Annotated in this window: 55 protein-coding genes and 5 tRNA genes (2 of these 60 running past the window's edge); 41 read left to right on the top strand and 19 right to left on the bottom strand. The window is 69.8% G+C overall.

Annotated features, from left to right (window positions below; translation table 11 throughout):
- The 4 genes from OG905_RS12640 to OG905_RS12625 all read left to right on the top strand — a co-directional run.
- Positions 1-205, top strand: the 3' portion of a protein-coding gene (locus OG905_RS12640; RefSeq protein ID WP_328667972.1) for an endo-alpha-N-acetylgalactosaminidase family protein. The gene continues 3,665 nt to the left of window position 1, outside the view; only the last 205 of its 3,870 coding nucleotides appear in the window; its start codon lies off the left edge, out of view; it ends in the stop codon at positions 203-205.
- 106 nt (positions 206-311) lie between these two features.
- Entirely contained in the window at positions 312-2,591 is a 2,280-nt protein-coding gene (locus OG905_RS12635; RefSeq protein WP_328667971.1) for a polysaccharide lyase 8 family protein, read from the top strand.
- 154 nt (positions 2,592-2,745) lie between these two features.
- Complete coding sequence (locus OG905_RS12630; protein WP_328667969.1) at positions 2,746-4,329, top strand: acyl-CoA carboxylase subunit beta; 1,584 nt, start codon at positions 2,746-2,748, stop codon at positions 4,327-4,329.
- A gap of 28 nt (positions 4,330-4,357) precedes the next feature.
- Positions 4,358-4,576 carry an acyl-CoA carboxylase subunit epsilon gene (locus OG905_RS12625; protein WP_328667967.1) on the top strand — a complete coding sequence of 73 codons (219 nt, stop codon included), beginning with the start codon at positions 4,358-4,360 and terminating at the stop codon, positions 4,574-4,576.
- Between the two features lie 300 nt (positions 4,577-4,876).
- Here the strand turns inward: OG905_RS12625 and OG905_RS12620 are convergent, their stop codons facing one another.
- From OG905_RS12620 to OG905_RS12585, 8 genes are all read right to left on the bottom strand, one after another.
- Positions 4,877-5,458: a GTP-binding protein gene (locus tag OG905_RS12620; RefSeq protein WP_050791473.1), complete on the bottom strand. Its 582-nt coding sequence runs from the start codon at positions 5,456-5,458 to the stop codon at positions 4,877-4,879.
- Positions 5,439-6,002 (bottom strand): DUF742 domain-containing protein, encoded by a 564-nt coding sequence (locus OG905_RS12615; protein ID WP_328667957.1) that lies wholly within the window; start codon positions 6,000-6,002, stop codon positions 5,439-5,441. Before OG905_RS12615 ends, OG905_RS12620 begins: the two co-directional genes overlap by 20 nt.
- 98 nt (positions 6,003-6,100) lie before the next feature.
- Positions 6,101-6,514: a roadblock/LC7 domain-containing protein gene (locus tag OG905_RS12610; protein WP_006127847.1), complete on the bottom strand. Its 414-nt coding sequence runs from the start codon at positions 6,512-6,514 to the stop codon at positions 6,101-6,103.
- Between the two features lie 10 nt (positions 6,515-6,524).
- Positions 6,525-9,701, bottom strand: coding sequence for a nitrate- and nitrite sensing domain-containing protein (locus OG905_RS12605; RefSeq protein ID WP_443043930.1), 3,177 nt, complete (start codon positions 9,699-9,701; stop codon positions 6,525-6,527).
- A gap of 337 nt (positions 9,702-10,038) precedes the next feature.
- Entirely contained in the window at positions 10,039-10,620 is a 582-nt protein-coding gene (locus tag OG905_RS12600) for a GTP-binding protein (protein WP_266488710.1), read from the bottom strand.
- Positions 10,601-11,005 (bottom strand): DUF742 domain-containing protein, encoded by a 405-nt coding sequence (locus OG905_RS12595; protein WP_142213456.1) that lies wholly within the window; start codon positions 11,003-11,005, stop codon positions 10,601-10,603. The genes OG905_RS12600 and OG905_RS12595 overlap by 20 nt, the downstream gene beginning before the upstream one ends.
- Before the next feature lie 122 nt (positions 11,006-11,127).
- Positions 11,128-11,541: a roadblock/LC7 domain-containing protein gene (locus OG905_RS12590; RefSeq protein ID WP_142214992.1), complete on the bottom strand. Its 414-nt coding sequence runs from the start codon at positions 11,539-11,541 to the stop codon at positions 11,128-11,130.
- Between the two features lie 9 nt (positions 11,542-11,550).
- Positions 11,551-15,120, bottom strand: a complete 3,570-nt coding sequence (locus OG905_RS12585) for a sensor histidine kinase (RefSeq protein ID WP_328667951.1) — start codon at positions 15,118-15,120, stop codon at positions 11,551-11,553.
- Between the two features lie 582 nt (positions 15,121-15,702).
- Between OG905_RS12585 and OG905_RS12580 the strand changes: the two genes are divergently transcribed.
- The 11 genes from OG905_RS12580 (at position 15,703) to OG905_RS12530 (ending at position 21,071) form a co-directional block, all read left to right on the top strand.
- The gene (locus OG905_RS12580; RefSeq protein ID WP_328667949.1) at positions 15,703-15,876 is read left to right on the top strand and encodes a hypothetical protein; all 174 of its coding nucleotides are present in this window, start codon (positions 15,703-15,705) and stop codon (positions 15,874-15,876) included.
- Positions 15,877-15,983: 107 nt separating this feature from the next.
- A complete protein-coding gene (locus tag OG905_RS12575; RefSeq protein WP_328667948.1) occupies positions 15,984-16,775 on the top strand; it encodes a fumarylacetoacetate hydrolase family protein in 792 nt (263 codons plus the stop codon).
- On the top strand, positions 16,768-18,243 hold the full coding sequence (gene gltX, locus OG905_RS12570; protein WP_328667945.1) for a glutamate--tRNA ligase: 1,476 nt from the start codon (positions 16,768-16,770) through the stop codon (positions 18,241-18,243). Before OG905_RS12575 ends, gltX begins: the two co-directional genes overlap by 8 nt.
- Positions 18,244-18,352: 109 nt before the next feature.
- Positions 18,353-19,072, top strand: coding sequence for an HAD family hydrolase (locus OG905_RS12565; protein ID WP_328667944.1), 720 nt, complete (start codon positions 18,353-18,355; stop codon positions 19,070-19,072).
- Between the two features lie 86 nt (positions 19,073-19,158).
- Positions 19,159-19,230: transfer RNA gene (locus OG905_RS12560), tRNA-Gln, on the top strand.
- Between the two features lie 21 nt (positions 19,231-19,251).
- A tRNA-Glu gene (locus OG905_RS12555) sits at positions 19,252-19,324 on the top strand.
- A gap of 83 nt (positions 19,325-19,407) precedes the next feature.
- Positions 19,408-19,480: transfer RNA gene (locus OG905_RS12550), tRNA-Glu, on the top strand.
- 16 nt (positions 19,481-19,496) lie between these two features.
- Positions 19,497-19,568: transfer RNA gene (locus OG905_RS12545), tRNA-Gln, on the top strand.
- A gap of 21 nt (positions 19,569-19,589) precedes the next feature.
- Positions 19,590-19,662, top strand: a tRNA-Glu gene (locus OG905_RS12540).
- 97 nt (positions 19,663-19,759) lie between these two features.
- Complete coding sequence (locus OG905_RS12535; RefSeq protein ID WP_328667942.1) at positions 19,760-20,113, top strand: STAS domain-containing protein; 354 nt, start codon at positions 19,760-19,762, stop codon at positions 20,111-20,113.
- Entirely contained in the window at positions 20,103-21,071 is a 969-nt protein-coding gene (locus tag OG905_RS12530) for an MEDS domain-containing protein (protein WP_328667941.1), read from the top strand. The genes OG905_RS12535 and OG905_RS12530 overlap by 11 nt, the downstream gene beginning before the upstream one ends.
- A gap of 156 nt (positions 21,072-21,227) precedes the next feature.
- Here OG905_RS12530 and ndgR read toward each other — a convergent pair whose 3' ends face one another.
- A complete protein-coding gene (gene ndgR / locus OG905_RS12525; protein WP_058942291.1) occupies positions 21,228-21,944 on the bottom strand; it encodes an IclR family transcriptional regulator NdgR in 717 nt (238 codons plus the stop codon).
- A gap of 143 nt (positions 21,945-22,087) precedes the next feature.
- Here ndgR and leuC point away from each other — a divergent pair, with 143 nt between their 5' ends.
- The 4 genes from leuC (at position 22,088) to OG905_RS12505 (ending at position 25,246) form a co-directional block, all read left to right on the top strand.
- Positions 22,088-23,512: a 3-isopropylmalate dehydratase large subunit gene (leuC, locus tag OG905_RS12520; RefSeq protein ID WP_328667936.1), complete on the top strand. Its 1,425-nt coding sequence runs from the start codon at positions 22,088-22,090 to the stop codon at positions 23,510-23,512.
- Between the two features lie 5 nt (positions 23,513-23,517).
- On the top strand, positions 23,518-24,111 hold the full coding sequence (leuD, locus tag OG905_RS12515) for a 3-isopropylmalate dehydratase small subunit (protein ID WP_328667934.1): 594 nt from the start codon (positions 23,518-23,520) through the stop codon (positions 24,109-24,111).
- A 104-nt stretch (positions 24,112-24,215) separates the two neighbouring features.
- A complete protein-coding gene (locus OG905_RS12510; RefSeq protein ID WP_142213448.1) occupies positions 24,216-24,443 on the top strand; it encodes a hypothetical protein in 228 nt (75 codons plus the stop codon).
- Positions 24,444-24,586: 143 nt separating this feature from the next.
- Positions 24,587-25,246, top strand: coding sequence for an HU family DNA-binding protein (locus tag OG905_RS12505; protein ID WP_328667931.1), 660 nt, complete (start codon positions 24,587-24,589; stop codon positions 25,244-25,246).
- A 75-nt stretch (positions 25,247-25,321) separates the two neighbouring features.
- Here the strand turns inward: OG905_RS12505 and OG905_RS12500 are convergent, their stop codons facing one another.
- On the bottom strand, positions 25,322-25,525 hold the full coding sequence (locus OG905_RS12500) for a hypothetical protein (RefSeq protein ID WP_328667929.1): 204 nt from the start codon (positions 25,523-25,525) through the stop codon (positions 25,322-25,324).
- 45 nt (positions 25,526-25,570) lie between these two features.
- The gene (gene cofC, locus OG905_RS12495; protein ID WP_328667928.1) at positions 25,571-26,248 is read right to left on the bottom strand and encodes a 2-phospho-L-lactate guanylyltransferase; all 678 of its coding nucleotides are present in this window, start codon (positions 26,246-26,248) and stop codon (positions 25,571-25,573) included.
- A 148-nt stretch (positions 26,249-26,396) separates the two neighbouring features.
- Between cofC and OG905_RS12490 the strand changes: the two genes are divergently transcribed.
- Genes OG905_RS12490 through OG905_RS12480 form a run of 3 tightly spaced genes read left to right on the top strand, consistent with a single transcriptional unit; the run spans position 26,397 to position 29,351 of the window.
- Positions 26,397-27,149 (top strand): lysophospholipid acyltransferase family protein, encoded by a 753-nt coding sequence (locus tag OG905_RS12490; RefSeq protein WP_328667926.1) that lies wholly within the window; start codon positions 26,397-26,399, stop codon positions 27,147-27,149.
- Positions 27,146-28,159, top strand: coding sequence for an NAD(P)H-dependent glycerol-3-phosphate dehydrogenase (locus OG905_RS12485; protein ID WP_328667924.1), 1,014 nt, complete (start codon positions 27,146-27,148; stop codon positions 28,157-28,159). The genes OG905_RS12490 and OG905_RS12485 overlap by 4 nt, the downstream gene beginning before the upstream one ends.
- A 34-nt stretch (positions 28,160-28,193) precedes the next feature.
- Entirely contained in the window at positions 28,194-29,351 is a 1,158-nt protein-coding gene (locus OG905_RS12480) for a D-alanine--D-alanine ligase family protein (RefSeq protein ID WP_328667922.1), read from the top strand.
- A 181-nt stretch (positions 29,352-29,532) separates the two neighbouring features.
- On the opposite strand, the gene OG905_RS12475 is transcribed toward OG905_RS12480, so the two are convergent.
- Both OG905_RS12475 and OG905_RS12470 read right to left on the bottom strand, forming a co-directional pair.
- The gene (locus tag OG905_RS12475; protein ID WP_443043929.1) at positions 29,533-30,015 is read right to left on the bottom strand and encodes a DUF3515 domain-containing protein; all 483 of its coding nucleotides are present in this window, start codon (positions 30,013-30,015) and stop codon (positions 29,533-29,535) included.
- Positions 30,016-30,035: 20 nt separating this feature from the next.
- On the bottom strand, positions 30,036-30,269 hold the full coding sequence (locus OG905_RS12470; RefSeq protein WP_108152814.1) for an Lrp/AsnC family transcriptional regulator: 234 nt from the start codon (positions 30,267-30,269) through the stop codon (positions 30,036-30,038).
- Positions 30,270-30,496: 227 nt separating this feature from the next.
- Between OG905_RS12470 and OG905_RS12465 the strand changes: the two genes are divergently transcribed.
- Positions 30,497-31,468, top strand: coding sequence for a thiamine-phosphate kinase (locus OG905_RS12465; protein WP_266488756.1), 972 nt, complete (start codon positions 30,497-30,499; stop codon positions 31,466-31,468).
- A 10-nt stretch (positions 31,469-31,478) separates the two neighbouring features.
- A complete protein-coding gene (thiD, locus tag OG905_RS12460; protein ID WP_328667917.1) occupies positions 31,479-32,276 on the top strand; it encodes a bifunctional hydroxymethylpyrimidine kinase/phosphomethylpyrimidine kinase in 798 nt (265 codons plus the stop codon).
- A 135-nt stretch (positions 32,277-32,411) separates the two neighbouring features.
- On the opposite strand, the gene rpmB is transcribed toward thiD, so the two are convergent.
- The gene (rpmB, locus tag OG905_RS12455) at positions 32,412-32,597 is read right to left on the bottom strand and encodes a 50S ribosomal protein L28 (protein ID WP_003957616.1); all 186 of its coding nucleotides are present in this window, start codon (positions 32,595-32,597) and stop codon (positions 32,412-32,414) included.
- A 255-nt stretch (positions 32,598-32,852) separates the two neighbouring features.
- On the opposite strand from rpmB, the gene OG905_RS12450 reads away from it, so the two are divergent.
- The 3 genes from OG905_RS12450 (at position 32,853) to OG905_RS12440 (ending at position 37,192) form a co-directional block, all read left to right on the top strand.
- Positions 32,853-34,454: a DAK2 domain-containing protein gene (locus tag OG905_RS12450; protein ID WP_328667842.1), complete on the top strand. Its 1,602-nt coding sequence runs from the start codon at positions 32,853-32,855 to the stop codon at positions 34,452-34,454.
- A 109-nt stretch (positions 34,455-34,563) separates the two neighbouring features.
- On the top strand, positions 34,564-36,750 hold the full coding sequence (gene recG, locus OG905_RS12445) for an ATP-dependent DNA helicase RecG (protein WP_328667841.1): 2,187 nt from the start codon (positions 34,564-34,566) through the stop codon (positions 36,748-36,750).
- Positions 36,751-36,820: 70 nt separating this feature from the next.
- Positions 36,821-37,192 (top strand): nuclear transport factor 2 family protein, encoded by a 372-nt coding sequence (locus OG905_RS12440; RefSeq protein ID WP_328667840.1) that lies wholly within the window; start codon positions 36,821-36,823, stop codon positions 37,190-37,192.
- A gap of 60 nt (positions 37,193-37,252) precedes the next feature.
- Here OG905_RS12440 and OG905_RS12435 read toward each other — a convergent pair whose 3' ends face one another.
- Positions 37,253-38,746: an MFS transporter gene (locus OG905_RS12435; protein WP_328667839.1), complete on the bottom strand. Its 1,494-nt coding sequence runs from the start codon at positions 38,744-38,746 to the stop codon at positions 37,253-37,255.
- 186 nt (positions 38,747-38,932) lie between these two features.
- On the opposite strand from OG905_RS12435, the gene OG905_RS12430 reads away from it, so the two are divergent.
- The 9 genes from OG905_RS12430 to mutM all read left to right on the top strand — a co-directional run bounded on the left by OG905_RS12430 (position 38,933) and on the right by mutM (position 45,877).
- Complete coding sequence (locus OG905_RS12430) at positions 38,933-39,280, top strand: YciI family protein (protein WP_328667838.1); 348 nt, start codon at positions 38,933-38,935, stop codon at positions 39,278-39,280.
- A gap of 12 nt (positions 39,281-39,292) precedes the next feature.
- Positions 39,293-40,588: an RNA polymerase sigma factor gene (locus tag OG905_RS12425; RefSeq protein ID WP_328667837.1), complete on the top strand. Its 1,296-nt coding sequence runs from the start codon at positions 39,293-39,295 to the stop codon at positions 40,586-40,588.
- A gap of 154 nt (positions 40,589-40,742) precedes the next feature.
- Positions 40,743-41,327 (top strand): 16S rRNA (guanine(966)-N(2))-methyltransferase RsmD, encoded by a 585-nt coding sequence (gene rsmD / locus OG905_RS12420; protein WP_328667836.1) that lies wholly within the window; start codon positions 40,743-40,745, stop codon positions 41,325-41,327.
- Between the two features lie 26 nt (positions 41,328-41,353).
- Entirely contained in the window at positions 41,354-41,833 is a 480-nt protein-coding gene (coaD, locus tag OG905_RS12415; protein ID WP_328682192.1) for a pantetheine-phosphate adenylyltransferase, read from the top strand.
- A 97-nt stretch (positions 41,834-41,930) separates the two neighbouring features.
- Positions 41,931-42,995: an ATP synthase F0 subunit B gene (locus tag OG905_RS12410; RefSeq protein WP_328667835.1), complete on the top strand. Its 1,065-nt coding sequence runs from the start codon at positions 41,931-41,933 to the stop codon at positions 42,993-42,995.
- A 182-nt stretch (positions 42,996-43,177) separates the two neighbouring features.
- Positions 43,178-43,783: a YceD family protein gene (locus OG905_RS12405; RefSeq protein WP_328667834.1), complete on the top strand. Its 606-nt coding sequence runs from the start codon at positions 43,178-43,180 to the stop codon at positions 43,781-43,783.
- Between the two features lie 2 nt (positions 43,784-43,785).
- Complete coding sequence (rpmF, locus tag OG905_RS12400) at positions 43,786-43,959, top strand: 50S ribosomal protein L32 (protein ID WP_026165248.1); 174 nt, start codon at positions 43,786-43,788, stop codon at positions 43,957-43,959.
- Positions 43,960-43,978: 19 nt separating this feature from the next.
- Complete coding sequence (gene rnc, locus OG905_RS12395) at positions 43,979-44,881, top strand: ribonuclease III (protein WP_328667795.1); 903 nt, start codon at positions 43,979-43,981, stop codon at positions 44,879-44,881.
- A gap of 126 nt (positions 44,882-45,007) precedes the next feature.
- Positions 45,008-45,877 (top strand): bifunctional DNA-formamidopyrimidine glycosylase/DNA-(apurinic or apyrimidinic site) lyase, encoded by an 870-nt coding sequence (gene mutM / locus OG905_RS12390; protein WP_328667794.1) that lies wholly within the window; start codon positions 45,008-45,010, stop codon positions 45,875-45,877.
- Here the strand turns inward: mutM and OG905_RS12385 are convergent.
- Together OG905_RS12385 and OG905_RS12380 are read right to left on the bottom strand one after the other, a co-directional pair.
- Positions 45,841-46,230: a winged helix-turn-helix transcriptional regulator gene (locus OG905_RS12385; protein ID WP_328667792.1), complete on the bottom strand. Its 390-nt coding sequence runs from the start codon at positions 46,228-46,230 to the stop codon at positions 45,841-45,843. The genes mutM and OG905_RS12385 overlap by 37 nt on opposite strands.
- Positions 46,231-46,282: 52 nt before the next feature.
- Positions 46,283-47,161, bottom strand: a complete 879-nt coding sequence (locus OG905_RS12380) for a CAP domain-containing protein (protein WP_328667789.1) — start codon at positions 47,159-47,161, stop codon at positions 46,283-46,285.
- A gap of 150 nt (positions 47,162-47,311) precedes the next feature.
- Between OG905_RS12380 and OG905_RS12375 the strand changes: the two genes are divergently transcribed.
- From OG905_RS12375 to OG905_RS12360, 4 genes are all read left to right on the top strand, one after another.
- Entirely contained in the window at positions 47,312-47,593 is a 282-nt protein-coding gene (locus tag OG905_RS12375; RefSeq protein ID WP_328667787.1) for an acylphosphatase, read from the top strand.
- 390 nt (positions 47,594-47,983) lie between these two features.
- A complete protein-coding gene (locus tag OG905_RS12370; protein ID WP_142213425.1) occupies positions 47,984-48,202 on the top strand; it encodes a hypothetical protein in 219 nt (72 codons plus the stop codon).
- Positions 48,203-48,364: 162 nt separating this feature from the next.
- Positions 48,365-51,919, top strand: a complete 3,555-nt coding sequence (gene smc, locus OG905_RS12365) for a chromosome segregation protein SMC (RefSeq protein ID WP_328667785.1) — start codon at positions 48,365-48,367, stop codon at positions 51,917-51,919.
- A 200-nt stretch (positions 51,920-52,119) separates the two neighbouring features.
- Positions 52,120-53,541, top strand: coding sequence for a sugar porter family MFS transporter (locus OG905_RS12360; protein WP_328667783.1), 1,422 nt, complete (start codon positions 52,120-52,122; stop codon positions 53,539-53,541).
- A 39-nt stretch (positions 53,542-53,580) separates the two neighbouring features.
- On the opposite strand, the gene OG905_RS12355 is transcribed toward OG905_RS12360, so the two are convergent.
- Positions 53,581-54,552: an LLM class flavin-dependent oxidoreductase gene (locus OG905_RS12355; RefSeq protein ID WP_328667781.1), complete on the bottom strand. Its 972-nt coding sequence runs from the start codon at positions 54,550-54,552 to the stop codon at positions 53,581-53,583.
- A gap of 440 nt (positions 54,553-54,992) precedes the next feature.
- Between OG905_RS12355 and ftsY the strand changes: the two genes are divergently transcribed.
- Positions 54,993-56,198, top strand: a complete 1,206-nt coding sequence (gene ftsY, locus OG905_RS12350) for a signal recognition particle-docking protein FtsY (RefSeq protein ID WP_328667780.1) — start codon at positions 54,993-54,995, stop codon at positions 56,196-56,198.
- 87 nt (positions 56,199-56,285) lie between these two features.
- On the opposite strand, the gene OG905_RS12345 is transcribed toward ftsY, so the two are convergent.
- Positions 56,286-56,608 carry the end of a bifunctional DNA primase/polymerase gene (locus tag OG905_RS12345; RefSeq protein ID WP_328667778.1) on the bottom strand. Its footprint extends 334 nt past the window's final position, so the window shows 323 of its 657 coding nt (coding positions 335-657); its start codon lies beyond the right edge, outside the window; the stop codon is at positions 56,286-56,288.

Raw genomic sequence — 56,608 nt, 5'->3', positions numbered from 1 at the left:
CAGCGTGCAGTTCAGCGTGCTGGCGGACGGCGCCGAGAAGGTGAAGTCGCCGGTCCTCAAGGCCGCGGACGCCGCCTGGCAACTGACCGCGGACGTCACCGGTGCCTCGTATGCCGATCTGGTCGTCGGCGACGGCGGCGACGGGAACGGCAATGACCACGCGGACTGGGGCAGTGCGCGATTCAAGTGCGGAGCCCCGGGGTAACTGAGCCGCGCTTGCCCCTCGTGTTGAATGCGGAAACCGAGGGGCAAGCGCTTCCCACCCCTTCCAGGAGGCTGCCGTGTGGTCACGCCGTACCGTTCTCGGGATCATGGCAGCGAGCGCTTTCGTCCTCGCCTCCCCGGGACCCGCCATGGCCGACGACGAGTACGAGACCCTGCGGCAGCGCTGGCTGGAGATCAGCCTCGGCACCGGCTACGACCCGACAGCCGAGCCCTACGCGTCCCGCCTCGCCGAGACCGGGCGGCTCGCCGCCGGATTCCGTACCTCCATGGCCCCCACCGACACCTCCCTGTGGCCCGGCTACCCCTTCAACCCGTCCGCCGGGATCACCCAGAGCTACAGCCGCCTGTGGACCATGACCCAGGCGTACGCGCAGCAGGGCACCGGCCTCACCGGTGACGCCGGGCTCCTCGCCGACATCGTCCGCGGCCTCGACCATCTCGCAGCGAAGATCTACAACCCCTCCACCACCCGCTACGGCAACTGGTGGGACTGGCAGATAGGCAGCCCCCGCCTCCTCATGGACACCGTCGCCGTCCTGCACGACCGGCTCACCGCCGCACAGCGCGAGGCCGCCTTCGCCGCCGTCGACCACTTCATCCCCGACGCGGTGCTCGGCGACTACAGCGGCACCTCCACCGGCGCCAACCGCGTCGATCTGTGCCGCTCCGTCGTGCTGCGCGGCGTCCTCGGCCGGAACCCGGCCAAGATCGCCCTCGCCCGGGACGCCCTCTCGCCCGTCTTCCCCTACGTCACCAAGGGCGACGGCCTCTACGCCGACGGCTCGTTCGTCCAGCACACCTGGGTCGCCTATTCCGGCACGTACGGACAGGTCATGCTCGACGGTCTGGGGCGCCTCTTCGCCCTGCTCGCGGGCTCGGCCTGGGCCGTCACCGACCCAGGCCGGCAGATCATCCTGGACAGCGTCGAGCACGCGTACGCGCCGCTGATCCACGACGGGCTCATGATGGACAGCGTCAACGGCCGTGCCATCAGCCGGGGTTACCTCAAGAGCGACGACCGCAGGATCATGCGCAGCGACCACTTCCACGGGCAGGCGCTCATCGCCGCGATCGCCCTGCTCGCGGGCGGGGCATCGGCCGCCGAGCGGGACAGGTGGCACGCCCGGATCAAGGGCTGGATCGAGCGGGACACCATCACCCCGATCCTCACCGCCGGGCAGTTCGGCGTCGCCGACCTCTCCCGGCTGCACGCGGTCGCCGCCGCGCCCGTGGCCGCCGCGCCCGAGCCGGTCGGCCATCAGCTCTTCGCCTCCATGGACCGGGCCGTGCACCGCCGGCCCGGCTGGGCCGCGAACATCGCCATGGCCTCGGAGCGGATCGCGTACTACGAGTGCGGCAACGGCGAGAATCCCCGTGGCTGGCACACCGGAGCCGGAATGACCTACTGGTGGACCCCCGGCAACGGCGGCCAGTACACCGACTGGTTCTGGCCCACCGTCGACTTCTACCGGCTGCCGGGAACAACCGTGTCGACCAAGCGACTTGCCGACCGGGCGGGCGGTGAATGGGGCGAACCCAAGCCCGCCGCGACGTGGGTCGGCGGGGCGAGCGACGGCGAGTTCGCGGCCGTCGGCCAGCATCTGCTCGGCCTCGGCTCCACCCTCCAGGCCCGCACATCGTGGTTCTGCGTCGCGGACGCGGTCATCTGCCTGGGCGCGGGCATCACCAGCACCGACGGGTTACCCGTCGAGACGATCGTCGACAACCGCAACCTCGGCGCCGGCGGTACGAACAAATTCACCGTGGGCCGTGGCTGGGCCCACCTCGAAGGCCACGGCGGCTGGGTCTTCCCGTGCGGTACGCGGCGACTGCGCACCCTGCGCGAGGAGCGCACCGGAGCCTGGAGCGACATCAACACCACCAGCTCGACCGAGCGCGTCACCCGCCGCTACCAGACCCTCTGGCTCGACCACGGGACCGACCCGGTGGACGCCTCGTACGCGTACCTCCTGATGCCCGGGGCGGGACGCCGCGCGCTCGCCGCCCGCGCCGAGGACGAGCGATGGCTGCGGATCCTCGCCAACAGCAAGGTCTGCCAGGCCGTCGCCGTCCGCTCCCTGGGACTGACCGCGGCGAACTTCTGGCAGGCCGGTACGGTGGGCCCGCTCACCGTGACGGCACCGGCGAGTGCCCTCGTTCGGAGTAATCGGCACACTGCGAGCCTTCATTTCAGCGAGCCGCCGCGTACGGGAGCGCCGCTGGAGATCACCTGGCACCACCCGGTGCGTAAGGTGACCAGCAAGGACGCGTCGATCGAAGTCCTCTCCACCGGAGGCTCGCTGCGGCTGCGGATCAGCGGTGGCACCGCCGGAGCCACACAACACTGTGAAGTGGCTCTCAGGTGAACGCCTTGTTGAACCTCCACAAAGCTTGGTGGCACTCAGCTGGTACTAGGGCTGCAGTGGGCAAGCGTTCTGTTCGGTGGTGACAGGAGAACGCTCCGGAGACTGTGTGGAGTCGACGGGACTGTTTTCTTGGTCGGATCCGTAGGGTCGATGCATGACCGTTTTGGACGAGACCACCAGCGAGCCGAGTGACGCGCGCGGACGCGTGGCCGAACTGCATGCCCTTCGTGAGGAGGCCCGTCGTGGGCCGAGTGAGAGGGCGACCGAGGCGCAGCATGCGAAGGGCAAGCTGACGGCGCGGGAGCGGATCGGGCTGTTGCTGGATGAGGGGTCGTTCCATGAGGTCGAGCAGTTGCGTCGGCATCGGGCGACGGGGTTCGGTCTGGAGGCGAAGAAGCCGTACACGGATGGTGTGATCACCGGGTGGGGCACGGTCGAGGGCCGCACGGTGTTCGTGTACGCGCATGATTTCCGGATCTTCGGCGGGGCGCTGGGTGAGGCGCATGCCACGAAGATCCACAAGATTATGGACATGGCGATCTCGGCGGGTGCGCCGCTGGTGTCGCTGAACGACGGTGCGGGTGCCCGGATCCAGGAGGGTGTCTCGGCGCTGGCCGGCTATGGCGGGATCTTCCAGCGCAATACCCGTGCGTCGGGGGTGATCCCGCAGATTTCGGTGATGCTGGGCCCGTGCGCGGGCGGGGCGGCCTACAGCCCGGCCCTGACGGACTTCGTGTTCATGGTGCGGGAGACCTCGCAGATGTTCATCACCGGGCCGGATGTGGTCAAGGCGGTGACGGGTGAGGAGATTTCGCAGAACGGTCTGGGCGGTGCGGATGTGCACGCCGAGACGTCGGGGGTGGCGCACTTCGCCTACGACGACGAGGAGACCTGCATCGCAGAGGTGCGCTACCTGCTGGCGATGCTGCCGTCGAACAACCGGGAGAACCCGCCGGTGGTGGCCTCGGACGATCCGGCCGACCGGCGCGGCGAGGCGCTGCTGGACCTGGTCCCGGCGGACGGCAACCGGCCCTACGACATGCACAAGGTGATCGAGGAGCTCGTCGACGACGGCGACTACCTGGAGATCCACGAGCGCTGGGCCCGCAACATCATCTGCGCGCTGGCGCGGCTGGACGGGCAGGTGGTGGGCATTGTGGCCAACCAGCCGCAGTCGCTGGCCGGGGTGCTGGACATCGAGGCCTCCGAGAAGGCGGCCCGGTTTGTGCAGATGTGCGACGCGTTCAACATCCCGATCGTCACGCTGCTGGACGTGCCGGGGTTCCTGCCGGGTGTGGACCAGGAGCACGGCGGGATCATCCGGCACGGCGCGAAGCTGCTGTACGCGTACTGCAACGCCACCGTGCCCAGGATTTCGCTGATCCTGCGCAAGGCCTATGGCGGGGCGTACATCGTGATGGACAGCCAGTCCATCGGCGCGGACCTGACCTACGCGTGGCCGACCAACGAGATCGCGGTGATGGGCGCCGAGGGTGCCGCCAATGTCATCTTCCGCCGGCAGATCGCCGATGCCGAGGACCCCGAGGCGATGCGGGTGCGCATGGTCAAGGAGTACAAGGCCGAGCTGATGCACCCGTACTACGCCGCCGAGCGCGGTCTGGTCGACGACGTGATCGACCCGGCCGAGACCCGCGGGGTGCTGATCGCATCCCTGGCCATGCTCCGCACCAAGCACGCCGACCTGCCCTCCCGCAAACACGGCAACCCCCCGCAGTGACCCTGCGAAGACTGGAGCCTGATCGCCCATGAGTACTTCTGCCGAATCCCCGTTGTCCTCCTCTCTGCTGCGCGTCGAGAAGGGTCACGCCGACCCCGAGGAGCTGGCCGCGATCACCGCGGTGCTGCTCGCGCGTGCGGCCGCGCAGCCCGAGGCTCCGGCCGCGCACCGCGGCAGCTCCACGGCCGGCTGGCGCCGCCTGGAGCGCCAGCGGGGCTTCCAGCCATCCCACAGCTGGCAGGGCTGACGCCCGGCCCTCCTGAGGCCCTCTACGGCCCCGCCACCGGTGTTGGTGAGCGGGGCCGTTGTCTGTTCCCGGGGGGCTGCCCCCGGACCCCCGCTCCTCAAGCGCCGGAGGGGCTGAATCATTCAGCCCCTCCGGCGCTTGAGGACATGCGGCCGGAGGTCGCATACGGGGTCCGGGGCGAAGCCCCGTCGGGGGAACAAGCCCGCCGCAGGCGTCCCCCGTACAGCAGAGAGCCCCCGCCCTCCCGAAGGAGCGCGGGGGCTTCCCCACAGAGACAGACACGCGACCGCGGTAACCGGCTTACCGCAGGCGGGCCATGAGGGCGTGCTCAACCAGGGTGATGAGCGCGCTCTTCGCGTCCGCGCGGTGCCGCGCGTCCGTGGTGATGATCGGGGTGTCGGGGCCGATCTGCAGTGCCTCCCGCACCTCTTCCGGGTTGTACGGCTGGTGTCCGTCGAAGCCGTTGAGGGCGATGACGAAGGGCAGGCCGCTGTTCTCGAAGTAGTCGACCGCCGGGAAGCAGTCGGCGAGGCGGCGTGTGTCGACGAGGACGACGGCGCCGATGGCGCCGCGGACCAGGTCGTCCCACATGAACCAGAAGCGGTCCTGTCCGGGCGTGCCGAACAGGTACAGGATCAGGTCCTGGTCCAGGGTGATACGGCCGAAGTCCATGGCCACCGTGGTGGTGGTCTTGTCTCCGGTGTGCGTGAGGTCGTCGATGCCCGCGGACGCAGACGTCATCACGGCTTCGGTACGCAGCGGGTTGATCTCCGAGACGGCGCCGACGAACGTGGTCTTGCCCACGCCGAAGCCGCCCGCCACCACGATCTTCGCGCTGGTGGTTGAGCGGGCTGCACCGCCGCTAGAGCTTGCGAAGTCCACTGAGCACCCTTTCGAGCAGTGTCACGGCTGGCTGGCCGCCGGCGGACTCGTCGCCGCCGGGCTGGTGAATGGCGACAAGTCCGGCCTCCGCCAGGTCGGCGACGAGGATCCGGGCAACGCCGAGGGGGATGGTGAGAAGTGCCGAGATCTCCGCGACCGACTTGATCTCGATGCACAGCCGGCAGATCCGCTGGTGCTCGGGCAACTGCCCTTGCAGCCGGGAGGGATCGGCCGTGGTGCTGACCAGTGCCTCGATGGCGAGCTGGTAGCGCGGCCGCGTACGGCCGCCGGTCATGGCGTAGGGACGCACCAACGGGTTGTGTGCCGCAGGTGCGGCCTCCGGTGTCCGCCGGGGCTGCACCGGCTGGATGCGCGGCTGCTGCGGCTGGTTGTACGACGGGTCGTACGGCGACTGCGGCTGCTGGTAGGGCTGCTGGGCGCCCTGTCTGCTCGGCGTGGAAGGAAAGTTGAAACGGTTCTGAGAGTGATCACCCGGTGTTTGGTGAGCACCGTCATAGGGGCGTCCGCCCGGGGGTGTTGCCACGTTTCCTCCTCCGACTGCCGGTCGCCGGTTCCATGTCCCTGTGGAGCCCGCGCCACCGCACCCTATGGTGCGGTGGCGTGAAACGCACTGTCTGTCTGTTAGTTGAGAAGACTTCCCTGGAGCTCCGCACGGAGGTCCGGCGTCAGCACGCTGCCCGCACGGTCCACCAGCAGAGCCATCTCGTAACCCACCAGACCGATGTCGGCATCGGGGTGTGCGAGTACGGCCAGCGAGGAACCGTCGGAGATGGACATGATGAAGAGGAAGCCCCGTTCCATCTCCACCACCGTCTGGTTGACCGCACCGCCTTCGAAGATCCTGGACGCCCCCGCGGTGAGCGAGGTCAGACCGGAGGCTACTGCCGCCAGCTGATCGGCTCGGTCCCGCGGGAAACCCTCGGACATCGCCAGCAGGAGTCCGTCGGCGGAGACCACCACGGTGTGGGACACCCCAGGGGTGTTGTCCACGAAGTTGGTGATCAACCAGTTCAGATTCTGCGCCGCCTGGCTCATCGGGCTCACACTAACGCTCCTGGTTGTAGGTACTGCCCGGGCCGAAGCCCAGTCCGTTCGTGTCCGTTCCCGCGCTGCGTCCCTGCTGGACACCGCGCCGCAGGTTGCTCAACCTGCCGCGCACGGCGTCCGGGGCGCGGGAGACCTGGGGGCCGCCCTGGGGCGTCTGCTCCGCGGTGCCCTCGATGAGATTGGCCTTGGGCACCCGCCGCGGAAGGCCGGAGGAGGTGACCCCGCCCGCCTTCGGCTCGCGGAGCTTCTCCGCCCGCTGCCAGCGCTCGTCGTTGGCCGAGCGCCAGTCCTCGGAGCCGGTGGCGCCGATGCTGTTGCCGGCCGCCTCGGTCTGATCGCTCTGCGGAGCTTGTCGGTCCTGCTCGGCGGGCTGCTGCCACTGCTGCTCGGACTGCGGCTGCTGGGTGCTGCCGCGCCGCGGGAGACCGGCGTTGGTCATCGCGTGGCTGCTGCTCGGAGCGGGCCCGGGTCGGTCGAAGCCTACGCGCTCGGGGACGTTCGCGGGAGCGCCGGGGGCAGATTCCGGTTCCGCCCGGTACTCCGGCTCGTACGCACCCTGGTACGGACCTTGATCCTGCCACTCCGCCTGGTGGGACGGGGTGTCGTACTGGCCGTCGTACTGCGCGTCGGACGCCTGCGAAGCCTGGTAATTGGCTTCCGAATATGCGCCCGCGGACTCGTCCTGGTGCTCCTGGTACTCCTGGTGCTCGGGGTAGCCACCGGGCGTCTGGTAGCCGTCGTACGCCTGCTGGTCCTGGGCGTAACCCTGCTCCTGGAACTCCTGGCCGTACTCGGAGCCGTACTGCTGCTGCTCCTGCGGGTAGTCCGCCTCGTCGCGGAAGAGGGGGCGGTCACCGCCCTGAGCCTGCGCCTCCAGCGCCGCACGGCGCTCCTCGCGCATCAGCGAGCGGCCCACCGGGTCGAGCTGCGGAGATCCCTCGGACTGCTCCTCGTACCGCGAGTCGTCGAAGCCCAGCTCCGCGGCCGTGCGCATCGGCGCACTCTGCAGCGGGGCGTGCTCGTAGGACTGCTGCTCCGGCATGATCTGGGAGACCGTGAAGTCGTCGTCGGGGAGCGCCTCGCCACCGCCACCGTGGGTGATGGCGTCGGGGAGCATGACCAGCGAGGTGGTGCCCGCCTGCTCGCCGGAGGGGCGCAGCTGGACGCGGACGCCGTGCCGGTCGGCGAGACGGCCGACCACGAACAGGCCCATGCGCTGCGAGACGGCGGCGTCCACCGTCGGCGGGTTGGCCAGCTTGTGGTTGATGTCGGCGAAGTCCTCGGCAGTCAGGCCGATGCCCTTGTCGTGGATCTCGATCATGACCCGACCGTCGGGGAGACGGGTTGCCGTCACCCGAACCTTGGTCTGCGGCGAGGAGAACGTCGTGGCGTTCTCCAGAAGCTCGGCCAGCAGGTGCACGAGGTCGGTCACGGCCTGGCCGTGGATGTCCGTCTCCGGGACACCGGTGAGCTCGATGCGTTCGTACGACTCCACCTCGGAGGAGGCGGCACGCAGCACGTCGACGAGCGGCACCGGCTGGTTCCAGCGGCGGCCCGGCTCCTCGCCCGCGAGGACCAGGAGGTTCTCGCCGTTGCGGCGCATACGGGTCGCCAGGTGGTCCAGCCGGAAGAGGTTCTCCAGCTGGTCCGGGTCGGCCTCGTTGTTCTCCAGGTCGGTGATCAGGGTCAGCTGGCCCTCGATCAGCGACTGGTTGCGGCGCGAGAGGTTGGTGAAGATCGCGTTGACGTTGCCACGGAGCATGGCCTGCTCGGCGGCGAGCCGCACGGCCTCGCGGTGGACCTGGTCGAAGGCGCGGGCGACTTCGCCGATCTCGTCCTGGGTGTCGATCGGGATCGGCTGCACCCGGGTGTCGACCCGGCCCGGCTCCGTACGCGAGAGCTGGTCGACCAGCATCGGCAGACGCTGCTCGGCGATGCCGAAGGCGGCGGTGCGCAGCTGGCGCATCGAGCGGCTCATCTGGCGGGCCATGAGACCAGCCAGGATGAAGGCGGTGAGCAGGGCGATCACGACGATGGCGCCGTTGGTGATGGCGTCGCGCTTGGCGTCGTCGGAGATCTCGGCGGCCTCGGTCACGGCCTTGTCGACGAGGTCGTTCTCGATCTCGGTGTAGCCGTCGAACTTGGCGGTGGCCGCGGCCATCCAGACCGTCGGCGTGGTGCCGCCCTTCTTCAGCTCCTTGGGGCTGAGCCCCTGGCCGATAGCGGCGGACATGCCCCCCAGGACCGAGCCCTTGTCGTCCTTCGGCGGGTTGAGGCCGGCGGCCTTGAGCCTCTTGCCGCCCTCGACGGCCTTGGCTGTCATGATCTGCTCGAGCTTGTCGGCGTCGTCCTGTGTACCGCCGGAGACGTACTCGGCGAGCGCGATCTGCTCGAGGTAGTTGTACGAGTTGAACGCGATGGTCTGCTTCGCGCGGATCGTGTCGTCCTGGCTGGGCCGGATCAGCAGGTGCAGACCGATGGCGCGCTGGAGCGACGCGGCGGCTTTGGCCAGCTGGACCGCGTAGACCGTACGGCCGTAGCTGGTGATGTTGCCGGTGCCCAGGCCGAGCTCGTTGGAGAACTCCATCAGCGAGTGCTGGACCTTGACGTAGCTCTCTTCGGTGCCTACCGCGGACTTCTTCTCGACGCCCTCGGTGTAGGCGTACTTGCGGATGTCGGCGAGCTCGGGCTCCACGGCCCGGAAGAGGCTCAGACGGCGCTCCAGGCCCTGTTTCTCAGGCAGAACCTTGACGGCCTCGTCGAACTTCCTCTTCGCGTTGTCCGTGGTCGCGTACGCCTTGGTGACTTCCGGATCCTGGCGGGCATTGGCGAGCAGCTTGGGCGCCGTGCCGTCACGCTCGTTGAGCAGCGCCTGGCCGTACTCCGAGGCGGCGCGCACGATCAGCGCCGTCTTCTCGGCGTCCTGTGCCTCTTTCCAGGTGTCGATGGACGACTTGACCTGGAAGCCGCCCATCACCAGCCCGACGAGCACGGGTATGAGCAGGATCGCGTTCAGGCGGGTGGGCACCCGCCAGTTGCGTGGGGACAGCCGGCTGGAGCTTCCGGTGGCCGGGGACGGACCGGGCGCATCCGCAGGCGACGCCGCTGTGCGCGGCGGCGGGGTGAAGTTGCCCCGCGCCTGCTGCTCTGCGGAGCTCGTCATGCTTCGCCTCACTCGACCAACAACCTCTCGGCGTCGGCACCTACGCTGTGCCGTGTTTCGTTCAGAGCTCTACTACTCGGGAGTTTCGTCGAATTCCAGCACGCGGAGGGGCCCCGTTCCAAACAGTTGGAATTAGCCATTCCGTGTGTGCAGACCCGGGATATTTCGGGCATAGAGAGCAAGTACCGTCAAATTGCGGGGCAAATGTGAGCGCAGGGACACCGGCCGGATGCACCGGGTGGCCGAGCCATCTTAATTCTCTGTCGAAACGTTATGAACACGAGGGCGGACCGTGTCAAAGGACACAGTCCGCCCACGCATAACTACGACAACTGCCGTATGTCGGTGTCTACTTGAGGCGGGCCATGAGGGCATGCTCCACCAGCGTGATCAGCGCGGACTTGGCATCGGCGCGATGACGGGCGTCCGTCGTGATGATCGGGGTGTCGGGGCCGATCTGCAGCGCTTCGCGCACTTCCTCGGGATTGTACGGCTGGTGTCCCTCGAAGCCGTTGAGGGCGACCACGAACGGCAGGCCGCTGTTCTCGAAGTAGTCGACCGCCGGGAAGCAGTCGGCGAGGCGGCGTGTGTCGACGAGGACGACGGCGCCGATGGCGCCGCGGACCAGGTCGTCCCACATGAACCAGAAGCGGTCCTGTCCGGGCGTGCCGAACAGGTACAGGATCAGGTCCTGGTCCAGGGTGATACGGCCGAAGTCCATGGCCACCGTGGTGGTGGTCTTGTCTCCGGTGTGCGTGAGGTCGTCGATGCCCGCGGACGCAGACGTCATCACGGCTTCGGTACGCAGCGGGTTGATCTCCGAGACGGCGCCGACGAACGTGGTCTTGCCCACGCCGAAGCCGCCCGCCACCACGATCTTCGCGCTGGTGGTCGATCGGGCTGCACCGCCGCTAGAGCTTGCGAAGTCCACTGAGCACCCTTTCGAGCAGTGTCACATCCGGCGTGCCGCCGGCCTCTCCGTTGCCCGGCTGATGGATGGCCACCATGCCCGCCTCCGCCAGGTCGGCGACGAGGATACGGGCAACCCCGAGCGGCATCGACAGCAGTGCCGAGACCTCGGCCACCGACTTGACCTCACGGCACAGGTGGCAGATCCGCTGGTGCTCCGGCAGCAGCCCGGCCAGGTGCGCCGGGTCGGCCGTGGTGCTGACCAGTGCCTCTATCGCGAGCTGGTAGCGCGGCCGCGTCCGGCCGCCGGTCATGGCGTACGGACGGACCAACGGCTGATCGCCTTCTCCGTACGACGCGTCGACTGAGGCGCCGTACGGATCGTGAGAGGCGGGTGGCGGGGTCATGAATCCTCCGGGCGTGACAGCAAGTGGTCTGCGTGCCGTCTGAGTGGAGCCGGTGGGGGGCCTGTGGGCGGCCTGACGGTAACTGTGCGGTGGCGCTATCTGCCTCGTGGGGGAGGCGGATTTCAGTGCAGCAGGCTCCCCTGGAGCTCGGCGCGCAGGTCCGGAGTGAGGACGCTGCCCGCCCGGTCGACCAGGAGGGCCATCTCGTAGCCCACGAGGCCGATGTCGCACTCGGGGTGTGCGAGCACGGCCAGCGAGGAACCGTCGGAGACGGACATGAGGAACAGGAAACCGCGCTCCATCTCGACCACGGTCTGGCTGACCGGGCCGCCTTCGAAGATCCGGGAGGCGCCCGCGGTCAGCGAGGTCAGCCCGGAGGCCACGGCCGCCAGCTGATCGGCGCGGTCGCGCGGGAAACCTTCTGACATTGCCAGCAGAAGACCGTCGGCGGAGACCACCACTGTGTGGGACACCCCGGGGGTGTTGTCCACAAAATTAGTGATCAACCAGTTCAGATTCTGCGCCGCCTGGCTCATCGGGCTCAACTAGTGCTCCTGCTGGTGAGTGGGGCCGAGGTTGAAGCTGCCGGTCGTCGAATTCTGCTGACGGCCCTGCTGAATGCCACGACGGAGATTGGTCAGCCGGCCGCGTACATCATCGGGTGCACGCGAAACCTGCGGTCCGGATTGGTGGTTCTGCTCCTGGGCGGTGCCCGGCACAAGGTTGGCGCGCGGGACCCGACGGGGCAGACCAGAGGTGGTGACGCCGCCCGCCGCGGGCTTCCTGACCCGCTCGGCCTGGCGTACCAACTCGTCATTGGGCGAGGAGCGCCATGCGGCACCACTCGCGTTCGGCGCGTTGCCCGGGGTCGCCGGGCTCTGCGCGGGGGCGCGCTGCGGCATCGGCGGAACGGGACGCTCCGTCGGCTGCTGCGGGACAGCTGCCGACGGTCCCTGCGGCTGCTGCTGAGCGGGCTGACCGCTCTGCGGACCGTGGAACCAGTTCGTCTCCAGCGTGTCGTACAGCGGCGTACGGCCGTCGCCGGGACCGGCGGGCGGCAGCGCCTCGGGCTGCGGCTGCGGAGGCAGCGCATTCGCGGGGCGCGGGGCGCGGAAGCCGTCCTGGCCACCGCGCGGACGCGGAGCCTGGGCGGGAGCGGGCGGGGCGTTGAAGTCCGGACGCGCGAACTGCGCGGTGGACGCCGGGTCCTGCGAACCGGCGCCCGAGCCGTTCACGTCCGGGCGGGCGTACTGGCCCGTGGACGAGGAGTCCGGAGCGCCGAACACGTCGGGCCGTACGAACTGCCCGGTGGCACCTGCACCACCGCGCGGCGGGCCCGCGTTGTAGTCGGGCCGCGCGAACTCCGACGTCGAGCCCGGACCGCGCCCGGAGTCGCTGTCCTCGTGTCCGCGCGGCGAGTCCGCGGCATGACGCTGCGGGGCGCCCTGCTGCTCGTTGCCCCAGCTGGTGGCCTGCGGGCGCTGCGGGCGCTGCGGCTCCTCGCGCCGGGGGCTGCCGGGCAGCTCGGCGCGCGGACCGCCGGACGCCGGCAGCTGGCGGCCGCGGTCGCCCGCGCCCGGTGCACTCTGCGGGAAGCCGTTCTGCCGCTCGTTGCGGGCCGGAGCATTCTGCGCGCCGCGTCCCGCACCGGAGCCGAAGGCCCCGGCGAGACCGCGGCCACCCTGACCCTGGGAGGCCTGCTGGCCCGGAGCACCGTCACGGGCCGGCAGCGCGGCACGCGCACCCGAGCCCGCACCGACCTGGCCGCGCGGCGCACCGGCACCGAGCCGACCGCCCGCGGGAGCCCCCGCGGGACCAGCACCGGGGCCGCCGCCGAGACCGGGACGGTTTCCGCCGCCCGCACCGCCGGGACGGCCGCCGATACCCGCCGGACCACCCGGCGCCGGGGGAACGGCGCCCTGGCCGCCCGCACCGGGCATGCCGGTCGGAGGCTTCTTGCCACCGTGGGCGACATCGACGGGGAGCATGACCAGCGCGGTCGTACCACCGGAGTCGGAGGGGCGCAGCTGGATGCGGATGCCGTGTCGCAGGGACAGCCGGCCGACCACGAACAGACCCATGCGGCGCGAGACCGAGACGTCCACGGTGGGCGGCGACGCCAGCCGCTCGTTGATCGCGGCGAGGTCCTCGGGGGAGAGGCCGATGCCGGTGTCGTGGATCTCGACCAGCACACGGCCGTCGGGCAGCGCGTGACCGGTGACGCGGACCTTGGTCTGCGGCGAGGAGAAGGAGGTCGCGTTCTCGAGCAGCTCGGCGAGGAGGTGCACGAGGTCGTTGACGACGCGTCCGGCGACCTCGGTCCCGGGAACCGAGGCCAGTTCGATGCGCTCGTACTGCTCCACCTCGGAGGCGGCGGCACGGAGCACGTCGACCAGCGGGACCGGCCGGGTCCACCGGCGGCCCGGCTCCTCGCCCGCGAGGACGAGGAGGTTTTCGCCGTTCCGGCGCATACGGGTCGCGAGGTGGTCCAGCTTGAAGAGGGAGGACAGCTGGTCCGGGTCGGCCTCGCGGGACTCCAGCTCGGAGATGAGCGAGAGCTGACGCTGGATAAGACCCTGGCTGCGGCGCGAGAGGTTGGTGAACATCGCGTTGACGTTGCCCCGCAGAAGGGCCTGCTCGGCGGCGAGGCGGACGGCCTCGCGGTGCACGTCGTCGAAGGCCGCGGCCACTTGGCCGATCTCGTCCCGGGAGTGCACACCGACGGACTCGACGGAGGTGTCGACGTCCTGCGGGTCCGACTCGGACAGCTGCTTGACCAGCTCGGGCAGACGGTCCTGGGCGACCCTGGTCGCGGTGTCCTGCAGCCGGCGCAGCGAGCGGATCATGGAGCGGGCCACGACGAAGGCGCCCACGAGGGACACACCGAGGACGATGAGGATCAGCGCACCGTTGATGATCGCGTCGCGCTGCGAGGCCTCACGCAGCTCACGGGCCTTGCTCTCCATCTGACCGAGGAGCGTGGCCTCGATGGTCTTCATGGCGTTGATGCGGACCGTGTCGTCGTCGGTCCAGTCCAGGTGCGAACGAATGGGCTGGGACGCCAGACCGTTCTTGGTGTCGAGCACGCGCTTGGCGTAGAGCTCGGACGCCTCGATGGTGGGGTTGCCGTCCTCCATCGGTTCGGTCAGCTCGTCGGCGTTGAGGCCGGAGGACTCGTAGACCGCCTTGAAGGCCTTGAGCTCGGTTTCGCCGCTCTCGCGGGCGGCCTGGCCGTACTGCCGGTCGGACTCGGTCAGGCCGGGGATCCTGCTGTTGTCACCGACCGGGAGCGCCGCGGCGATGACCGCACGCTGGATGGAGGCGTACTCCTTGGCGGACGAGAAGGCCGCCAGAGCGCGGGTCCGCTTGATCATCTCCGGGTTGTTCGTCGCCTGCGCCATGTCCTGGGACAGGCTCAGCAGGGCGTCGATCAGCCGACTGTACTTGTCGATGGTGAGGGAGGTCGGCTCCTTCGGCTTGTACGCGTTTGCGCGGATGCCGTTGAGCTCGTGGACCTGGACGGCGATCTGGTTCGCGTTGGCCCGGATGCTCTCCAGGGCCTCGTCCTCATCCGTGTTGGGGATGTCGCGGGTGGCCTCGAGGAAGGCGTTCCTGGCCCGGTCGGTCGCGGTACGGGGACCTGTGACCTTGAAGTCGGTGACGGCGGCAGGGTCGTTCGACAGCGGGCCCGCCGACAGGTCGCGCTCCGTCTGGAGCTGCGTCGCCAGCTCGGTCGCCTGCTTGGTCATCTTGGTGAGCAGCTGCATGTGATCCAGCTGCTTCATGTCTTCCATGGACTCGTTGATACGGAGTCCGCCCAGCGTGGTCGCCGCGACGACCGGCAGGGTCAGCAGGGAGACAAGGCGCGTGCTGATGCGCCAGTTGCGCAGGGCTATTCGCGACCCTGTGTCCGTCGGTCCCTTCGGCTTCAGCGGGGCCGTGGGCCTCTCGCCGCCGGGTGCCGCAGTGCCGGGGCGCGCGGCACGTTCGCCGCTGTCGCCGGGCGCTGCCGGTCCCTGGTTCTGGGTGTGCTGGGGCGAGGAGCCGCGGTCGGTCCCGCCGCGCGGCTCCTGTTCCGCCGCAGCGCTGCCATCCCTCTTGAAACGTCCCTGCACTAGCGTCGCAACCTCTGGACCAGGCGTCCCTCCGTTCTCACGGCGGGACGGTGTCGGCGTATCGGGGCGGAAAAACGGTGCCCCATGGTGGTCGTTGAGTGACCGGCGCTGCTCCCCCTTTCCCGCCGCCACTCGGCGCTGCGTTGCGCCCCTTGCGCGCCGGCCTGAAACCGCGGCGGTGCGTGGAATTCCAGCACAGTGCAGGATCTCCAACAAGAGCCGTGTACCGGCCTGTGACCTGGATGACTCGGTGTGAGCGTCGCGTCACAAGACGTAGAAGCGGTTCACGGATGAAACGGACGTTTCCGTACGAGTCGCTTAGGGGTGGGGGGTGTCCCAGTAGCGATGATCAGGAGCGGAATGGTCGCTTCAGTGGCGCAATGTCCGTTTCCCTCAACTGACTCGTCATCCGGAATGTCCGAATTGACCGTCAACTGGTGAGGAAACTCACACGTAGATCGCTGAGTCTTCCGGGCTTTCCCGGGGAATTGGATGTTTAGCCTGACGCTTTACAGGGATGGGAAATCCGTCAACCCGGCGTTAACCTCAGCGCCCGCACACCGACAAGGTCTGAAACAACCGATGAAGACGACGATGATGTTCCGCAACATAGCCAACCCCCGGCGCACCACGCTCGCGCACCTCACCGACGCGGACGAACTGCAGACGCCGGAACAGCTGGAGCACGCGATCGATCTTCCCATGCAGACGGCCAACCCCCGCCGCACGGTCCTGATGGACGCCCCCGCCCAGTAATACGCGAGGCGGTGCCCGCACCAATACGCGAGGCGGTCCTCGCACCCGCGTTAGCCTGGAGCGTCAGACTCCAGCCAGCGTCATCAAAAGAGGGGCACCCGCATCCCGTGCGCATCGCCAGGTTCTCCATCGACGGCAATGTGGCCTTCGGCGCGGTCGAGGGCGAAGGCCCCGACGGCCTCGTCCTCGACATCATCAAGGGCATCCCCTTCGCGGACTTCGAGCTCTCCGGCACCAAGGTCCCGCTGGCTCCCGGATCCAAGGACAGGGTCCGGCTGCTGCCGCCCGTGCTTCCCAGCAAGGTCGTGGCCTTCGGCCGCAATTACGCGGAGCACGCTGCGGAGCTGGGCAACGAGGTCCCGGACGCGCCGTTCGCCTTCTTCAAGCCGTCCACCTCGGTGATCGGCCCCGGCGACCCCATCGCGTACCCCTCCTTCTCGCAGGAAGTGCACCACGAGGCCGAACTGGCCGTGGTCATCGGCCGGATGTGCCGCGAGGTCCCGCGCGAGCGGGTCAAGGACGTCATCCTCGGATACACCTGCGCCAACGACGTCACCGCGCGCGACGTCCAAAAGCGCGAGAAGCAATGGGCCCGGGCCAAGGGCTTCGACAGCTCGTGCCCGCTCGGCCCCTGGGTGGAGACCGACCTCGACCCGAGCGACCTCGCCATCCAGTGCACGGTCAACGGCGAACAGCGCCAGCTCGGCCGTACGAGCCAGATGATCCACTCCATCGAGGAGCTGATCGTCAATGTCTCCGAGGCGATGACACTGCTCCCCGGCGACGTCGTCCTCACCGGCACACCGGCCGGGGTCGGCCCGCTCAACGTCGGCGACGAGGTCGCCGTCACCATTCAAGGCATCGGCACTCTCACCAACAAGGTGATCAAGCGTGGCTAACGCGAACGTCCGCGTACGTTTCTGTCCGTCCCCGACCGGCAACCCCCATGTGGGCCTGGTCCGCACCGCCCTGTTCAACTGGGCCTACGCCCGGCACACCGGCGGCACCATGGTCTTCCGTATCGAGGACACCGACGCGGCCCGCGACTCCGAGGAGTCGTACGACCAGCTGCTCGACTCGCTGCGCTGGCTGGGCCTGGACTGGGACGAGGGCCCCGAGGCGGGCGGCCCGCACGCCCCCTACCGCCAGTCGCAGCGGATGGACATCTACCGGGACGTCGCCGAGAAGCTGATGGCCGGCGGCTACGCGTACGAGTGCTTCTGCACCGCCGTCGAGCTGGAGGCCCGCCGGGACGCCGCCCGTCTGGCCGGCAAGCCGTCCGGTTACGACGGCACCTGCCGCAACCTCTCCGCCGAGCGCATCACGCGGTACAAGGACGAGGGCCGCCCGGCCATCGTCCGCTTCAAAATGCCCGACGTGCCGATCACCTTCACCGACCTGGTCCGCGGTGAGCTGACCTTCACCCCGGACAACGTGCCGGACTACGGCATCGTCCGCGCCAACGGCGCCCCGCTGTACACGCTGGTCAACCCGGTCGACGACGCGCTGATGGAGATCACGCACGTACTGCGCGGCGAGGACCTGCTCTCGTCGACCCCGCGCCAGATCGCGCTCTACAAGGCGCTGATCGAGCTGGGCATCGCCAAGGAGATCCCCGCGTTCGGTCACCTCCCGTACGTCATGGGTGAGGGCAACAAGAAGCTCTCCAAGCGCGACCCCCAGGCGTCCCTGAACATCTACCGGGAGCGCGGCTTCCTCCCGGAGGGCCTGCTCAACTACCTCTCCCTCCTCGGCTGGTCCTTCTCGGCCGACCAGGACGTCTTCTCGATCGAGGAGATGGTGGCGAAGTTCGACGTCGCGGACGTCAACGCCAACCCGGCCCGCTTCGACCTGAAGAAGGCCGAGGCGATCAACGCCGACCACATCCGCCTGCTGGACGTGAAGGCCTTCACCGAAGCGTGCGGCCCCTGGCTGCGGGCCCCGCACGCCAACTGGGCCCCGGAGCAGTTCGACCAGGCGGCCTGGGAGGCGATCGCCCCGCACGCCCAGACCCGGGTGACCGTCCTCTCGGACATCACGGCCAATGTCGACTTCCTCTTCCTGGACGCGCCGGTCGAGGACGAGGCGTCCTGGACGAAGGCGATGAAGGAGGGCTCCGACGCGCTGCTGCGCACGGCCCGCGAGAAGCTGGCGGACGCGGACTGGTCCAGTCCCGAGTCCCTGAAGAACGCGGTCCTGGCGGCGGGCGAGGAGCACGGCCTGAAGCTCGGCAAGGCCCAGGCCCCGGTCCGCGTCGCGGTCACGGGCCGCACGGTGGGCCTGCCGCTGTTCGAGTCGCTGGAGATCCTGGGCAAGGACAAGACGCTGGCGCGGATCGACGCGGCGCTGGAGAAGCTCGCGTCCTGAGCTCGGCTCATGCCGGTTCGCGCGGTCCTGTGGGACATCGATACTGCGTTCATCGGGGGACAACCCCGGAACCCCCAGCAGGGGGCGGCGCGGCAGGTACGGTCGGATCATGCCGATTCGCGCGGTCCTGTGGGACATCGACGACACGATCTTCGACTACGCCCGCGCCGACCGCGCCGGAATGCAGCGGCACCTCGAAGCCGAGGGCCTGGTGGACGGATACGACTCCGTCGACCAGGCCCTCGTCCGTTGGCGCGAGATCACCGACCAGCACTGGGCCCGCTTCTCCGCAGGTGAGACCGACTGGCAGGGTCAGCGCCGCGACCGCGTGCGGTCCTTCACCGGCCGGCCACTCGGCGATGCCGAGGCCGACGACTGGTTCCAGCGCTACATCGTGCACTTCGAGGCCGCCTGGTCGCTCTTCCCGGACGCCGTCCCCGCGCTCGACCTGCTCGCCGACGGATACCGCCATGCCGTCCTGTCCAACTCCTCGCTCCACAACCAGGACCGCAAACTGCGCGTCCTGGGCGTACGCGACCGGTTCGAGGCGGTCGTGTGCGCGGCCGAGCTGGGTGTGTCCAAGCCCGCACCCGAGGCGTTCCACGCGGCTTGCGAGGCCCTCGCGCTGCCGCCCGAAGAGGTCGCGTACGTGGGGGACCAGCCGGACATCGACGCACAGGGGGCCGTGGCCGCGGGTCTCACCGGTATCTGGCTGGACCGCACCGGTCTCGGAGGGCGTCCTGAGCTCACCCGAATCACCGGTCTCGCCCAGCTCCCCGGCCTGCTGCGGCGCGATACCCGTTTTGGAGCGCCGGACACCTTCGGGTAATGTTCTTCCTGCGCCGCCCGAGTGGGCCGAGAGGTCCGGCCGGAGAGCGCAAACCAAACAAACCCCCTCCAGGGGTTGAGTTTTGGTGGGCTATGGTGTAATTGGCAACACTACGGTTTCTGGTACCGTCATTCTAGGTTCGAGTCCTGGTAGCCCAGCTCGCAGAGATCTTCTGCAAAGCCCCCGTTGTGTAGCGGCCTAGCACGCTGCCCTCTCAAGGCAGTAGCGCCGGTTCGAATCCGGTCGGGGGTACAGATCCATCCTGCTGATCATCAGGGTCGCACCCGATGACCGCGCAGTGACATCACCCGGCTCTGCCGGGTGGGATCGCTAGGGCCCCCGTTGTGTAGCGGCCTAGCACGCCGCCCTCTCAAGGCGGTAGCGCCGGTTCGAATCCGGTCGGGGGTACTGGTCTAAACCACCATGGCCTATGGTGTAATTGGCAACACTACGGTTTCTGGTACCGTCATTCTAGGTTCGAGTCCTGGTAGGCCAGCTCGCGGAGCTCATCCGCAAAGCCCCCGTTGTGTAGCGGCCTAGCACGCCGCCCTCTCAAGGCGGTAGCGCCGGTTCGAATCCGGTCGGGGGTACGCATCGAAGAGGCCCTCCGCGCATCGCGGAGGGCCTCTTCGCGTTCTTCGCGTACGGACCTTCCTGCGGCGGCAGCCCCTGGCGGATACTCCGCGCATGGATGCTGTCGGCGCGGAACCTCTCGTACGTACCGCGGAGTTACGCATCTCACGCATCCAACAGCCCCCGGGGCTGAGGATCGAGGGCATCGTCGACGTCCATACGCACCGCCATCTGAGCGGCGCTCTCGACGTGATCGCCTCGGTCGAGGGGGACCTCCAACTCGACCTCTCCGGGCTGGAGTTTCTCGACCTCGGCGGACTGCGCCTGCTGATCGGCCTGGCCCGGACCCGAAAGCCGGGCGACCATGTGGAGTTGGCGGGACTCGCCCCGCATCTGCGGAATGTGATCGCGCTCGTGGGCTGGGACGACACGCCTGGTCTGCGGCTGGGAGACCACCGTGTCAACTGACCGAGTCCCGGGCCGCTTTGAGCACCAGGCCTGTCTGTACGGCGACGAGGAAGAATTCCTGGCGATGGCCGTGCCGTTCGCCGAAGAAGGGCTGGCCGCGGGGGAGCCGGTGCTCGCCGCCACGACCCCCGCGAACATCGCGCTCCTGCGGGACGCGCTGGGGGAGCGGGCGTACGCCCTCGACACCGCCGAGATCGCCTGCTTCGGCCGCCGGCCGGTGGACCGGGTCGCCGCTTTGCTGCGGTACACGGACAGCTTCCGGGCGCGGGGCCGCCCGGTGCGGATGATCGCCGAGACGGTGTGGGAGGGGCAGTGCACCCGGCAGATCAACGAGTGGAAGCGGCTGGAGTCCGGGCTCAATGTCCTGCTCGCCCACACCGACGCGCGGCTGATCTGCCCGTACGACACCCGCGGCGTGCCGGACCACGTCGTGGAGGCGGCCTGGGCGACCCATCCCCGACATGTGGTGGGGGACCTGGTGCTGCCCTGCGGCACCTACACCGAACCGGAGACCTACGCCGCGGCCCGGGACAGCCCGCTCCCGCCGCCGCCCCCGCACGCCGCGCTTCTGGAGCCACCGGCCTCGCTGGAAGCAGTACGGCGCTTCGCGCGGCTGCGGGCCGAGACGGCCGGCCTGAACGAGGAGCGCGTCGCACAGGCCGCGACCCTGGTGAACGAGGCGCTGACCTGGCTGCTCGCGCGCGGGGCGTCCGATGCGGAGCTGCGGGTCTGGGAGGAGCCGGGCGCGGTGGTCTGGGACCTGCTGGGCCTGGGGCGGCAGGCGACCTTGCCGGGGCGCTTCGCGGGTTTCGTGCCGCCGGGGTCGCAGCCGTCGGCGGACGACGCGCTGTGGCTGGTGCGGAGCCTGTGCGAGGCGGTGGAGATCCGTGCGGTGGCCGACGGCGGTCTGCGACTACGGCTCCGCTGCGCGGACGCGCGCGCCTTGCGGTGGCCATGAGGCCTCATGCGACCTTCGGCCGCATGAGGCGCGCGGTCTGGAGCGGAGCTCCCCACGCGGCGAAGCCGCACAATGTCACCGCCGGGAAGGGCGGCGCGAGCTGCGTCGATGTGCGGCTCTGCCGCGTGGGCCCGCCGCAGGCGAGGACGGCGGGGCTCAGCCCGAGCGCCGCAGCGCCTCGCTCAGGCGGCCCGCCGCGTCGATGACCGCCTGCGCGTGCATCCGGCCCGGGTGCCGGGTGAGCCGCTCGATCGGGCCCGAGACCGACACCGCGGCCACGACCCGGTTCGACGGCCCCCGCACCGGCGCCGAGACGGACGCCACGCCCGGCTCGCGTTCGCCGATCGACTGGGCCCAGCCCCGGCGCCGTACGCCGGACAGGGCCGTGGCCGTGAAACGGGCGCCCTGCAGGCCCCGGTGCAGGCGCTCCGGCTCCTCCCAGGCCATCAGGATCTGGGCCGATGATCCGGCCTTCATGGTGAGCGTGGAGCCGACCGGCACGGTGTCCCGCAGTCCGGACAGCCGTTCCGCCGCTGCCACGCAGATACGCATGTCGCCCTGCCGGCGGTAGAGCTGCGCGCTCTCGCCCGTCACATCGCGCAGATGCGTGAGTACCGGTCCCGCCGTGGCGAGCAGCCGGTCCTCGCCCGCCGCCGCGGCGAGCTCGGCCAGCCGCGGGCCGAGGATGAACCGGCCCTGCATGTCCCTCGCCACCATCCGGTGGTGTTCCAGTGCCACGGCAAGGCGATGTGCCGTGGGTCGTGCAAGCCCTGTCGCCGCGACCAGCCCGGCGAGGGTGGCCGGACCGGACTCCAGAGCGCTCAGTACCAGAGCTGCCTTGTCGAGAACGCCGACGCCGCTAGAGTTGTCCATGCAACGATATTCACGTCTCACACTGTGAAACGCAAGTTCAAATTTCCCGGGAACTTGCGACTCTGTATTCGCGGCCCGCGGACCAACGGGCTCTGCACAAGATCTCTAGTTGCGTCGGCGAACAGCCGGCCGGAGGGAAAGCGATGGGTAGGACACTCGCGGAGAAGGTCTGGGACGACCATGTCGTCCGGCGCGCCGAGGGCGAGCCCGACCTCCTCTACATCGACCTGCATCTGCTGCACGAGGTCACCAGCCCCCAGGCTTTCGACGGGCTGCGCCAGAATGCCCGGCAGGTGCGGCGTCTCGACCTCACCATCGCGACCGAGGACCACAACACCCCGACGATCGACATCGACAAGCCCATTGCGGACCCGGTCTCCCGCACCCAGTTGGAGACGCTGCGCAAGAACTGCGCGGAGTTCGGTGTACGGCTGCACCCGCTGGGCGACGTCGAGCAGGGTGTCGTCCACGTCGTGGGCCCCCAGCTGGGTCTGACCCAGCCCGGCACCACCGTGGTCTGCGGTGACTCCCACACCTCCACCCACGGCGCGTTCGGCGCGCTGGCGTTCGGCATCGGCACCTCCCAGGTGGAGCATGTCCTGGCCACCCAGACGCTGCCGCTTGCCCGCCCCAAGACCATGGCCATCACGGTCGAGGGCGAACTGCCCGGCAGCGTCACCGCCAAGGACCTGATCCTGGCCATCATCGCCCGGATCGGCACCGGCGGCGGCCAGGGATACATCCTGGAGTACCGCGGCTCCGCCATCGAGAAGCTCTCGATGGAGGCCCGGATGACCATCTGCAACATGTCGATCGAGGCGGGCGCCCGGGCCGGGATGATCGCCCCGGACCAGACCACCTTCGACTATCTGCGGGGCCGTGACCACGCCCCCGAGGGCGAGGACTGGGACGCCGCCGTCGCGTACTGGAAGACGCTGCGCACCGACGACGACGCCGTCTTCGACGCCGAGGTGTTCATCGACGCCACCGAACTGGCGCCGTTCGTCACCTGGGGCACCAACCCCGGCCAGGGCGCGCCCCTGTCGGCCAGCGTCCCCGACCCGGCTTCGTACGAGGACGCTTCGGAGCGCCACGCCGCCGAAAAGGCCCTGGAATACATGGGGTTGAGCGCCGGCCAGCCGCTGCGCGACATCAAGGTGGACACCGTCTTCGTAGGCTCCTGCACCAACGGCCGCATCGAAGACCTGCGCTCGGCCGCCGCCATTCTGGACGGCCGCAAAGTCGCCGACGGCGTACGGATGCTGGTGGTCCCCGGCTCCGTACGGGTCGCGCTGCAGGCCGTCGAGGAGGGCCTGAACAAGGTCTTCACCGAGGCGGGCGCCGAATGGCGGCACGCGGGCTGCTCGATGTGTCTGGGCATGAACCCCGACCAACTGGCCCCCGGCGAGCGCTCCGCGTCCACCTCCAACCGCAACTTCGAGGGCAGGCAGGGCAAGGGCGGACGCACCCATCTGGTCTCGCCGCAGGTCGCCGCCGCCACCGCGGTACTGGGCCATCTGGCCTCGCCCGCCGACCTGTCCGAAGCCCCCGCGACCGTCGGAGTCTGAGCACCATGGAAGCTTTCACCGCACACACCGGCCGGGCCGTCCCGCTGCGCCGCAGCAACGTCGACACCGACCAGATCATCCCGGCCCACTGGCTGAAGAAGGTCACCCGCGACGGCTTCGAGGACGGGCTCTTCGAGGCCTGGCGCAAGGACTCCTCCTTCGTCCTCAACCAGCCCGAGCGGCAGGGCGCCACGGTTCTGGTGGCGGGCCCCGACTTCGGCACCGGCTCCTCCCGCGAGCACGCCGTGTGGGCCCTGCAGAACTACGGCTTCAAGGCCGTCATCTCCTCCCGGTTCGCCGACATCTTCCGCGGCAACTCGCTCAAGAACGGTCTGCTGACCGTGGTTCTGGACCAGAAGGTCGTGGACGCGCTCTGGGAGCTGACCGAAGCCGACCCGACGGTCGAAGTCACCGTGGACTTGGAGAAGCGACAGGTTCTGGCCGAAGGAATCACGGCCGACTTCGAGCTTGACGAGAACGCCCGGTGGAGGCTGCTGAACGGGCTGGACGACATCAGCCTCACCCTTCAGAACGAAGCCGACATCGCGGCTTACGAGGCCACCCGGCCGGCCTTCAAACCCCGCACAATTCAGGCCTGAGCAGCGCTTTTCCCGTACTGCGCCCCCCACCGTCCGGTGGGGGGCGCAGTCGCTTGTTGAGACCCTGCCGGGCGACAACTCGCCCCAGATGGCACAATCGGTGCATGGAACGCGACAGCCAACTCGAGCTCTACGAGGCAGTCGCCGCCCGACTGAAGGAAGCGCACACAAGAGTGCGCGCACTGCAAGTCCCGGAGGGCGTAAGGATGGCGCTGTCCCGGAAGCTGCTGGTCGTCACGGCAGCGGCGAAGCACGATCTCCCGGATGCGGCTAGGCGTCTGGACCGCTTGATGAAGGACCTCGACGAGGGCCGATTCCCTGAAGGCGACTGACACCCGAAGTTCCGCGAAGGTCGACTTCGTTGCGGCACTAGGGTGATTAGCCCGTTTCGTGTTTGATTTGCGGTATATATCTGCCTAACGTGCGAAAAAGCCTGGACGCATTCGTTCCGGCCAATGTCTCCGAAGGGGAAGACGTGAACAAGGCGCAGCTCGTAGAAGCGATTGCCGACAAGGTCGGCGGCCGTCAGCAGGCCGCAGACGCTGTCGACGCGGTACTTGACGCGATCGTCCGCGCAGTTGTCGGCGGAGACCGGGTTTCGGTCACCGGCTTCGGCTCGTTCGAGAAGGTCGACCGTCCTGCTCGTTACGCCCGCAACCCGCAGACGGGTGAGCGCGTGCGGGTCAAGAAGACCTCGGTTCCGCGCTTCCGTGCGGGGCAGGGCTTCAAGGACCTGGTGAGCGGCTCGAAGAAGCTGCCCAGGGGCGGCGAAGTCGCCGTCAAGAAGGCTCCCAAGGGCAGTCTCACCGGCGGCGTCGCCGCAGCCCGTACGACCGTCAAGAAGGCGGCCGCCAAGAAGACCGTCGCCAAGAAGGCCGCCGCGAAGAAGACGGTCGCCAAGAAGGCAGCGGCAGTGAAGAAGACCGCGGCGAAGAAGACCGTCGCCAAGAAGGCCGCCGTGAAGAAGACGGTCGCCAAGAAGGCAGCGGCAGTGAAGAAGACCGCGGCGAAGAAGGCGACCGCGAAGAAGGCCGCCGCCAAGAAGACCGCGCCGGCCAAGAAGGCGACGGCGAAGAAGGCGCCCGCCAAGAAGGCGACGGCGCGCAAGACCGCCAAGAAGAGCGCCGCCAGGTAGTAAGCGGCACAAGGTCACAGGGCCACTCACGCGCCGGGCCGGGCTCCCCTCGGGGAGCCCGGCCCGCGGCGTTTTTCAGAGGGTTGCCAGTGTCACCAGCGTGATGCGCAGGGCCTCGCCCTGGCCCTCGGTCTCGATACGGACCCGCTGGCCCGGCCGCAGCAGCCGCAGACCGCCCGCGTCGAAGGCCGCGGCATCGAAGTCCACCGGGGTGCCGTCGTCGAGCAGCACACTCCCGCTGCGGGTTTCGGAGTCGTAGGTGTACGAGGTCGCCTGCATACCGGCAGCTTAGGGGGTGTCTTCGGGATCCAGGGGGTGTGGGATCTAGAGGGTGCGGGCGCCCGCCGCCCAGCGCTCAGCGGTCCGCGGGCCCACTCCCAGGGCCAGCGCGGCCGCCAGATCGTCCCCCGTGTCCACGTCCTGCCGGACCGAATCCACGCCGTCGAGCAGGATTTCCGCGGCTCCCGACGCCAAATGCCGACGGCGGGATCGGCCGCCGAAAGCGGGGCGCAATTCCGTGCCCGGTGCCGCGGAGAGGAAAGTCGTGCCGATTCCGGCCGCATCCGCCAGAAATGCCCGAGGAAATACCGAAGCGCGAACCAGTACCCGGGCCAATTCCTCGGGACGCAATGCGGGCAGATCGGCGTTGAGTGCCGCGACGGCCGCTTCGGGACGCAGCGCCCGCACCGCCTCCGCCCCGTGTGCGAGCGCCGCGTTGAGGCCGGCGCCCGGGCTGTCCGGCACGATCCGCGCACCCAGCGCGGCCAGCCCGGCAGCGGCCGCCGGATCGTCCGTGACGACCGCCACATCCCGTACCACGCCGCACGTCAGCGCCGCGGCCACCGTGTCCTGGGCAAAGGCCAGCGCGAGATGCGGCCGCAGAATGCCGTCCGCGGCCCCCGCGAGCCTGCTCTTGGCCAGAACGAGGGGTTTCAGCGGGACCACCAGGGACCAGCCGTCCGTCGAGTCGGTGTTCGTGGCGAGCTCTCCGTCCATGCGCATCGGGCCCCATTGTGGCGCGAGCCCTTGATGAGCTGGAGGCCCGGGCCCGGAGCCGAGGCGTACGGTGTTCTCGACAGACCAGGGGCCTGGGGCGACACTTGACCCCCAGCAGCCGGGCGGTAGCCCGGCAATAGAGGAAGGTGTCCGAGTGTCCCGCCGTAGAATCGGCTTCTGGTACCGCCTGGCGGCGGTCATCGCTAAACCGCCGCTGTTGGTTCTGTTCAAGCGGGACTGGCAGGGAATGGAACACATTCCGGCGGACGGCGGATTCATCACCGCTATCAATCACAACTCGTACCTCGACATGTTCTCCTACGGGCACTTCCAGTACAACACCGGACGTGTGCCCCGATTCCTGGCCAAGGCCGCGCTCTTCAAGGCGCCCGTTGTCGGCACCCTCCTGCGGGGCACCGGCCAGATTCCCGTCTACCGCGAGTCCTCCAACGCCTTCGGCGCCTTCCGTGCGGCCGTCGACGCCATCGAGCACGGTGAATGCGTCGCCTTCTATCCGGAGAGCACGCTCACCCGCGATCCCGGCATGTGGCCGATGACCGCGAAGACCGGAGTCGCGCGTGCGGCGCTGCTGACCAAGGCGCCGGTCATTCCGATCGCCCAGTGGGGCGCCAACTTGGCGATGCCGCCGTACGCCAAGGAGAAGAAGGTCCGTTTCTTCCCGCGCAAGACGCTTCAGGTGAAGGCGGGCCCGCCCGTCGACCTCGACCGCTTCTACGGCCAGGAGCCGACCCCCGAGGTGCTGAAGGCGGCGACCGAGGACATCATGGCCGCGATCACCGCCCTGCTGGAGGAGATCCGCGGCGAGCAGGCCCCCGACAAGCCGTTCGATCTGCGCGAAGTGCTCGCGCAGCAGCGCCGTAAGGCCGCCGAGGAGGGCACCAAGTGACGCGCGCCGCCACCAAGGCAGCAGTATTCGGAACCGGCTCCTGGGGCACGGCCTTCGCCATGATTCTCGCCGACGCCGGCTGCGAGGTGACCCTGTGGGCCCGCCGCGCCGAACTGGCCGAATCGGTCAACGCCACCCGGACCAACCCCGACTATCTGCCGGGAATTGAGCTTCCCGAGGCGGTACGGGCGACCAGCGACCCCGCCGAGGCCGCGGCCGGCGCCGAGTTCACGGTTCTGGCCATCCCCTCCCAGACGCTGCGTGGCAATCTCGCCGCGTGGGCACCGCTCCTCGCGCCGGACACCGTGCTCGTCTCCCTGATGAAGGGCATCGAACTCGGCACCGCCAAGCGCATGAGCGAGGTCATCGAAGAGGTCGCCAAGGTCTCCGCCGAACGCGTCGCCGTCGTCACGGGCCCCAACCTCGCCAAGGAGATCGCCCAGCGCCGGCCCGCCGCCGCGGTGGTCGCCAGCCGCGACGAAAGCGTCGCCCGGCGGCTCCAGTCCGCCTGCCACACCCCGTACTTCCGCCCGTACACCAACACCGATGTGGTCGGCTGCGAACTGGGCGGCGCCGTCAAGAACGTCATCGGCCTCGCCGTCGGCATCGCGGACGGCATGGGCCTCGGTGACAACGCCAAGGGCTCGCTGATCACGCGCGGCCTCGCCGAGACCACCCGCCTCGGCCTGGCGATGGGCGCCGACCCGATGACCTTCTCCGGACTCGCCGGACTGGGCGATCTGGTCGCGACCTGCTCCTCGCCGCTCTCCCGCAACCACACCTTCGGCACCAACCTCGGCCGCGGGATGACGCTCCAGGAGACCATCGCGGCCACGAAGCAGACCGCCGAGGGCGTCAAGTCCTGTGAATCGGTGCTGGATCTGGCCCGCAGGCACGGTGTCGACATGCCGATCACCGAGACGGTCGTCGGCATCGTCCACGAGGGCAAGCCGCCGGTCGTCGCGCTGAAGGAACTGATGTCACGCAGCGCCAAGGCGGAGCGGCACTGACGTGATTCAAGCCAGCGGGTAGTCTCATCGCGATATGAGCAGCGAGAACCTCCCCCAGAGCCCTGAGCAGCAGCCGCGCAAGCCGCGCGTAGCCGTCGTCTTCGGCGGTCGCAGCTCCGAACACGGAATCTCCGTGGTCACCGCCGGCGCCGTACTGCGCGCCATCGACCGTACGAAGTACGACGTGCTGCCGGTCGGCATCACGACGGACGGCCGGTGGGCGCTGACCGCCGACGAGCCGGAGCGGATGGCCATCACCGACCGCCGTACGCCGAGCGTCGAGCAGCTCGCAGACTCCACCGAGGGCGGTGTCGTGCTCTCCGTGGACCCCGCCAACCGCGAGGTCGTCTACAGCGAGCCCGGCGCCGTACCCAAGGCGCTCGGCGAGGTCGACGTCGTCTTCCCCATGCTGCACGGCCCGTACGGCGAGGACGGCACCCTCCAGGGCCTCCTGGAGCTCTCCGGCGTCCCGTACGTCGGCTCGGGCGTCCTCGCCTCGGCAGTCGGCCAGGACAAGGAGTACATGAAGCGCGTCTTCATCTCCTTCGGCCTGCCCGTCGGCCCGTACACGGTCATCCGCCCCCGCGAGTGGGAGCTCGACCCGTCCGCCGCCCGCAAGAAGATCATCGACTTCGCGGGTGAGCACGGCTGGCCGCTCTTCATCAAGCCCGCGCGTGCCGGATCCTCCATCGGCATCACCAAGGTCGACGACATCTCCGGCCTGGACGAGGCGATCACGGAGGCGCAGCGCCACGACCCCAAGATCCTGGTGGAGTCGCTGCTGCGCGGCCGCGAGATCGAGTGCGGGGTGCTGGAGTTCGAGGACGGCCCGCGTGCCAGCGTCCCGGCCGAGATCCCGCCCGTCACGGCCCACGAGTTCTACGACTTCGAGGCCAAGTACATCGACTCGGCAGCCGGTCTGGTACCCGCGCCGCTGACCGAGGAGCAGACCGCCGAGGTACGCCGGCTCGCGGTCGAGGCCTTCGACGCCGCGTCCTGCGAGGGCCTGGTGCGCGCGGACTTCTTCCTCACCGAGGACGGCGAGTTCGTCATCAACGAGATCAACACGATGCCCGGCTTCACACCGATCTCCATGTACCCGCGCATGTGGCAGGAGAGCGGCGTCGGCTACTCCGAGCTCGTCGACCGGCTGATCCAGGCGGCGCTGCGCCGCTCGACCGGATTGCGCTAGGCCGTGTCTGACAAATAGCGCCGTCCGCCCGCAGGGCGGGGTGCGCGGCGTCCGGTGCGTGCAATCGCAAGGCGGAGGACCATCCTCGTACTGGACGTACTTGGATGACTCCGACAACGCAGCGGGTGTGCGTGCCGGGCGTCGCGCGCCAGGCGAGATTTGTCAGACACGGCCTAGGGCCTTATGGGATGTCGAGTCTGGCCGGCACCGTCTTCTTGACGGCGTCGGCCAGTTCGGCGAGCGGAGTAACGTCGTGGGCGTACCGCTTGTCCATCGTGACCTCGACATAGGTCTTGCGGTACGTGGTGGTCAGGCGGGGGCCGTCGGGCTCCTCCTCCAGCAGCCAGTTGACTCCGTCCGCCTCCACGGCCTTCGACTGTGCGTCGCTCATCTTCGCGGGCCGCGGGACACCACAGCGCAGTACGATCGCCGCATCGCCCCAGCCGGCGGTCAGATCGGAAGCCGGCTCAGGGTCGCTGCGGTCCTCACCGGCCACGGACTTCGGCAGTTCCTTGTCCAGCGCACCGCACAGGGCGGCCTCGTTCGAGGGCGGGCTGGGAACCGTGACCGACACCGGTGCGTCCGTGGAGGAGCAGCCCGCGGCAGCCAGCATTACCAGGGCGGCAGCGGACAGAAAGAAGGGCCGGCGGCGGGAAGAAGTCACCGGCCAAGCGTAGACGGGGGCTACAGGTGCACGACCGGGCAGGTCAGGGTGCGGGTGATGCCGTCCACTTGCTGGACCTTGGCGACCACCATGCGACCGAGATCGTCTACCGTCTCGGCCTGGGCGCGCACAATCACGTCATAGGGACCGGTCACGTCCTCGGCCTGAATCACTCCCGGAATCTTGCCGATGGTCTCGGCGACGGTCGACGCCTTGCCCACCTCGGTCTGAATGAGGATGTACGCCTGTACCACGGAACCTCCAGGGCGGCCACGAGGATCATGTGGGGGGAAGGGACGCCACGGTATCGCGTCGCCGCGGGCCGCGGGGAGACCCGCGCGCCGGGTGACGCCCGCAGCGTGGCGTACGGAAGGCAGAAGTTGACGTATCTCTTGACGGTACCCAGGGCGCGGACGGCTCGCGACCGCAAGCGAGCAGCACTGCCGGAGGTCCCGGCAGGACGACGGAGAGGTGAGACTCGGTGAAGGGCACTGTGGGCGAGTTGGGGGAGTTCGGGCTCATCAGGGAGCTCACCTCACGGCTCACCTCCACCCCCGCGGTCCGGCTCGGACCCGGTGACGACGCGGCGGTCGTGGCCGCACCCGACCGCAGGGTCGTGGCGAGCACGGACGTACTGCTGGAGGGGCGGCACTTCCGCCGTGACTGGTCGACGGCGTACGACGTGGGGCGCAAGGCCGCCGCACAGAATCTGGCCGACATCGCGGCGATGGGCGCCGTCCCGACCGCGCTGCTGCTCGGCCTGGTCGTCCCGGCCGAACTCCCCGTCACCTGGGCCACCGAGCTGATGGACGGCATCCGCGACGAGTGCCAGGTGGCCGGGGCGGCGGTGGTCGGCGGCGATGTCGTACGCGGCGACCTCATCACCCTCGCGATCACCGCGCTCGGCGATCTGCGCAACCACGAACCGGTCACGCGGGCCGGCGCCCAGCCCGGCGATGTCGTCGCGTACACCGGCTGGTTGGGCTGGTCGGCCGCCGGTCACGCGGTGCTCTCACGCGGCTTCCGCTCGCCGCGCGCCTTCGTCGAGGCGCACCGGCGGCCCGAGCCGCCCTACCACGCGGGGCCCGCGGCGGCCGGACTCGGTGCCACCGCCATGACCGACGTCAGCGACGGACTCGTCGCCGACCTCGGGCACATCGCGGAGGCCAGCAAGGTCCGAATCGATCTGCGCTCGGGCTCCATCGACATCCCCTCGCAGATGAACGACATCGGCCAGGCCGTCGGCGTCGACCCGCTGCAGTGGGTGCTGACCGGGGGAGAGGACCACGCGATCGTCGCGACCTTCCCGCCGGACGCGAAGCTTCCGGCCCGCTGGAAGGTGATCGGCGAGGTGCTCAACCCCTCGGCGCTGCCGCAGGTGACGGTCGACGGTGCGCCGTGGACCAAGAAGAGCGGCTGGGACCACTTCGGGGACATCGAGGACGGCAAGTAGATTCGGGGGCATGGACATACCCGCCCTGCCTCCTCGTGTGCTCACCGTCGCCGGGTCCGACTCCGGCGGCGGTGCGGGCATTCAGGCCGACCTGAAGACGATGCTGGCGCTCGGTGTGCACGGCATGAGCGTGCTCACCGCGGTCACCGCGCAGAACTCGCTGGGTGTGCAGGGCGCGTGGGAACTGCCCGTCGATGCGGTACGGGCCCAGTACCGCAGCGTCGTCGACGACATCGGCGTACAGGCCGTGAAGACCGGCATGCTGGCGTCCGCGCCCCTCGTCGAGACGGTCGCCGATTTGCTGGCCGGAACGGACGCGCCCGTCGTCGTGGACCCGGTGGGCGTCTCGAAGCACGGGGATCCGCTGCTGGCCGCCTCCGCGCTCGACTCCGTACGCACGAAGCTGCTGCCCCTCGCGACCGTGGCCACGCCGAATCTGGACGAGGTCGAGCAGCTCACGGGCGTACGGGTGGAGGCCGAGGCGGATCTGCGACGGGCGGCGGACGCGGTGCTGGCCTTCGGGCCGCGGTGGGCGCTGATCAAGGGCGGGCATCTCGCGGGCGACGCGGTGGACCTGCTGACCGACGGCGCGCAGGAACACTGGCTGCGCGCGCCCCGGCACGACAACCGGCACACGCACGGGACGGGCTGCACGCTGGCGTCGGCGGTCGCCTCGGGGCTGGCGAAGGGCATGGAAGTTCCGGGGGCCGTACGGGCCGCGAAGGAGTACGTCACGGGGGCGATCGCCGCGGGGTTCGCGCTGGGGAGCGGGATCGGCCCGGTTGATCACGGCTGGCGCCTGCGCTGATCGCCCGGTTGCCGACTGCTGTCCGGTGACTGGTGTCCGGGCACGTGCCGTCCGGGCACGGCAAAAAGCCGGTCCACCGAGGTGGACCGGCTTTCAAGGCAACCGGAGGGGCTGCGCTACGACGAAACGTCGCGGTTAGCGCGAGACCTTGCCGGCCTTGATGCACGAGGTGCAGACGTTGAGCCGCTTCGGCGTCCGACCGACCACGGCACGCACACGCTGGATGTTCGGGTTCCAGCGACGGGACGTACGGCGGTGCGAGTGCGAAATGTTGTTGCCGAAGCCCGGCCCCTTGCCGCAGACGTCGCAGTTGGCAGCCACGGGTCACTCCAAAGACTTCAGATGCACTTACAGTGAATTCCGGCGCGCCGGATCAGTGATCTGATTGGTGGCTTTGCCGGGGGAATGGCCCGACTCTCATCGGGCAACCGGAGCAGCATACAACGACTGCGTCCGAGATACGAAACTACCATGGCTTCTCCCGCCCCCGCCCCGGACCCCGCTCCCGCCAGGGGTCTACCCTGCGGTGCAACCCGCTGCTCAGGGCCCTTCCGGCCGCTCAAGGAGGATCACCAGGTGCCGCAGACCCTCGACGCCGCAGCGGTACGCACCTGGTGCTCACTGGCACTGGAAGCGCTGGGCAGGGAGCGCGAGGAGATCGACGCGATCAACGTCTACCCGGTCGCGGACGGGGACACCGGCACGAATCTGTATCTGACCGTCGAGTCCGCGGCCCAGGCCGTGGAGGCGGTCTTCTCCGCGCACGAGACCGAAAGCTCCGCGCCCGCGCCCGCCGATGTGGTCAGGGCGATGGCCCACGGCGCGCTGATAGGCGCCCGGGGCAACTCCGGGACGATCCTGGCGCAGCTGCTGCGGGGCATGGCGGAACGGCTCGGTGCCGGAGACCACCTCGCCGACGCGCTGCGCCGGGCCGCCGGGCTGGCGCGCGAGGCGGTCGCACATCCCGTCGAGGGCACGATCCTTACGGTCGCGGCGGCGGCGGCGGACGCGGCGGAGGCCTCACCGGACGATCCTGTGCGCGCCGCGTACGAGGGGGCGCGGGCCGCGCTGGACGCGACGCCGGGACAGCTGGCGGTGCTGGACCGCGCGGGGGTCGTGGACGCGGGCGGGCGCGGGCTGCTGGCGGTGCTGGGGGCGCTCGTCGAGGCGGTGACGGGGGAGGCTCCTTCCGCGCCCGGTCCCACACATGTACACCCCCCGGCGGTGGCCGCCGTCGCGGCGGGAGGCGGCGAACCGTGCGCGGACGGAGGGCCGGCGTTCGAGGTGATCTACCTGCTGGAGGCCGACGACGCGGCCGTGGCCAGGCTGCGGACCCGGCTGGACGGGCTCGGTGACTCGCTGGTCGTCGTCGGCGGCGACGGGCTGTGGAACGTGCATGTACACGTCGACGACGCGGGCGCGGCGGTGGAGGCGGGCGTCGAGGCGGGGCGGCCGTACCGGATCCGGATCACCCACTTCGACAGCGCCGCGGGGATGTCGCGCGAGCAGGTGCAGCGGGCGGTCGTCGTGGTCGTCCCCGGGGAGGGCCTGGCGGACCTGTGCGCCGAGGCGGGCGCGACGACGGTGCTCGCGCGTCCGGGGGAGCCGCCGGCCAGCGGCGAACTGGTCGACGCGATCCGGCGCGCGCATGCCCGTGAGGTGGTCCTGCTGCCGAACTCCGCGGAGCTGCGGCACACCGCGGCGGCGGCCGCGGAACAGGCCCGTACGGAGGGCGTACGAGTCGCCCTCATCCCCACCCGCGCGGCGGTCCAGGGCATCGCGGCGCTCGCCGTCCACGAACCGGACCGCCGCTTCGACGAGGACGTCGTCGCGATGACAGCGGCGGCGGGCGCGACCCGCTACGCCGAACTGGCCGTCGCGGAACGGCAGTCGTGGACGACGGCGGGCGTGTGCCAGGCCGGTGACGTCCTCGGCCTGATCGACGGCGACGTGGCGGTGATCGGCGCGGACCTGCCGGGCACGGCGGAGGCGGTCCTGGACCGGATGCTGGCGGCGGGCGGCGAACTGGTGACGCTGATCCTGGGCGAGGACGTACCGGAGGGCGACGCCGTGGCGGAGCGCCTGGAACGGCACGTCAGGGAAGGCCACTTGGCGGTGGACACGGTGGTCTACCTGGGCGGCCGGGGGGCGTCCCCGCTGCTGATCGGGGTGGAGTAGGGGACGGGCCGCCCGGGGGACCGCACGCGGCGCCGGGCCTCGCTTGCGGCACGGGTGTGACCAGCGGTTATCCACAGGTGCGCGACGTCTGTCAGTGCTGTGGTGTGCAATGGATCGCGTGTCCGCGCTCGACGAACCCCTGAAGAAGACGCTCGGAGCCGCCACCGCGAAGGTGATGGCCGAGCATCTGGACCTGCACACCCTCGGTGATCTGCTGCACCACTACCCGCGCAGGTACGCGGAGCGGGGCGAGCTCACGCACCTGTCCGACCTGCCGCTGGACGAGCACGTCACCGTGGTCGCCCAGGTGGCGAGCGCCCGCGTGCTCACCTTCAGCGGCTCGAAGGGCCGGGGCCAGCGGCTGGAGGTCGTCATCACGGACGGCAGTGGTCAGCTGCAACTGGTCTTCTTCGGCAAGGGTGTTCACAAGCCGCACAAGGATCTTCTGCCGGGCATCCGCGCGATGTTCGCCGGCAAGGTGTCGGTCTTCAACCGCAAGCTGCAGCTCGCCCACCCCGCGTACGAACTGCTCCACGGTGACAGCGACGAGGCCGTCGACTCCTGGGCCGGAGCCCTCATCCCGATCTACCCGGCCACCACGAAACTGGAGTCCTGGAAGATCGCCAAGGCGGTCGACGCGGCACTGCCCAGGGCCCGGGAGGCCGTCGATCCCCTGCCGGACGCACTGCGCGAAGGACGCGACCTCGTCCCGCTGCCCGAGGCACTGCTGAAGATCCACCGGCCGCACACCAAGGCAGACATCGCGGTCGCACGCGACCGCCTCAAGTGGGACGAGGCCTTCGTCCTCCAGGTCGCCCTCGCCCGCCGCCGGTACGCCGACACCCAACTGCCCGCGGTGGCCCGCAAACCGCGGCCGGACGGGCTGCTCGACGCCTTCGACGCCAAGCTGCCCTTCACCCTGACCGATGGCCAGCAGAAGGTCACCAAGGAGATCTTCGACGACCTGGCGACCGAGCATCCGATGCACCGCCTGCTCCAGGGCGAGGTCGGCTCGGGCAAGACCATGGTGGCCCTGCGGGCGATGCTCACCGTCGTCGACGCGGGCGGTCAGGCGGCCATGCTCGCGCCCACCGAAGTCCTCGCCCAGCAGCACCACCGCTCGATCACCGAGATGATGGGCGAGCTCGCGGAGGGAGGGATGCTCGGCGGCGCCGAGCACGCCACCAAGGTCGTGCTGCTGACCGGCTCGATGGGCGCGGCCGCGCGCAGGCAGGCGCTGCTCGATCTGGTGACCGGTGAGGCCGGGATCGTGATCGGTACGCATGCGCTGATCGAGGACAAGGTGCAGTTCCACGATCTGGGGCTGGTCGTCGTCGACGAGCAGCACCGCTTCGGCGTGGAGCAGCGCGACGCCCTGCGTTCCAAGGGCAAGCAGCCGCCGCATCTGCTGGTCATGACCGCCACCCCCATTCCGCGTACCGTCGCGATGACGGTCTTCGGCGATCTGGAGACCTCGGTCCTGGACCAGCTGCCGGCCGGGCGCTCGCCGATCGCCAGCCATGTGGTCCCCGCCCAGGACAAGCCGCACTTCCTCGCGCGCGCCTGGGACCGCGTGCGCGAAGAAGTGGAGAGCGGCCATCAGGCCTATGTGGTGTGTCCCCGCATCGGTGACGGCGAGGACGAGCCGAGGAAGAAGTCCGCGGAGGACGAGGCCGAGAAGCGCCCTCCGCTGGCGGTGATCGAGATCGCCGACCAGCTCGCGGCGGGCCCGCTGAAGGGACTGCGGGTGGAGGTCCTGCACGGCAGGATGCAGCCCGACGACAAGGACGACGTCATGCGCCGCTTCGCCGCGGGCGCTGTCGACGTCCTGGTCGCCACCACCGTCATCGAGGTCGGTGTCAACGTCCCCAACGCCACCGCGATGGTGATCATGGACGCGGACCGGTTCGGAGTCTCGCAGCTGCACCAGCTGCGCGGCCGGGTCGGCCGTGGCTCGGCTCCCGGGCTGTGCCTCCTGGTCACCGAGATGCCCGAGGCCGCCCCCGCCCGTGCCCGGCTGGGCGCGGTCGCCGCCACGCTCGACGGCTTCGAGCTCTCCCGTATCGACCTCGAACAGCGCCGCGAGGGCGATGTGCTCGGCCAGGCCCAGTCCGGTGTGCGGTCCTCGCTGAGGATGCTCACCGTCATCGACGACGAGGAGATCATCGCGGCGGCCCGGGAGGAGGCCGTCGCGATCGTCTCCGCGGATCCGGAACTCGAGCACCTGCCGGAGCTGCGTACGGCGCTGGACGCGCTGCTCGACACGGAGCGCGAGCAGTACCTCGACAAGGGTTGACCTGCGGGAAAGTGTCGCCGGTGGGAAGGTGGCGAGTGGGAACCGGCGTACCGGAAAGGAGTGTGCCGCCATGGACTCCGGCACTGACCCCCGCTCGGTAGTGCGCGCCTATCACGATGCCTGGACCCGTGGGGACTTCGAGACCGCGGTCGGCCTGCTTTCCGCCGGCCTCAAGGTCGAGGTGCCTGTCAATGACTACCCCACGACCGAGTCGTTCGCCGGGGCGCTCGCTGCCTTCGGCGGACTCGCCACTCGCGTGGCACTGCTCTCGGAGCTCTACGGAGAAGACGAAGCGATGCTCCTCTACGACATGGATGTCCAGGGGCTGGGAACGCTGCGTGTGGCGGAACACTTCACCGTCGCCGCCGGCCGGATCATCCGGATCCGCCAGATCCACGACACCGTGGCGATCCGCGCCGCGGGGTTCGCGCAGAACGGCTGAACCCGGGGTTCGGCTGCGGCAGGTTCACGCGGCACATTGCCTATGAGCGCCGCAGAGTTCCTACGAGTCGGTCCGCACCATCTGGGGCACGGCCCGGGCGTCGGCGGCGCGGGCGGTAGCGCCCGACGCCTCGACCGGATGCGGCCCCTCGTGCCGCGGTGCGAGCAGCGCCGAGACGATGCCGACCGCCGCCAGACCCGCTCCGACCCACAGGGCCGGTTTGAAGGCGTCCACGAAAGCGTCGGGCGATCCGTAGACCGCAGGGCCGGTGAAGACGGCCGCGAGGACGGCGATACCGAAGACGCCGCCGAGCTCACGGACCGCGCTGTTCGTCCCCGAGGCGACTCCGGCCTCCTGCTGCGGCACGGAGCCCATCACCGCGTTGGCCACGGTCGGGAAGCACATCGACGTCCCGACGCCGGCCACCGTGAGGGCGGCGCTCAGCTCCGCGTAGCCCATACCGGGGTCGGCGATCGCGGCGACCCACCCGAGTCCGATCGCCTGCAGCGCCAGTCCGGCGGCCATGAAGGGGCGGTTGCCCCAGCGGTCGGCCAGGGTGCCCGCCACGGGCGCGATCAGCATGGGCGTCGCGGTCCAGGGGAGGATCCACAGCCCGGCCGCGAGCGGCGAGTTGCCGAGCCCGATCTGCAGGAACTGCGACATCAGGAACAGCGCGCCGAAGAGCGAGGCGTACATGAAGAAGCTGACGCCGTTCGCCGTGGAGAAGCCGCGCAGCCGGAAGAGGCGAAGGGGAACCATCGGGTTGCGGGCCCGCCGCTGCCAGGCGACGAAGCAGGCCACGAGCGCCGCCCCGGCCAGCAGCGAGGAGATCACTTCGGCACTGTCCCAGCCGACCGTGTTCGCGCGCACCAGCCCCCAGGTCAGGCCGAGGAAGCCCGCTCCGGCCAGCGCGAGTCCCACCAGGTCGAGGCGGGGCCTTGGGCCGAAGCTCTCGGTCAGCCGACGCAGCGCGAGCGGGACCAGGACAAGACCGATCGGGACGTTGAGCCAGAAGATCCACTGCCAGTCGAGACCGTTGGTGATGGCTCCGCCGACGACCGGTCCCATGGCGACCGCCGTGCCGGCGATGCCGCCCCAGAGCCCGATGGCCATCCCGCGCTTCTCGGCCGGGAACGCCTGGCTGATCAGGGTGAGCGTCAGGGGCATCACGATCGCGGCGGCTCCGCCCTGTACCGCGCGGGCCGCGATCAGTGCTCCGACGGAGGTCGAGAGGGCCGCCCCGGCCGAGGCGACGGCGAAGGCGAAGAGCCCGATGGCGTACATACGCCGTCGGCCGAAGCGGTCGCCGAGCGCCGCCCCGGTCAGCAGCAGGCAGGCAAAGCTCAGGTTGTAGGCGTTGACCGTCCATTCGAGGTCGGTGAGTTTCGCGTCCAGGTCGACGCGCAGCACAGGCAGCGCGGTGGCCACGACCAAGGTGTCGAGGGCGACCATGAACAGCCCGAAGGAGGCCAGAACCAAGGTCCATCCCTTATGGGGGCCGACTGCGGCGGGGACACGGGGAGTGGTTTCGTACGGCACGTTTTCCTGCGGCATGGCTTCCGCTCCTTGCGGATCGGTGTGTCGGATTCCGTCTCACTTCCCCGACGGGCGGGGAGAGGGCGAATCGACACAGACCGCAGGAAAATTGCTGGGGAGAGGCTGTCGATCCGGGCGGGTGCCGTACGTCGGCATCATCAGAAGGCCCGAGCGGCGGGCCCACGAGCGAGAAGGGATCGCGCCATGGCGCAGTACCTGATCCTGATCTACCACGACGAGCAGGCCTGGGCGGATGCCCCGCAGGACGTGTGGGACCGGACTCTGAAGGAGCACCGGGCCTTCCAGGAGGCCAACGCCGGAGCCATCCTCGGGAGCAACGCCCTGCACCCGACCGCCACGGCGACCTGCGTCCGCACGGACGACTCGGGCGCCCCGGCCGTCACGGACGGACCGTTCGCCGAGACGAAGGAGGCGCTCGGCGGCTACTACCTCGTGGAGGCCGCCGACCTGGACGAGGCCATCGCCGTGGCCAAGCAGTGCCCGATGCCCTTCGGCGGTATCGAGGTACGGCCCGTGCAGATCTTCCACTGACGGAGGCCCCCGGTGGCTACGGACGGCGCGGCCGACGGGGTCCGCACGGACCCCGCGGTCGCCGCCGCTGTCGCGGAAGCGCACCGCCGCGAGTGGGCCTTCGTGCTCGCCGCGACAGCGCGCCTGACGCACGACCTCGACCTGGCGGAGGAGTGCGTGCAGGACGCGTACGCCAAGGCGCTGACGGTGTGGGGCGAGCGCGGCATCCCGCGTCGCCCCGGCGCCTGGCTGACCACGACCGCCCGCAACCGGGCACTGGACGTGCTGCGGCGGGACGCGACTCTGCGCAGGTCGCTGCCGCAGCTCCTGGACCTCTCGGGCGATCCCTTCACGGAACCGGAGGCTCTGGTGGACGGGGACGGGCCGGAGGAGTTCCCCGACGACCGGCTGCGGCTCATCTTCACCTGCTGCCACCCCGCGCTCGCCGAAGAGGCGAAGGTCGCTCTCACACTGCGCCTGCTGTGCGGCCTGACGACCGCGGAGGTGGCACGCGCCTTCCTGGTGGGCGAGCCCGCCATGGCCGCCCGGATCACCCGGGCGAAGAAGAAGATCGCCGCCGCGCGGATCCCGTACCGGGTGCCGCCCGCCGACGAGCTGCCAGCCCGTATCGAAGCGGTACTCACCGTGGTGCATCTGCTCTTCACCACCGGGCACACCGCTCCGGCAGGCGCCGACCTCGTCCGACGCGACCTCGTGGAACGGGCGCTCGACCTCGCCAGGATGCTGCGCACGCTGCTGCCCGACGACGCGGGCGTCGCCGGACTGCTGGCCCTGATCCTGCTGACCGACGCGCGGCGCGACACCCGCTCGGCCGACGACGGGCGGCTGCTGCTGCTCGCCGAGCAGGACCGTACGCAATGGGACCGCGCTGCGATCGGGGAAGGGATCGCGCTGGTGCGTGAGGCCCTGCGCCGCAGACCTCCGGGGCACTTCGCGCTCATGGCGGCCATCGCCGCCGTCCACGCCGAGGCGCCGAGCTGGGAGGAGACCGACTGGCGGGAGGTGGTGGCGCTCTACGACCTGCTGGTGCAGATCTGGCCGTCGCCGGTGGTGGCCCTCAACCGGGCCGTGGCGGTGGGCTTCGCGGGCGGCCCGGCAGCCGGGCTCGCGGCGGTCGACGCGCTGGCCGCCGAGCCCCAGCTGGCGGGGTACGGCTATCTGGCCGCCGCCCGCGCCGACTTCCTGCGCAGGCTGGGCCGCACCGCGGAGGCGAGATCGGCGTACGCGGAGGCGCTCCTGCTCACGGAGAACGCCGTCGAGAGCGACTTCCTGGCGGGCCGCCTGGAGCAGCTGGGCAGCGCGGACTGATACGGAGCTCCGGACCTGAGCGGACTGAACCCGTGCGACGGCCTATCGTTTAACCACATCCGGTCAGCACATCCGCTCAGCACCACAGCTCAGCGCATCCGCTCAGCCGCAGCCTCAGCCTCATCCGCCTCCGTCTCGAAGGACCCAGACTCAGATGACCCGCGTGATCGCCGGCGCGGCCGGCGGGCGCCGTATCGCCGTCCCGCCCGGCACCGGCACTCGCCCCACATCCGACCGCGCACGCGAGGGGCTCTTCTCCAGCTGGGAGTCCCTCCTCGGCACGCTCGGCGGCATCCGTGTCGCCGATCTGTACGCGGGCTCCGGCGCCGTCGGCCTGGAGGCACTGTCCCGGGGCGCGTCCCACGCCCTCCTCGTCGAGGCGGACAACCGCGCCGCCCGCATCGTCCGGGAGAACGTCCGCGCGCTCGGACTGCCCGGTGCCGAGGTCCGTACCGGCAAAGCGGAACAGATCGTGACAGGCCCGGCGCCCGAGCTCCCGTACGACGTCGTCTTCCTCGACCCTCCGTACGCCGTCACCGATGACGATCTTCGGGAGATTCTGCTCACACTCCATCGCCAGGGCTGGCTCGCGGACGATGCTCTCGCCACCGTGGAGCGCAGCACGAGAGGCGGCGAATTCGTCTGGCCGCAGGGCTTCGAGCCACTGCGGGCCCGTCGCTACGGCGAGGGCACGCTTTGGTACGGTCGCGCCGCCTCTACGTGCGAAGACGCACGATGACCGGTTCGGAGAGCGAGGGACTTCAGTTGCGCCGCGCAGTCTGTCCGGGGTCATTCGACCCCATCACCAATGGGCACCTCGACATCATTGCCCGCGCCTCCAAGCTGTACGACGTCGTACATGTCGCGGTGATGATCAACCAGTCCAAGCAGGGGCTGTTCACGGTCGAAGAGCGGATGGACATGATCCGCCAGGTCACCAGCGAGTACGGGAACGTCGTCGTGGAGTCCCACCACGGCCTCCTCGTCGACTTCTGCAAGGAGCGCGACATCCCGGCGATCGTCAAGGGACTGCGCGCGGTCAGCGACTTCGACTACGAGCTGCAGATGGCCCAGATGAACAACGGGCTCACGGGTGTCGAGACCCTCTTCGTCCCGACCAACCCCACCTACAGCTTCCTGTCCTCCAGCCTCGTCAAGGAGGTCGCCGCCTGGGGCGGTGACGTCTCCCACCTGCTGCCTCCGGTTGTTCACGAGGCACTGACCCGGCGCCTCGCCCAGAAGTGACGAACTGACAGTCCGTCACCCGGTGTCGGGCGGGCGCCGACTGCCCGTACAGTCGTCCCGTCCGTCTCCCATCAGTTCTAGAGAGTGGCGAACCACGGTGGACGTCCAGAAGAAGCTCGACGAGATCGTCGAGGCGGTCGGCAACGCCCGGTCCATGCCCATGTCGGCCTCCTGCGTGGTCAACCGCGCCGAGCTGCTCGCCATGCTCGAAGAGGTCCGTCAGGCCCTGCCGGGCTCCCTGGCCCAGGCTCAGGAGCTGATCGGCGGCCGTGAGCAGATGGTCGAGCAGGCCCGCCAGGAGGCCGAGCGGATCATCGAGACCGCCCACGCCGAGCGCGGCTCGCTGGTCTCGGACACCCACGTCGCCCGCCAGTCCCAGGAGGAGGCCGACCGCATCCTCGCGGAGGCCCGCCGGGAGGCCGAGGAGATCCGTGCCGAGGCCGACGACTACGTCGACTCCAAGCTCGCCAACTTCGAGGTCGTCCTCACCAAGACCATCGGATCGGTCGACCGCGGCCGCGAGAAGCTGCTCGGCCGCGGCCCCGGCCTGGACGAGCAGGGCTTCGCGGACGAGGACGCCCCCGAGTACAGCGCGGACCCGCAGACCCTGATCCAGCGGGCCGACGAGTACGTGGACACCAAGCTGGGCGCCTTCGAGGCCGTGCTCTCCAAGACCCTCGACGCGGTCGGCCGCGGCCGCCAGAAGCTGCACGGCCGGACCACCAGCGACGCTCTCGGCGAGCACATGGCCGCCCAGGACGCGGCGGGCACCCAGCAGCACGCCAGCGACGCCGACTACCTGGCCGGGCTCGCGGAGCTGCCCGAGCCGCAGCCGCAGCCGCAGCCGCAGGCTCAGCCCCAGCACCAGTACCAGCCGGTGGCCGAACAGCAGCCCCAGATCCCGGCCCAGCAGGATCCGTACGCCTACGAGCCCCAGGAGGCGTACGCCGGCTATCAGGCCGATCCGTACGCCGCGTACCAGCAGCAGGGCTACGACCAGCAGCAGTACGCCCAGCAGGACCCGTACGCCTACCAGCAGCAGGTCCAGCAGCAGCCGCAGCAGCAGGTCCAGCAGCAGGGCGCAGCCCTCGACGAGACCAGCCTGTTCGACACCAGCATGATCGACCTGGAGCAGCTGCGCCGGTACGAGCAGGGGCGCTGAACGGCTGCCGGGAGGCGCGGATTGGGTCTACGGCGGCCTGTCCAGTATCCTGGCTCTTCGGTCGCGCGTAGCTCCGCGATCACGGCTGCCCGCTTCGCACCGAGAAGCTCGGGACGGCCCCTCCTCACGATCCGAAAGCAGGAAAAGCCCTGAGCACGCGCCTCGACCACCGCAACCCCCTCGTGTTCGACACACACGAGCTGGGGCGGCGTCCTGGTGCCCTCCAGCGGCTGACCCGCTCGGTCGATGCCCCCAAGGACTTCGGTATCGAAGGGGTCATCGGTGTGCCGGAAGGCGCACCCGTGAAGCTCGACCTCCGTCTGGAGTCGGTCATGGAAGGTGTGCTTGTCACAGGCACCGCCCGTGCATCGGCCGAAGGGGAGTGCGTAAGGTGTCTGGAGCCGCTGAGCCACGAGGTCGCGGCGGACTTCCAGGAGATGTTTTCGTACCCCGACGCCGATGACCGGGGCCGCAGTCGCACTGCGGAGCCGGTCGACGACGCCGAGGACGAGGACACGCTCTTTCTCGAGGACGGCTTGTTCGACCTCGAGCCCGTGCTGCGTGATGCGGTGGTGCTCGCACTGCCGATGCAGCCGGTGTGCCGGGAGGCCTGTGCCGGTCTGTGTCCCGAATGCGGGATCAGGCTGGACGAGAACCCGGGCCACCACCATGACGCCGTCGACATTCGTTGGGCGGCACTGCAGGGACTCGCCGAGACCATTCAGGACGGCGAGAAGGACAACATGGGCGGCGCCGAAGCGGGCGTCGACGAGAAGCAGGAGAAGTAGCCGTGGCTGTTCCGAAGCGGAAGATGTCGCGCAGCAACACGCGCCACCGCCGGTCGCAGTGGAAGGCTGCGGTCCCCACCCTGGTTTCGTGTGAGCGTTGCCAGGAGCCGAAGCAGCAGCACATCGCGTGCCCGAGCTGCGGCACTTACAACAAGCGCCAGGTCCTCGAGGTCTGAGCGGCTGGTGAGAGGCCCGATGTCTGAGCTGTCCAATGCCAAGAAGCAGGCAGACGCAGTAAACACAGCCAACGCAGCCTCGTCCCACACGCTTCTGGAAGGGCGGCTCGGGTATCACCTCGAGTCCGCCCTTCTGGTGCGTGCGCTGACCCACCGTTCGTACGCGTACGAGAACGGCGGTCTGCCCACCAACGAGCGTCTCGAATTCCTCGGGGATTCGGTACTCGGCCTGGTGGTCACCGACACGCTGTACCGCACCCACCCCGACCTGCCCGAAGGCCAGCTGGCCAAACTGCGGGCCGCGGTGGTCAATTCTCGTGCGCTGGCGGAGGTGGGCCGCGGCCTCGAACTCGGCCTCTTCATCCGGCTCGGCCGGGGCGAAGAGGGCACGGGAGGCCGGGACAAGGCGTCCATCCTCGCCGACACCCTTGAAGCGGTGATCGGTGCGGTCTATCTCGATCAGGGCCTCGAAGCGGCCTCGGAGCTGGTGCACCGGCTCTTCGACCCGCTGATCGAGAAGTCCTCGAACCTGGGCGCGGGCCTGGACTGGAAGACCAGTCTCCAGGAGCTCACCGCCGCCGAGGGGCTCGGAGTTCCGGAGTATCTCGTCACCGAGACCGGCCCGGACCACGAGAAGACCTTCACTGCTGCCGCCCGCGTCGGTGGTGTCTCGTACGGCACCGGCACCGGCCGCAGCAAGAAGGAAGCGGAGCAGCAGGCGGCGGAGTCCGCATGGCGGGAGATCCGTGCCGCCGCGGACGAGCGCGCGGCTGCGGCGAAGGCCGAAGCGGAGGCCGGGGCCAAGGCCCGGGCCGAGGCGGAGGCTCTGGCCGAGGCGGAAGCCGAAGCGACCGCTGCTGATGACGAAGGGGCCGCCGACGCCCCTTCGGCCTCGGAATCCGGGGACCGGGCCTCGGCCTGAGTCCACGTTTCCGCTTTCCCCGCGGGGCCCCTCGCTCTCTTCAGGAGCGCAGGGGCCTCGCGGTTTTCCGCCTCAGGCACGGAGGTACGCTGCGGGCGTCACCCTGAGATTGCCCGAAGGAGCCCCGTGCCCGAGTTGCCCGAGGTCGAAGTCGTACGTCGCGGACTCCAGCGCTGGGTCAGCGGGCGGACGATCGCCGAGGTAGAGGTGCTGCACCCGCGCGCGGTCCGCCGCCATCCGGCCGGCGCCGGGGACTTCGCGGCCCGGCTCAAGGGTCACAGCGTCGGGATCGCCCGCCGCCGCGGCAAGTACCTCTGGCTGCCGCTGGCGGACACGGACACCTCGATCCTCGGCCACCTCGGCATGAGCGGGCAGCTGCTCGTGCAGCCCGAGGACGCCGCCGACGAGAAGCATCTGCGGATCCGGATCCGCTTCGACGACCGGCTCGGCACCGAGCTGCGCTTCGTCGACCAGCGCACCTTCGGCGGTCTGTCGCTGCACGACAACACTCCTGAGGGGCTCCCGGACGCGATCGCCCACATCGCCCGCGATCCGCTGGACCCGGCCTTCGACGACGTGGCCTTCCATGTCGCGCTGCGGCTGCGCCGTACGACGGTCAAGCGCGCGCTGCTCGACCAGTCGCTGATCAGCGGCGTCGGGAACATCTACGCGGACGAGGCACTGTGGCGCGCCCGGCTCCACTACGAGCGCCCCACCGCGACCCTGACGCGCCCCCGCTCGGCCGAACTGCTCGGTCATGTACGGGACGTGATGAACGCGGCCCTGGCCGTCGGCGGCACCAGCTTCGACAGCCTCTATGTGAACGTGAACGGTGAATCGGGCTATTTCGACCGGTCGTTGGATGCGTACGGCCGCGAGGACGAGCCCTGCCGACGCTGCGGCACACCCATGCGCCGCCGTCCCTGGATGAACCGTTCCAGCTACTTCTGCCCGCGCTGTCAGCGGGCGCCGAGACCCACCCGCACCTCGTCGTAGCGCTCGCGCGCGGCGAGCACCTCGGGCATCCGGCCCTCGACCAGGTGGATCAGCCCGAGCAGCCGCTCGGCGACGGCGCGTCCCAGCGCGGTGAGTTCATAGTCCACGCGCGGGGGATTGGTGGTCTGTGCCTCCCGGTGGACCAGGCCGTCGCGCTCCAGCGCGTGCAGCGTCTGGGAGAGCATTTTCTCGCTCACACCGTCGACGCGCCGGCGCAGCTCGTTGAAGCGGAGGGTCCCCTCGTACAGGGCCCCGATCGTCAGGCTGCCCCAGCGGCCCGTCACGTGCTCGAGCGTGCCGCGTGAGGGGCACTGCTTGGAGAAAACGTCGAAGGGGTGGCCGTCGTCGTCCATGACGGCCACCCTACTCCGGTGCACTAACTATTCGTAAGCGTTGCAGGAGCGGCTAGAAGCCGAAGTCCTGGGTCCACCAGGGGCCGCCGTCGCCCATGACCACACCCATGCCCAGCGTCTTGTAGTCACAGTTGAGGATGTTGGCGCGGTGACCGTCGCTGTTCATCCAGGAGTTCATCACCGCGGCGGCGTCGGCCTGCCCGCGGGCTATGTTCTCGCCGCCGAGGCCCTTGACGCCCGCCTGGTCGGCGCGGTCCCAGGGAGTGTCCCCGTCGGGGTCGGTGTGGTCGAAGAAGCCGCGCGAGGCCATGTCGGCGCTGAAGTCACTGGCGAGATCCGCAAGACCGGCATCGGCACGCACCGGGCTGCAGCCCACCTTCGCGCGCTCCTTGTTGACCAGGGTGAGCACCTCGGCCTCGGCGGCCGCCGCGCCCGAGACGGCGGGCTTGGCCCGCTCGGGCGCACGGTCGGAGGCGCGGGTCTCGGTACGGGTCGGGGCCGCCGTCTTCTTCTCCGCCTGCGGGGCCTTCGTCTGCTTCGACGGAGTCGCCGACGGCTTGGTCGGCTTGGGGGAGGGGGTCTTCGACGGCGCCTGCGGGCGCGGCGCGGTGGGGCTCGCGGGGGCCGAGGTCCCGTTCGTCGGCTCGGCACTCGCGTCGCCCTGGGTCTGCAGCTGGGCGGAGCCCTCGCTGCGTATCTGCCCGCTCGGCTCACTGCCGCCGCTGACGTCGAACTTGTCGCCGCCCGGCAGCAGGCCGGACGCGACGGCGACAGCGCCTACGGCCATGGCCGCGGAGGCGCCGAGCAGCCCGGTGCGTACGGGCATGCCCGACCGCTTCTTCCGGCGGGCACCACCCCGGTGCCGGCCTGCCGCTCCGTCCGCATGGTCTTGCGCGGCGGGTGCGGCGGCGGAGCGTCGATGGCGTCCCATCTGCTGTGCCTTCCTCATGCTCGACGAGGCTCGACGGTCAAACGTCAAACCGACTCACCCATATGGGTGAGTTTCATTGCGACGGGACTGTACGCCATGACGCGTGGGGGCGAAGTGCTCTGAGTGCAATTGGACGGTTACCGTGCACGCATGAACGATGTCGCACGGCTCACCGCCTGGGTACGCGGCCGAGTACAGGGAGTGGGCTTCCGCTGGTTCACCAGGGCGAATGCTCTTCAGATCGGCGGCCTCACGGGATTCGCCGTCAATCTCGACGACGGCAGAGTGCAGGTTGTGGCCGAGGGACCACGTGAGAATTGCCACCGTCTGCTGGAGTGGCTGCGCTCGGACGACACACCCGGGCGGGTCGAAGGTGTCACCGAGATCTGGGACACCCCGCGCGGCGGCTACGACGGCTTCGCGATCCGCTGAGGTCATCGCGCATTTCTCCGCGGAAGTCGGTCCTGCGGGCATGCCGCGGGCACCTGCCGCAGCAGAAATTGGCTGGTGGTTGCCAAGAAGGGCTTGTCGTGCCAGGCTGCGCCAGTAAGAATGATCTCTACGCCCCCTGGGCCCCGCTGAGAGGCTTCGCCGCACGTTCCGCGGCCGTACGCCCCCGGGTTTGCCCGTCGACGCGGGGCGTGATCGTGTTGACCGTCAAACTTTTTGGTGAGACTCTGGAAGCCCCGCGCACCTTAGCTGTTTGGCAGTAAGAACCGCAGCCGTATTCAGCACTAACAAGCACTGTCGAGCACCGCGGGTGCGAATCCCTCACGACCCACACCGCTTCGGTCGGTCACTCAGTGTGGAGGACCATCCATCATGGCAAAGGCGCTTCTCGGTTACGTCGGCGGTAACGACCCGCGACTCCTCGCCGAGATGCGACGGCTTCAGCAGCGCGTCCAGGACCTCGAATCCGAGCTTGTACGGATTCAGTCCGAGAACGACGCGCTCAACGCTGCCGTCGCTCAGCACCCTGGAGAGTCGTTGCTCGAAGGCATCGACATCGACGTACCCCAGGCGGAGCCTGCGCTCACCTGAGCACGGCGTTCGCTGGAGAATCATCGCGCACAAGATATGCAAGGGACGCCTCGGCGTCCCTTCTTTCTTTTGCGCTCCGCCCCTTACAGTCCTTCCCTTACCGTCTGATGTGCCCTGCACCTTCATAGGTGAAACCGCGAGCGAAAGGTAGAGTCCGGCCGCGTGCACCTCAAGGCCATGACCCTGCGCGGGTTCAAATCCTTCGCGTCCGCCACGACGCTGCGCTTCGAGCCGGGCATCACCTGTGTCGTGGGGCCCAACGGTTCGGGCAAGTCCAATGTGGTGGACGCGCTCTCCTGGGTCATGGGTGAGCAGGGGGCCAAGTCGCTGCGCGGCGGCAAGATGGAGGATGTCATCTTCGCCGGGACGACCGGGCGGCCCCCGCTGGGCCGCGCCGAGGTCTCCCTCACCATTGACAACTCCGACGGCGCGCTCCCCATCGACTACGCCGAAGTCACCATCACGCGGATCATGTTCCGCAACGGCGGCAGCGAGTACCAGCTCAACGGCGACACCTGCCGGCTCCTCGACATCCAGGAGCTGCTGTCCGACTCCGGCATCGGCCGCGAGATGCACGTCATCGTCGGCCAGGGCCAGCTCGATTCCGTACTGCACGCCGACCCGATGGGACGCAGGGCCTTCATCGAGGAGGCCGCGGGTGTTCTCAAGCACCGCAAGCGCAAGGAGAAGGCGCTGCGCAAGCTGGACGCGATGCAGGCCAACCTCGCGCGCGTACAGGATCTGACCGACGAACTGCGCCGCCAGCTCAAGCCGCTGGGGCGCCAGGCCGCCGTCGCCCGGCGGGCCGCCGTCATCCAGGCCGATCTGCGCGACGCCCGGCTGCGGCTGCTCGCCGACGATCTCGTACGGCTGCGGGAGGCACTGCGCAGCGAGATCGCCGACGAGGCCGCGCTGAAGGAACGCAAGGACGCGGCCGAGGCGGAGCTCAAGGCCGCGCTGACGCGCGAGGCGGAGCTGGAGGACGAGGTACGGCGGCTCGCGCCACGGCTGCAGCAGGCTCAGCAGAGCTGGTACGAGCTCTCCCAGCTGGCCGAGCGGGTGCGCGGCACGATCTCGCTGGCCGACGCGCGGGTCAAGAGCGCGAGCGGCGCGCCCGCGGACGAGCGGCGTGGCCGCGATCCTGAGGACATGGAGCGCGAGGCCGCCAGGATCCGTGAGCAGGAGGCGGAGCTGGAGGCCGCGCTGGAGGCGGCCGAGCGCGCCCTGGAGGACACCGTCGCGCACCGCGCCGAGCTGGAGCGGGAGTTGACGGTCGAGGAGCGGCGGCTCAAGGACGTCGCCCGGGCGATCGCCGACCGGCGCGAGGGTCTCGCCCGACTCAACGGCCAGGTCAACGCGGCACGCAGCAGGGCCGCTTCGGCGCAGGCCGAGATCGACCGGCTGGCCGCCGCACGCGACGAGGCCCAGGAGCGGGCCGTCGCCGCGCAGGAGGAGTACGAGCAGCTCAAGGCCGAGGTCGACGGGCTCGACGCCGATGACTCCGCGCTCGGCGAGCAGCACGACGCGGCCAGGCGGGAGCTGTCGGAGGCGGAAGCCGCACTCGGCGCGGCCCGTGAGGCGCTCACCGCCGCCGAACGCCAGCGCGCCGCCGTCGCCGCCCGCCGCGAAGCCCTCGCCCTGGGCCTGCGCCGCAAGGACGGCACGGGCGCGCTGCTCGCCGCGAAGGACCGGCTGAGCGGACTGCTGGGCCCGGCGTCGGAGCTGCTGACGGTGGCCCCCGGCTACGAGGTTCCGGTGGCGGCGGCGCTCGGCGCGGGCGCGGACGCCGTGGCCGTGTCGACCCCGGCGACGGCCGCCGAGGCGCTGCGGCTGCTGCGCAAGACCGACGCCGGACGCGCCGCGATACTGCTGAGCGGCGCCCCCGAGGCCGCGGCGCCCGAGCGGCGCCCGGACGGTTCCCCGTACGCCGCCGATCTGGTGCGCGGGCCCGAGGAGCTGATGCCCGCCGTGCGCAGACTGCTCCGGGGCATCGTCGTCGTCGGAACGCTGGAAGACGCCGAGGATCTGGTCTACGGGCGGCCCGAGCTCACCGCCGTGACCGCCGAGGGCGACGTCCTCGGCGCGCACTTCGCGCAGGGCGGCTCCGCCGGTGCGCCGAGCCTGCTGGAGGTGCAGGCCTCCGTCGACGAGGCCGTCGCCGAGCTGGAGGAACTGGCCGTCCAGTGCGAGGAACTGGCCGCCACCCAGCAGCAGGCCACCGACCGCCGCCGTGAATGCGCCGCGCTGGTCGAGCAGCTGGGGGAGCGCCGCCGGGCCGCCGACCGCGAGAAGTCCGCGGTGTCGGGTCAGCTCGGGCGGCTCGCCGGGCAGGCGCGCGGCGCCGCGGGCGAGGCCGAGCGGACGACCGCGGCCGCGGCCCGGGCGCAGGAGGCGCTGGAGCGGGCCCGCGAGGAGGCCGAGGAGCTGGCCGAGCGGCTGCTGGTCGCCGAGGAGGCCCCCGTCGAGGAGGAGCCCGACACGCATGTACGGGACCGGCTCGCGGCCGACGGCGCCAACGCCCGCCAGACCGAGATGGAGGCCCGCCTCCAGGTCCGTACGCACGAGGAGCGCGTCAAGGGGCTCGCGGGACGCGCGGACGCGCTCGACCGGGGAGCGCGCGCCGAGCGCGAGGCGCGGGCGCGGGCCGAACAGCGGCGCGCCCGGCTGCGCCACGAGGCCGAGGTGGCCTCCGCGGTGGCGAGCGGCACCCGCCAGCTGCTGGCCCATGTCGAGGTCTCCCTCGTGCGCGCCGAGGCGGAACGGGTCGCCGCCGAGGCGGCCAAGGCCGAGCGCGAACAGGATCTGAGCGCCGCCCGCAACCAGGGGCGCGACCTCAAGGGCGAGCTCGACAAGCTGACCGACTCGGTGCACCGCGGCGAGGTGCTCGGGGCCGAGAAGCGGCTGCGGATCGAGCAGTTGGAGACCAAGGCTCTGGAAGAGCTCGGCGTGGAACCGGCCGGGCTGATCGCGGAGTACGGGCCCGATCAGCTGGTGCCGCCCTCACCGCCCGCCGAGGGCGAGGAGCTGCCGGAGGACCCCGAGCACCCGCGGAACCTGCCGAAACCTTTCGTACGCGGCGAGCAGGAGAAGCGCCTCAGGTCCGCCGAACGGGCGTACCAGCAGCTCGGGAAGGTGAATCCGCTCGCGCTGGAGGAGTTCTCGGCACTGGAGGAGCGGCACAAGTTCCTCTCCGAGCAGCTCGAAGACCTGAAGAAGACCAGGGCCGACCTCCTTCAGGTGATCAAGGAGGTCGACGAGCGCGTCGAGCAGGTCTTCACCGATGCGTACCGGGACACCGCCCGCGAGTTCGAGGGGGTTTTCTCGCGGCTCTTCCCCGGCGGTGAAGGCCGGCTGATTCTGACCGATCCCGACAACATGCTCACCACGGGTGTGGATGTCGAGGCCAGGCCGCCCGGCAAGAAGGTGAAGAGGCTCTCGCTGCTCTCGGGCGGGGAGCGGTCGCTGACCGCGGTGGCGCTGCTGGTGTCGATCTTCAAGGCCCGGCCGAGCCCGTTCTATGTCATGGACGAGGTCGAGGCGGCGCTCGACGACACCAACCTCCAGCGGCTGATCCGGATCATGCAGGAGCTCCAGGAGTCCTCGCAGCTGATCGTGATCACGCACCAGAAGCGGACGATGGAGGTCGCGGACGCGCTGTACGGCGTGTCCATGCAGGGTGACGGTGTCTCCAAGGTCATCAGTCAGCGCCTTCGCTAACACTTCTTCAACACTTGAACTAACGCCGATTGCTTCGTGAGTGAACTTGGCTTGATCTCGCCTCTTGACTTCGAAACTTGAACGAATAGTCTCTGCAACGTTGCTATTACCTTCAAGTGGTGGGCGGCGGGCTGTTGTGTGCCGCTTGAAGGGCTCGCCCCCCACGCCCGGCGACGCTGCCGGACGCCCCAGGAGTACACGTGACCAGCACCGTGCAGCCGCCTCCGGCATCGGGAGCCCGTGAGGCCCATCCCGACCACCTCGGCCATGTCATCTTCATCACGGCCGCCGCCGCGATGGGCGGTTTCCTCTTCGGCTACGACAGTTCGGTCATCAACGGCGCTGTCGAGGCCATCCGCGACCGCTACGACATAGGCTCCGGAACGCTCGCCCAGGTCATCGCGATCGCCCTGATCGGCTGCGCCATCGGCGCGGCCACCGCCGGCCGGATCGCCGACCGTATCGGCCGCATCCGCTGTATGCAGATCGCCGCCGCGCTCTTCACCATCAGCGCGGTCGGCTCCTGCGTCCCCTTCGCCCTCTGGGACCTCGCCTTCTGGCGCGTCATCGGTGGCTTCGCCATCGGCATGGCATCGGTCATCGGCCCGGCCTATATCGCCGAGGTCTCCCCGCCCGCCTACCGCGGCCGGCTCGCCTCCTTCCAGCAGGCCGCGATCGTCATCGGCATCGCCGTGTCCCAGCTGGTGAACTACGGCATCCTGCAACTCGCCGACGGTGAGCAGCGCGGCGAGATCGGCGGGCTCGAGGCCTGGCAGTGGATGCTCGGCGTCATGGTCGTGCCCGCGGTGCTCTACGGGCTGCTGTCCTTCGTGATCCCCGAGTCGCCCCGCTTCCTGATCTCCGTCGGCAGGACCGACCGGGCGAAGGAGGTCCTCGGCGAGGTCGAGGGCCACAGCGTGGACCTGGACGCCCGCGTCGCCGAGATCGACCAGGCGATGCGCAGCGAGCACAAGTCGACCTTCAAGGACCTGCTGGGCAGCCGCTCCGGCTTCCTGCCCATCGTCTGGGTCGGCATCGGACTCTCGGTCTTCCAGCAGCTCGTCGGCATCAACGTCGCCTTCTACTACTCCTCGACGCTGTGGCAGTCCGTCGGCATCGACCCCACCGACTCGTTCCTCTACTCCTTCACCACCTCGATCATCAACATCATCGGCACCGTGATCGCGATGGTCCTCGTGGACAGGATCGGCCGCCGCCCGCTCGCCCTCGTCGGCTCGGCCGGTATGGCGATCGCGCTGGCCTTCGAGGCCTGGGCCTTCTCCGCCGATCTCGTCGACGGCAAGCTGCCCACCACCCAGGGTGTCGTGGCCCTGGTCGCCGCCCATGTCTTCGTGCTCTTCTTCGCCCTCTCCTGGGGCGTTGTGGTCTGGGTCTTCCTGGGCGAGATGTTCCCCAACCGGATCCGCGCCGCGGCGCTCGGCGTCGCCGCCTCCGCCCAGTGGATCGCCAACTGGGCCATCACCGCGAGCTTCCCGAGCCTGTCGGACTGGAACCTCTCGGGCACGTACGTCATCTACACAGCCTTCGCCGTGCTCTCGATCCCCTTCGTGCTCAGGTACGTCAAGGAGACGAAGGGCAAGGCGTTGGAGGAGATGGGCTAATCCCCGCTGCCCCTCTCCTCACCACGGAACTGCCCCGGCTCACCCAGTGAGCCGGGGCAGTACGTGTTCGCACATCAGCTGCAGGCTGCGCCAGCCCTCGTCCACCGGCATGCCGCCGCACAGCGGATGCAGTACGAGACTCTCGGCGCCCAGCGCCACGCACTCGTCCGGCGTGACAATCCGGTACACGCCCTCGGCGCGGAGTTCGTCGACGGTGGTGGCGGCGGACTTCACCGCCGAGCGGATGTCCTTGGACTGCCACGAGGCGTACATCCGGGCCTCGTGCAGGAAGTGCTTTCCGTACTCTGCCCAGGTGCGGTCCGGGTCCTCGGACAGATGCAGGAGCGGCGTCTTCTCGGCGGGCATCATCGTCCAGCCCTCGGTGCCGTATTCGGCGAGCCTGTCCTGGTAGTACGCCTGAAGCTCCGGCAGATGCGCGCTCGGGAAGAACGGCAGCCCGAGGCGGGCGGCGCGGCGGGCCGCCGCCTTCGACGAGCCGCCGACGAGCAGCAGGGGGTGGGGCTGGGTGTACGGGCGCGGGGTGACCCGTACCGTACGGCCCTCGTAGGTGAAGGGCTCGCCCGTCCACGCCTTGAGGAGGGTCTCCAGGAGCAGATCCTGGATCTTGCCGCGCCTGCCCCAGTCGACGCCGTGGGCCTCGTACTCCTCGGGCCGGTAGCCGATGCCCGCGACCGTGACCAGTCGTCCTTTGCCGATCAGGTCGAGCACGGCGATGTCCTCGGCCAGCCGCAGCGGATCGTAGAGCGGGCCGATGATCGCGGAGACGGTGACCGCGATACGGCGGGTGGAGCCGAGGACCGCGCCGGCGAAGACGAAGGGCGAGGGCAGCCAGTTGTTGCCGGCGCCGTGGTGCTCCTCGGTCTGGATCGTGTCGATGCCGCGGTCGTCGGCGTACGCGGCCATTTCCAGGGCGGCGCGATAGCGGGCCGCGAGGGTCTCGGGTGTCGCGTCGGGATCGACGAGATTGAAGCGGGCCACCGTGAAGGCCATGGGAACGTCCCCCTCCGCAGCGTATGAGCACGGCGAAGAGGGACGGTAGCTGACGTCGCGTCAGATTGATAGAGCGGAGGGCCCGGGTTCTGCGAGGGGCTAGGGCGTGTTTGAGACGTCCCTCCCCCAGAGCTTCGCCTGGGAGGTACCCCCACCCCGCGGCGCCTGGCACGCACACTCGCGGTGTTGTCGGAGTCGCCCAAGTACGTCCAGTACGAGGACGATCCTCCGCCTTGCGATTGCACGCACCAGACGCCGCGGGGCCCGCCCTTCGGGCGGACGGCGCTACTTCTCAAACACGCCCTGGGCGACCACGACGGTGGCCGCGCAGCCCGGGCTCGCCCACGGGACAGGGCGGCGGACCGGCCCTTCCCGCAGGGCGCGCAGCCCCGCAGAGGGAGCGAACGGCCATCTGCGAGGTCACGCATACTGGTCGGGTTATGGAAATCCTCATCCTTGCTGTAGTCATCGCCCTGGTCGCGGTCGGCGCGATCAGCGGGCTCGTGGTCAGCAGCCGCAAGAAGAAGCAGCTGCCGCCCTCGGCACCGTCGAGCACGCCGACCATCACTGCCCCGCCCGCCGAGCCTCAGGTCGGTGAGGACGCCGCCCCGACGGTCGAGGAGCCGCGCCGCACGATCGAGGAGGTCGATCTCCCCGACACCACGGGAGCCACGGCTCCGGTCGTCGTCGAGGAGCCCCTCGCCCCCGAGATCGAGATCCCCGAGCCGACCGCCGGCCGGCTGGTCCGGCTGCGCGCGCGTCTCGCTCGCTCCCAGAACTCCCTCGGCAAGGGTCTGCTCACGCTCCTGTCGCGCGAGCACCTCGACGAGGAGACCTGGGAGGAGATCGAGGACACCCTGCTCACCGCGGACGTCGGCGTCGCGCCGACCCAGGAGCTGGTCGAGCGGCTGCGCGAGCGGGTGAAGGTGCTCGGCACGCGTACGCCCGACGAACTGCGCGGGCTGCTGCGCGCGGAGCTGCTGCACCTCCTCGGCACCGACTTCGACCGTGCGGTGAAGACCGAGAGCGGTCTGGACACCCCGGGCGTCGTCATGGTCGTCGGTGTCAACGGCACCGGAAAGACCACGACGACCGGAAAGCTGGCGCGGGTGCTCGTCGCGGACGGCCGCTCGGTTGTTCTCGGTGCGGCGGACACGTTCCGCGCAGCGGCCGCGGACCAGCTCCAGACCTGGGGCGAGCGGGTCGGCGCGCGCACGGTGCGCGGGCCCGAGGGCGGCGACCCGGCGTCGGTCGCGTTCGACGCGGTCAAGGAGGGTATCGCCGAGGGCGCGGACGTCGTACTGATCGACACCGCCGGCCGGCTGCACACCAAGACCGGCCTGATGGACGAGCTCGGCAAGGTCAAGCGCGTCGTCGAGAAGCACGGCCCGCTGGACGAGATCCTGCTGGTCCTGGACGCCACTACGGGTCAGAACGGCCTGGTACAGGCCCGGGTCTTCGCGGAGGTCGTGGACATCACCGGCATCGTGCTGACCAAGCTGGACGGCACGGCCAAGGGCGGCATCGTGGTCGCGGTCCAGCGCGAGCTGGGCGTCCCGGTGAAGCTGGTGGGCCTGGGCGAGGGGCCGGACGACTTGGCACCGTTCGAGCCGGAGGCGTTCGTGGATGCGCTGATCGGCGAGTAGCTCGCCCTTTACCGGGGCTCCGCCCGGACCCCCGACATACGACCTTCGGCCGCATGTCCGCAATCGCTGAGGTCCGGGGGCCCCGGTTCAGGAACGGTGGCAGACGTACGCCAGCGTCCCCAGCAGCAGCCGCGCCTCCGGCGGCGCCGTCGCCGTGTCCAGCGACGGGGGTCGCAGCCAGCTGACCGGCCCAAGACCCGCGTGGTCCGACGGCGGCGCCGTGATGTGCGCGCCCGGGCCCAGGCAGTGCAGGTCCAGGTCCGCGTCGTCCCAGCCCATCCGGTAGAGCAGCTGCGGGAGTTCGTCGGCCGCGCCCGGCGCGACGAAGAACTGGCAGCGGCCGTCCGGCGTGGCCGTCACCGGGCCGAGCGGCAGGCCCATGCGCTCCAGGCGCACCAGCGCCCGCCGGC

The sequence above is a fragment of the Streptomyces sp. NBC_00322 genome, from assembly GCF_036147535.1.
Taxonomy (GTDB): Bacteria; Actinomycetota; Actinomycetes; order Streptomycetales; family Streptomycetaceae; genus Streptomyces.
Note: the sequence above shows the minus strand (reverse complement) of the source record. Positions and strands in the feature narration are given on the sequence as shown.

Excerpts from the sequence above, each read along its gene's own strand:
- OG905_RS12635 (WP_328667971.1), top strand. The coding sequence starts at position 312 with ATGGCAGCGAGCGCTTTCGTCCTCGCCTCCCCGGGACCCGCCATGGCC.
- OG905_RS12630 (WP_328667969.1), top strand. The coding sequence starts at position 2,746 with ATGACCGTTTTGGACGAGACCACCAGCGAGCCGAGTGACGCGCGCGGA.
- OG905_RS12625 (WP_328667967.1), top strand. The coding sequence starts at position 4,358 with ATGAGTACTTCTGCCGAATCCCCGTTGTCCTCCTCTCTGCTGCGCGTC.
- OG905_RS12610 (WP_006127847.1), bottom strand. The coding sequence starts at position 6,514 with ATGAGCCAGGCGGCGCAGAATCTGAACTGGTTGATCACCAACTTCGTG.
- OG905_RS12595 (WP_142213456.1), bottom strand. The coding sequence starts at position 11,005 with ATGACCCCGCCACCCGCCTCTCACGATCCGTACGGCGCCTCAGTCGAC.
- OG905_RS12590 (WP_142214992.1), bottom strand. The coding sequence starts at position 11,541 with ATGAGCCAGGCGGCGCAGAATCTGAACTGGTTGATCACTAATTTTGTG.
- OG905_RS12580 (WP_328667949.1), top strand. The coding sequence starts at position 15,703 with ATGAAGACGACGATGATGTTCCGCAACATAGCCAACCCCCGGCGCACC.
- OG905_RS12565 (WP_328667944.1), top strand. The coding sequence starts at position 18,353 with ATGCCGATTCGCGCGGTCCTGTGGGACATCGACGACACGATCTTCGAC.
- OG905_RS12535 (WP_328667942.1), top strand. The coding sequence starts at position 19,760 with ATGGATGCTGTCGGCGCGGAACCTCTCGTACGTACCGCGGAGTTACGC.
- ndgR (WP_058942291.1), bottom strand. The coding sequence starts at position 21,944 with ATGGACAACTCTAGCGGCGTCGGCGTTCTCGACAAGGCAGCTCTGGTA.
- leuC (WP_328667936.1), top strand. The coding sequence starts at position 22,088 with ATGGGTAGGACACTCGCGGAGAAGGTCTGGGACGACCATGTCGTCCGG.
- leuD (WP_328667934.1), top strand. The coding sequence starts at position 23,518 with ATGGAAGCTTTCACCGCACACACCGGCCGGGCCGTCCCGCTGCGCCGC.
- OG905_RS12510 (WP_142213448.1), top strand. The coding sequence starts at position 24,216 with ATGGAACGCGACAGCCAACTCGAGCTCTACGAGGCAGTCGCCGCCCGA.
- OG905_RS12500 (WP_328667929.1), bottom strand. The coding sequence starts at position 25,525 with ATGCAGGCGACCTCGTACACCTACGACTCCGAAACCCGCAGCGGGAGT.
- cofC (WP_328667928.1), bottom strand. The coding sequence starts at position 26,248 with ATGCGCATGGACGGAGAGCTCGCCACGAACACCGACTCGACGGACGGC.
- OG905_RS12480 (WP_328667922.1), top strand. The coding sequence starts at position 28,194 with ATGAGCAGCGAGAACCTCCCCCAGAGCCCTGAGCAGCAGCCGCGCAAG.
- thiD (WP_328667917.1), top strand. The coding sequence starts at position 31,479 with ATGGACATACCCGCCCTGCCTCCTCGTGTGCTCACCGTCGCCGGGTCC.
- recG (WP_328667841.1), top strand. The coding sequence starts at position 34,564 with ATGGATCGCGTGTCCGCGCTCGACGAACCCCTGAAGAAGACGCTCGGA.
- OG905_RS12440 (WP_328667840.1), top strand. The coding sequence starts at position 36,821 with ATGGACTCCGGCACTGACCCCCGCTCGGTAGTGCGCGCCTATCACGAT.
- OG905_RS12435 (WP_328667839.1), bottom strand. The coding sequence starts at position 38,746 with ATGCCGCAGGAAAACGTGCCGTACGAAACCACTCCCCGTGTCCCCGCC.
- OG905_RS12430 (WP_328667838.1), top strand. The coding sequence starts at position 38,933 with ATGGCGCAGTACCTGATCCTGATCTACCACGACGAGCAGGCCTGGGCG.
- rsmD (WP_328667836.1), top strand. The coding sequence starts at position 40,743 with ATGACCCGCGTGATCGCCGGCGCGGCCGGCGGGCGCCGTATCGCCGTC.
- rnc (WP_328667795.1), top strand. The coding sequence starts at position 43,979 with ATGTCTGAGCTGTCCAATGCCAAGAAGCAGGCAGACGCAGTAAACACA.
- OG905_RS12385 (WP_328667792.1), bottom strand. The coding sequence starts at position 46,230 with ATGGACGACGACGGCCACCCCTTCGACGTTTTCTCCAAGCAGTGCCCC.
- OG905_RS12380 (WP_328667789.1), bottom strand. The coding sequence starts at position 47,161 with ATGGGACGCCATCGACGCTCCGCCGCCGCACCCGCCGCGCAAGACCAT.
- OG905_RS12375 (WP_328667787.1), top strand. The coding sequence starts at position 47,312 with ATGAACGATGTCGCACGGCTCACCGCCTGGGTACGCGGCCGAGTACAG.
- OG905_RS12370 (WP_142213425.1), top strand. The coding sequence starts at position 47,984 with ATGGCAAAGGCGCTTCTCGGTTACGTCGGCGGTAACGACCCGCGACTC.
- OG905_RS12355 (WP_328667781.1), bottom strand. The coding sequence starts at position 54,552 with ATGGCCTTCACGGTGGCCCGCTTCAATCTCGTCGATCCCGACGCGACA.
- ftsY (WP_328667780.1), top strand. The coding sequence starts at position 54,993 with ATGGAAATCCTCATCCTTGCTGTAGTCATCGCCCTGGTCGCGGTCGGC.